Annotated in this window: 62 protein-coding genes and 1 riboswitch (2 of these 63 cut by a window edge); of the genes, 8 read left to right on the top strand and 54 right to left on the bottom strand. The window is 30.9% G+C overall.

Going from position 1 to position 57,671, the window contains the following annotated elements:
• Positions 1 to 77: riboswitch (Lysine riboswitch) on the bottom strand; it reaches 113 nt to the left of the window's first position.
• A gap of 243 nt (positions 78 to 320) precedes the next feature.
• Positions 321 to 788, top strand: a complete 468-nt coding sequence (gene msrB / locus EQM13_RS08880; protein ID WP_071138687.1) for a peptide-methionine (R)-S-oxide reductase MsrB — start codon at positions 321 to 323, stop codon at positions 786 to 788.
• 66 nt (positions 789 to 854) lie between these two features.
• On the opposite strand, the gene EQM13_RS08885 is transcribed toward msrB, so the two are convergent.
• Positions 855 to 1,610: an IclR family transcriptional regulator gene (locus EQM13_RS08885; protein WP_128752482.1), complete on the bottom strand. Its 756-nt coding sequence runs from the start codon at positions 1,608 to 1,610 to the stop codon at positions 855 to 857.
• 194 nt (positions 1,611 to 1,804) lie between these two features.
• Here EQM13_RS08885 and EQM13_RS08890 point away from each other — a divergent pair, with 194 nt between their 5' ends.
• The 5 genes from EQM13_RS08890 (at position 1,805) to lexA (ending at position 6,184) form a co-directional block, all read left to right on the top strand.
• Positions 1,805 to 2,254: a GNAT family N-acetyltransferase gene (locus tag EQM13_RS08890; protein WP_071138686.1), complete on the top strand. Its 450-nt coding sequence runs from the start codon at positions 1,805 to 1,807 to the stop codon at positions 2,252 to 2,254.
• Positions 2,255 to 2,473: 219 nt separating this feature from the next.
• Entirely contained in the window at positions 2,474 to 3,040 is a 567-nt protein-coding gene (locus tag EQM13_RS08895) for a sigma-70 family RNA polymerase sigma factor (RefSeq protein WP_071138685.1), read from the top strand.
• Positions 3,027 to 4,082: a DUF4179 domain-containing protein gene (locus EQM13_RS08900; protein WP_071138684.1), complete on the top strand. Its 1,056-nt coding sequence runs from the start codon at positions 3,027 to 3,029 to the stop codon at positions 4,080 to 4,082. The genes EQM13_RS08895 and EQM13_RS08900 overlap by 14 nt, the downstream gene beginning before the upstream one ends.
• A 439-nt stretch (positions 4,083 to 4,521) precedes the next feature.
• On the top strand, positions 4,522 to 5,490 hold the full coding sequence (locus EQM13_RS08905) for a tyrosine recombinase XerC (protein ID WP_071138683.1): 969 nt from the start codon (positions 4,522 to 4,524) through the stop codon (positions 5,488 to 5,490).
• A 79-nt stretch (positions 5,491 to 5,569) separates the two neighbouring features.
• Positions 5,570 to 6,184: a transcriptional repressor LexA gene (gene lexA / locus EQM13_RS08910; RefSeq protein WP_071138682.1), complete on the top strand. Its 615-nt coding sequence runs from the start codon at positions 5,570 to 5,572 to the stop codon at positions 6,182 to 6,184.
• A 4-nt stretch (positions 6,185 to 6,188) separates the two neighbouring features.
• On the opposite strand, the gene EQM13_RS08915 is transcribed toward lexA, so the two are convergent.
• Together EQM13_RS08915 and EQM13_RS08920 are read right to left on the bottom strand one after the other, a co-directional pair.
• Positions 6,189 to 6,881, bottom strand: coding sequence for a ribulose-phosphate 3-epimerase (locus EQM13_RS08915; protein ID WP_071138681.1), 693 nt, complete (start codon positions 6,879 to 6,881; stop codon positions 6,189 to 6,191).
• Positions 6,882 to 6,899: 18 nt separating this feature from the next.
• Complete coding sequence (locus EQM13_RS08920) at positions 6,900 to 7,580, bottom strand: fructose-6-phosphate aldolase (RefSeq protein ID WP_128752483.1); 681 nt, start codon at positions 7,578 to 7,580, stop codon at positions 6,900 to 6,902.
• 189 nt (positions 7,581 to 7,769) lie between these two features.
• Between EQM13_RS08920 and EQM13_RS08925 the strand changes: the two genes are divergently transcribed.
• On the top strand, positions 7,770 to 8,543 hold the full coding sequence (locus tag EQM13_RS08925; protein ID WP_206172975.1) for a DeoR/GlpR family DNA-binding transcription regulator: 774 nt from the start codon (positions 7,770 to 7,772) through the stop codon (positions 8,541 to 8,543).
• Between the two features lie 22 nt (positions 8,544 to 8,565).
• Here EQM13_RS08925 and EQM13_RS08930 read toward each other — a convergent pair whose 3' ends face one another.
• From EQM13_RS08930 to EQM13_RS08960, 7 genes are all read right to left on the bottom strand, one after another.
• Entirely contained in the window at positions 8,566 to 9,870 is a 1,305-nt protein-coding gene (locus EQM13_RS08930; RefSeq protein WP_071138679.1) for a methionine gamma-lyase family protein, read from the bottom strand.
• 28 nt (positions 9,871 to 9,898) lie between these two features.
• On the bottom strand, positions 9,899 to 10,141 hold the full coding sequence (hfq, locus tag EQM13_RS08935) for an RNA chaperone Hfq (RefSeq protein WP_200795939.1): 243 nt from the start codon (positions 10,139 to 10,141) through the stop codon (positions 9,899 to 9,901).
• A 3-nt stretch (positions 10,142 to 10,144) separates the two neighbouring features.
• Positions 10,145 to 11,110, bottom strand: a complete 966-nt coding sequence (gene miaA / locus EQM13_RS08940; protein ID WP_071138677.1) for a tRNA (adenosine(37)-N6)-dimethylallyltransferase MiaA — start codon at positions 11,108 to 11,110, stop codon at positions 10,145 to 10,147.
• 27 nt (positions 11,111 to 11,137) lie between these two features.
• Positions 11,138 to 12,988: a DNA mismatch repair endonuclease MutL gene (gene mutL, locus EQM13_RS08945; RefSeq protein WP_071138676.1), complete on the bottom strand. Its 1,851-nt coding sequence runs from the start codon at positions 12,986 to 12,988 to the stop codon at positions 11,138 to 11,140.
• Between the two features lie 12 nt (positions 12,989 to 13,000).
• Positions 13,001 to 15,634, bottom strand: coding sequence for a DNA mismatch repair protein MutS (mutS, locus tag EQM13_RS08950; RefSeq protein ID WP_071138675.1), 2,634 nt, complete (start codon positions 15,632 to 15,634; stop codon positions 13,001 to 13,003).
• The gene (gene miaB / locus EQM13_RS08955) at positions 15,627 to 16,997 is read right to left on the bottom strand and encodes a tRNA (N6-isopentenyl adenosine(37)-C2)-methylthiotransferase MiaB (protein ID WP_114217735.1); all 1,371 of its coding nucleotides are present in this window, start codon (positions 16,995 to 16,997) and stop codon (positions 15,627 to 15,629) included. Before miaB ends, mutS begins: the two co-directional genes overlap by 8 nt.
• Positions 16,998 to 17,265: 268 nt before the next feature.
• The gene (locus EQM13_RS08960) at positions 17,266 to 17,571 is read right to left on the bottom strand and encodes a hypothetical protein (RefSeq protein ID WP_071138673.1); all 306 of its coding nucleotides are present in this window, start codon (positions 17,569 to 17,571) and stop codon (positions 17,266 to 17,268) included.
• A 472-nt stretch (positions 17,572 to 18,043) separates the two neighbouring features.
• On the opposite strand from EQM13_RS08960, the gene EQM13_RS08965 reads away from it, so the two are divergent.
• Positions 18,044 to 19,243, top strand: coding sequence for a pyridoxal phosphate-dependent aminotransferase (locus EQM13_RS08965; protein ID WP_071138672.1), 1,200 nt, complete (start codon positions 18,044 to 18,046; stop codon positions 19,241 to 19,243).
• A 400-nt stretch (positions 19,244 to 19,643) separates the two neighbouring features.
• Here EQM13_RS08965 and EQM13_RS18225 read toward each other — a convergent pair whose 3' ends face one another.
• From EQM13_RS18225 to EQM13_RS09180, 44 genes are all read right to left on the bottom strand, one after another.
• Complete coding sequence (locus EQM13_RS18225) at positions 19,644 to 19,796, bottom strand: hypothetical protein (RefSeq protein WP_159429021.1); 153 nt, start codon at positions 19,794 to 19,796, stop codon at positions 19,644 to 19,646.
• A gap of 157 nt (positions 19,797 to 19,953) precedes the next feature.
• Positions 19,954 to 20,574, bottom strand: coding sequence for a MerR family transcriptional regulator (locus EQM13_RS08970; RefSeq protein ID WP_071138670.1), 621 nt, complete (start codon positions 20,572 to 20,574; stop codon positions 19,954 to 19,956).
• 178 nt (positions 20,575 to 20,752) lie between these two features.
• A complete protein-coding gene (locus EQM13_RS08975; protein WP_071138669.1) occupies positions 20,753 to 21,745 on the bottom strand; it encodes a M42 family metallopeptidase in 993 nt (330 codons plus the stop codon).
• Positions 21,746 to 22,765: a M42 family metallopeptidase gene (locus EQM13_RS08980; protein WP_071138668.1), complete on the bottom strand. Its 1,020-nt coding sequence runs from the start codon at positions 22,763 to 22,765 to the stop codon at positions 21,746 to 21,748.
• On the bottom strand, positions 22,756 to 23,811 hold the full coding sequence (locus EQM13_RS08985) for a M42 family metallopeptidase (protein ID WP_071138667.1): 1,056 nt from the start codon (positions 23,809 to 23,811) through the stop codon (positions 22,756 to 22,758). Before EQM13_RS08985 ends, EQM13_RS08980 begins: the two co-directional genes overlap by 10 nt.
• Positions 23,812 to 23,923: 112 nt before the next feature.
• Entirely contained in the window at positions 23,924 to 24,703 is a 780-nt protein-coding gene (locus tag EQM13_RS08990) for a CheR family methyltransferase (RefSeq protein WP_071138666.1), read from the bottom strand.
• Between the two features lie 209 nt (positions 24,704 to 24,912).
• Entirely contained in the window at positions 24,913 to 26,892 is a 1,980-nt protein-coding gene (locus EQM13_RS08995) for a bifunctional 4-hydroxy-3-methylbut-2-enyl diphosphate reductase/30S ribosomal protein S1 (RefSeq protein ID WP_071138665.1), read from the bottom strand.
• Positions 26,893 to 26,896: 4 nt separating this feature from the next.
• Complete coding sequence (locus EQM13_RS09000; RefSeq protein ID WP_071138664.1) at positions 26,897 to 27,490, bottom strand: lysophospholipid acyltransferase family protein; 594 nt, start codon at positions 27,488 to 27,490, stop codon at positions 26,897 to 26,899.
• Between the two features lie 3 nt (positions 27,491 to 27,493).
• A complete protein-coding gene (gene cmk / locus EQM13_RS09005; protein WP_071138663.1) occupies positions 27,494 to 28,153 on the bottom strand; it encodes a (d)CMP kinase in 660 nt (219 codons plus the stop codon).
• Between the two features lie 66 nt (positions 28,154 to 28,219).
• On the bottom strand, positions 28,220 to 28,615 hold the full coding sequence (gene aroH / locus EQM13_RS09010) for a chorismate mutase (protein ID WP_071138919.1): 396 nt from the start codon (positions 28,613 to 28,615) through the stop codon (positions 28,220 to 28,222).
• 64 nt (positions 28,616 to 28,679) lie between these two features.
• On the bottom strand, positions 28,680 to 29,123 hold the full coding sequence (locus EQM13_RS09015; protein WP_128752484.1) for a hypothetical protein: 444 nt from the start codon (positions 29,121 to 29,123) through the stop codon (positions 28,680 to 28,682).
• Between the two features lie 104 nt (positions 29,124 to 29,227).
• Positions 29,228 to 30,451 carry a BaiN/RdsA family NAD(P)/FAD-dependent oxidoreductase gene (locus EQM13_RS09020; protein ID WP_071138661.1) on the bottom strand — a complete coding sequence of 408 codons (1,224 nt, stop codon included), beginning with the start codon at positions 30,449 to 30,451 and terminating at the stop codon, positions 29,228 to 29,230.
• A 3-nt stretch (positions 30,452 to 30,454) separates the two neighbouring features.
• Positions 30,455 to 31,066, bottom strand: a complete 612-nt coding sequence (locus EQM13_RS09025; protein ID WP_071138660.1) for a histidine phosphatase family protein — start codon at positions 31,064 to 31,066, stop codon at positions 30,455 to 30,457.
• Positions 31,067 to 31,187: 121 nt separating this feature from the next.
• A complete protein-coding gene (locus EQM13_RS09030; RefSeq protein ID WP_071138659.1) occupies positions 31,188 to 32,060 on the bottom strand; it encodes a MurR/RpiR family transcriptional regulator in 873 nt (290 codons plus the stop codon).
• 22 nt (positions 32,061 to 32,082) lie between these two features.
• Positions 32,083 to 32,640: a 2-oxoacid:acceptor oxidoreductase family protein gene (locus EQM13_RS09035; protein WP_071138658.1), complete on the bottom strand. Its 558-nt coding sequence runs from the start codon at positions 32,638 to 32,640 to the stop codon at positions 32,083 to 32,085.
• A gap of 21 nt (positions 32,641 to 32,661) precedes the next feature.
• Positions 32,662 to 33,477 carry a 2-oxoacid:ferredoxin oxidoreductase subunit beta gene (locus EQM13_RS09040; protein ID WP_128752485.1) on the bottom strand — a complete coding sequence of 272 codons (816 nt, stop codon included), beginning with the start codon at positions 33,475 to 33,477 and terminating at the stop codon, positions 32,662 to 32,664.
• Position 33,478: 1 nt separating this feature from the next.
• The gene (locus EQM13_RS09045; protein ID WP_071138656.1) at positions 33,479 to 34,615 is read right to left on the bottom strand and encodes a 2-oxoacid:acceptor oxidoreductase subunit alpha; all 1,137 of its coding nucleotides are present in this window, start codon (positions 34,613 to 34,615) and stop codon (positions 33,479 to 33,481) included.
• A gap of 1 nt (position 34,616) precedes the next feature.
• Positions 34,617 to 34,814 carry a 4Fe-4S binding protein gene (locus tag EQM13_RS09050; RefSeq protein ID WP_071138655.1) on the bottom strand — a complete coding sequence of 66 codons (198 nt, stop codon included), beginning with the start codon at positions 34,812 to 34,814 and terminating at the stop codon, positions 34,617 to 34,619.
• 173 nt (positions 34,815 to 34,987) lie between these two features.
• Positions 34,988 to 36,385 (bottom strand): oxaloacetate decarboxylase subunit alpha, encoded by a 1,398-nt coding sequence (locus EQM13_RS09055; RefSeq protein ID WP_071138654.1) that lies wholly within the window; start codon positions 36,383 to 36,385, stop codon positions 34,988 to 34,990.
• Between the two features lie 21 nt (positions 36,386 to 36,406).
• Positions 36,407 to 36,976 carry a tRNA (mnm(5)s(2)U34)-methyltransferase gene (locus EQM13_RS09060; protein ID WP_071138653.1) on the bottom strand — a complete coding sequence of 190 codons (570 nt, stop codon included), beginning with the start codon at positions 36,974 to 36,976 and terminating at the stop codon, positions 36,407 to 36,409.
• The gene (locus tag EQM13_RS09065; RefSeq protein ID WP_071138652.1) at positions 36,966 to 37,394 is read right to left on the bottom strand and encodes a GNAT family N-acetyltransferase; all 429 of its coding nucleotides are present in this window, start codon (positions 37,392 to 37,394) and stop codon (positions 36,966 to 36,968) included. The genes EQM13_RS09060 and EQM13_RS09065 overlap by 11 nt, the downstream gene beginning before the upstream one ends.
• 63 nt (positions 37,395 to 37,457) lie before the next feature.
• Positions 37,458 to 38,162, bottom strand: coding sequence for a pseudouridine synthase (locus EQM13_RS09070; RefSeq protein ID WP_200795937.1), 705 nt, complete (start codon positions 38,160 to 38,162; stop codon positions 37,458 to 37,460).
• A 124-nt stretch (positions 38,163 to 38,286) separates the two neighbouring features.
• The gene (locus EQM13_RS18735; RefSeq protein ID WP_071138650.1) at positions 38,287 to 39,555 is read right to left on the bottom strand and encodes an FAD-dependent oxidoreductase; all 1,269 of its coding nucleotides are present in this window, start codon (positions 39,553 to 39,555) and stop codon (positions 38,287 to 38,289) included.
• A gap of 12 nt (positions 39,556 to 39,567) precedes the next feature.
• Complete coding sequence (locus EQM13_RS09080) at positions 39,568 to 40,512, bottom strand: sulfide/dihydroorotate dehydrogenase-like FAD/NAD-binding protein (RefSeq protein WP_071138649.1); 945 nt, start codon at positions 40,510 to 40,512, stop codon at positions 39,568 to 39,570.
• Between the two features lie 113 nt (positions 40,513 to 40,625).
• A complete protein-coding gene (locus tag EQM13_RS09085) occupies positions 40,626 to 41,741 on the bottom strand; it encodes a D-alanyl-D-alanine carboxypeptidase family protein (RefSeq protein ID WP_128752486.1) in 1,116 nt (371 codons plus the stop codon).
• A gap of 44 nt (positions 41,742 to 41,785) precedes the next feature.
• The gene (gene ytfJ, locus EQM13_RS09090) at positions 41,786 to 42,229 is read right to left on the bottom strand and encodes a GerW family sporulation protein (protein ID WP_128752487.1); all 444 of its coding nucleotides are present in this window, start codon (positions 42,227 to 42,229) and stop codon (positions 41,786 to 41,788) included.
• A gap of 1 nt (position 42,230) precedes the next feature.
• A complete protein-coding gene (locus EQM13_RS09095; RefSeq protein WP_071138647.1) occupies positions 42,231 to 42,785 on the bottom strand; it encodes a DUF2953 domain-containing protein in 555 nt (184 codons plus the stop codon).
• 75 nt (positions 42,786 to 42,860) lie between these two features.
• Positions 42,861 to 43,397 (bottom strand): SMC-Scp complex subunit ScpB, encoded by a 537-nt coding sequence (gene scpB / locus EQM13_RS09100; protein WP_071138646.1) that lies wholly within the window; start codon positions 43,395 to 43,397, stop codon positions 42,861 to 42,863.
• A 20-nt stretch (positions 43,398 to 43,417) separates the two neighbouring features.
• Complete coding sequence (locus EQM13_RS09105; RefSeq protein ID WP_071138645.1) at positions 43,418 to 44,155, bottom strand: segregation and condensation protein A; 738 nt, start codon at positions 44,153 to 44,155, stop codon at positions 43,418 to 43,420.
• 13 nt (positions 44,156 to 44,168) lie between these two features.
• Positions 44,169 to 44,762, bottom strand: coding sequence for a site-2 protease family protein (locus EQM13_RS09110; protein WP_071138644.1), 594 nt, complete (start codon positions 44,760 to 44,762; stop codon positions 44,169 to 44,171).
• Between the two features lie 86 nt (positions 44,763 to 44,848).
• Positions 44,849 to 46,012: a D-alanyl-D-alanine carboxypeptidase family protein gene (locus EQM13_RS09115; RefSeq protein WP_128752488.1), complete on the bottom strand. Its 1,164-nt coding sequence runs from the start codon at positions 46,010 to 46,012 to the stop codon at positions 44,849 to 44,851.
• A 142-nt stretch (positions 46,013 to 46,154) separates the two neighbouring features.
• Positions 46,155 to 47,480: a pyrimidine-nucleoside phosphorylase gene (locus EQM13_RS09120; protein ID WP_128752489.1), complete on the bottom strand. Its 1,326-nt coding sequence runs from the start codon at positions 47,478 to 47,480 to the stop codon at positions 46,155 to 46,157.
• Positions 47,481 to 47,493: 13 nt separating this feature from the next.
• The gene (locus EQM13_RS09125; protein WP_071138641.1) at positions 47,494 to 48,312 is read right to left on the bottom strand and encodes a purine-nucleoside phosphorylase; all 819 of its coding nucleotides are present in this window, start codon (positions 48,310 to 48,312) and stop codon (positions 47,494 to 47,496) included.
• Positions 48,290 to 49,069, bottom strand: a complete 780-nt coding sequence (locus EQM13_RS09130) for a tyrosine-type recombinase/integrase (RefSeq protein WP_071138640.1) — start codon at positions 49,067 to 49,069, stop codon at positions 48,290 to 48,292. Before EQM13_RS09130 ends, EQM13_RS09125 begins: the two co-directional genes overlap by 23 nt.
• Before the next feature lie 26 nt (positions 49,070 to 49,095).
• Positions 49,096 to 49,728: a stage II sporulation protein M gene (spoIIM, locus tag EQM13_RS09135; protein ID WP_083381722.1), complete on the bottom strand. Its 633-nt coding sequence runs from the start codon at positions 49,726 to 49,728 to the stop codon at positions 49,096 to 49,098.
• A gap of 76 nt (positions 49,729 to 49,804) precedes the next feature.
• A complete protein-coding gene (locus EQM13_RS09140; protein ID WP_071138639.1) occupies positions 49,805 to 50,347 on the bottom strand; it encodes an NUDIX hydrolase in 543 nt (180 codons plus the stop codon).
• A 4-nt stretch (positions 50,348 to 50,351) separates the two neighbouring features.
• Positions 50,352 to 51,434, bottom strand: a complete 1,083-nt coding sequence (locus EQM13_RS09145; RefSeq protein WP_071138638.1) for a DUF3866 family protein — start codon at positions 51,432 to 51,434, stop codon at positions 50,352 to 50,354.
• A gap of 12 nt (positions 51,435 to 51,446) precedes the next feature.
• Positions 51,447 to 52,259, bottom strand: coding sequence for an MraY family glycosyltransferase (locus EQM13_RS09150; RefSeq protein WP_071138637.1), 813 nt, complete (start codon positions 52,257 to 52,259; stop codon positions 51,447 to 51,449).
• Positions 52,260 to 52,263: 4 nt separating this feature from the next.
• Complete coding sequence (locus EQM13_RS09155; protein WP_128752490.1) at positions 52,264 to 52,950, bottom strand: glycosyltransferase family 2 protein; 687 nt, start codon at positions 52,948 to 52,950, stop codon at positions 52,264 to 52,266.
• 12 nt (positions 52,951 to 52,962) lie between these two features.
• Positions 52,963 to 53,838, bottom strand: coding sequence for a copper transporter (locus EQM13_RS09160; RefSeq protein ID WP_240662912.1), 876 nt, complete (start codon positions 53,836 to 53,838; stop codon positions 52,963 to 52,965).
• 24 nt (positions 53,839 to 53,862) lie between these two features.
• Positions 53,863 to 54,984: a putative cytokinetic ring protein SteA gene (steA, locus tag EQM13_RS09165; RefSeq protein WP_128752492.1), complete on the bottom strand. Its 1,122-nt coding sequence runs from the start codon at positions 54,982 to 54,984 to the stop codon at positions 53,863 to 53,865.
• A 179-nt stretch (positions 54,985 to 55,163) separates the two neighbouring features.
• On the bottom strand, positions 55,164 to 55,973 hold the full coding sequence (gene spo0A / locus EQM13_RS09170; protein ID WP_071138634.1) for a sporulation transcription factor Spo0A: 810 nt from the start codon (positions 55,971 to 55,973) through the stop codon (positions 55,164 to 55,166).
• A 410-nt stretch (positions 55,974 to 56,383) separates the two neighbouring features.
• A complete protein-coding gene (locus EQM13_RS09175; RefSeq protein WP_128752493.1) occupies positions 56,384 to 57,550 on the bottom strand; it encodes a PucR family transcriptional regulator in 1,167 nt (388 codons plus the stop codon).
• Positions 57,551 to 57,552: 2 nt separating this feature from the next.
• Positions 57,553 to 57,671 carry the final stretch of a hypothetical protein gene (locus tag EQM13_RS09180; protein WP_071138632.1) on the bottom strand. 703 nt of this gene lie beyond the right edge of the window, so the window shows 119 of its 822 coding nt (coding positions 704-822); the start codon falls outside the window, past its right edge; it ends in the stop codon at positions 57,553 to 57,555.

Here is a 57,671-nt window from a genome sequence, read left to right on the forward strand (position 1 = left end):
TATCTCCTTCTCCTTAGCATCAATGCTTTCTCGAACTCCGCTAAAGACTGTTAGAATATCGCGCCTCTACCTCACTTGAAAAAGTGAGGTTTTATTAAATTGTATTATTTTATAGTTTACAACAATAAAGGATATATGTCAAGCTATTCAGTTTATTTTTTTGACGAAATTCCTTATATTTTATACAAAGTAGGGAAGAGTATGGGATATTAAAATATTTTAGCTTATGTGATAGTATAAAAGAAAGAGAAATGGTAACGAATATAAAATGTAGTTTGTAAAACTTTAAAATTTTAATATTAATTAAAGAAGGTGAAAATATGAATGACAAAGAATATTCCAAACCGGATAGAGAGACTCTAAAGAAAAAACTTACTCCTATTCAGTATGAAGTAACTCAACAAAACATGACGGAAAGACCGTTTCAAAATGAATATTGGGACCATAATGAAGAGGGAATATATGTTGACATAGTTTCCGGAGAACCTTTATTTACTTCCAAGGATAAATTTGATTCGGGATGCGGTTGGCCGAGCTTTTCAAAGCCTATAAAAGATGAAAATATTATAGAAAAATCAGATAAAAGCCATGGCATGATAAGAACAGAAGTGAAAAGTAAATATGGCAATTCTCATCTGGGCCATGTTTTTAACGACGGACCCAAGGAAATGGGGGGATTAAGATACTGTATAAACAGTGCTTCCCTGAAATTTATAAAAAAAGAGGACTTAGAAAAAGAAGGATATGGAGAATATCTGAAATTCTTTCAAATTGATGTTGACAAATAGTAAGATAAACATGTTTTCAAATTTTCAAAGAGGAAAGAAATAACTTTTATCCTCTTTGAAGATTTCTTAGATAAAACCAAGTTTTTGTGAAATTTCTCTTGTGTATTGAACCAAACTTAAGCCTATTTCCCTACATAGATCTTCATTCATCCTGGATGTAGGACCTGAAATACTGATTGCTGCAAAAGGCATATTATTATGGTTTAGTATTGGTGCTGCGATACAGTGTAATCCAATTTCAAGTTCTTCAAAATCCTCCGCATATCCTTTCTTTTTTATGTTTTCCAAAGATTCAATCAATGTTTTTTTATCACATATTGTGTTGCTTGTGAATTTGGTTAATTCCATCCTGCTAATTTTATCTTTTAATATTTCAGAAGAAAGATTAGCAAGTATAGCTTTTCCTACTGCTGTACAATGAAGAGGTTGCCTTCCTCCCACTAAAGTACTGATAGCAATGGAAAGAGGACTTTCTACTTTTTCCAGATATATTACCGATAAATCATGTAATATAACTAAATTAGCTGTTTCATGATACATATTAACTAATCGTTCTAAATAAGGGACAACTATATGTCTTAGAGACGAATTCACTTTGGTACCTAATCGAAATAGCTTAAGACCCAATTTATATTTTCCTGAATTATCATTTTTTTCAAGAATACCATTTGCATATAGTGTAGAAATTAAACCAAAGGTAGTACTTTTATGAAGCCCTACCAATTTGCTAATCTCCGTAACTCCTAATTCTTCATTATTTTCAAAGCAATTTAATATTTTTATTGCTCTGTCTACCGATTGTATAATTTTTTCATTATCCAATTGAATACCCCCTAACAATATTAGTGTTATATTATAGAACTATATATTATAATATAACACAAAACACTATCATTATAACATATAAAATAACAAAAAAACAACCTTATTTAAATAATAAATCATCTATTGCTTTTTATTGAATCTTTTTGTATTGTAGTATAATAAGGGTTAGAGTCAAGGAGGTAACTGATAAAATGGACTGGAATATTAGAAAATTTGAAGATTTAAATAATAAGGAATTATATGATATTTTGAGATTAAGAAATCAAGTGTTTATTGTGGAACAGAATTGTCCTTATGAGGATTGCGATAATAGAGATAAAGATGCCTATCATTTATTTTTAGAGAATAATGAAGAAATAATCGCATATTTGAGAATATTAAAAAGGGGAGTTTCATATGAAGAAGTTTCTATCGGGAGAGTTGTTGTGGATAAAAAATATCGTAGAAAAGATATAGCCAGAAATATGATGGTAAAGGCAATAGATTTTATTGAAAGAAGTTTAAAAGAAAGAGAAATTAGAATTTCAGCTCAAGCATATCTTGTAAATTTCTATAAAAGTTTTGGATTTAAAGAAGTTTCTGAACCATACTTGGAAGATAACATACCTCATATTGAAATGTTTTATAGTAGGGTAATATAAAGTAATATAACAATATTGAAAAACGATTATTAGTTTACATAATATTATTATGTAAACTAATAATCGTCTTCCTAAGCAAAAATAAATTCTTAGAAAATTTTTCTGGGAATTTATTTTTGTTTGGAGATAGATTTTATAATTTTATTACGAAATAATAGGTGAAGGAACTAAAAGATGACTACATGTAGGATTTAATTTTAGTTAGAGAAGGTGAAATTTTTGAAAATAACCGAAGAAAATTTTATACAGGAGATGAAATCAGGGAATGAAAAATCCTTAGATTATGTAATAGATAATTATGCTTGGATAATAAAAACTGTTCTTAAGAATCATCTTCATTATATTCCAAATTATTATGAGGATTGTATGAATGATTGCTTACTTGCAATTTGGGAGAATATTGATTCATATAGTCCCGAGATATCTGCTTTTAAAAATTGGGTTGGTGGAATTGCTAAATATAAAGCTATAGATTATAAAAGAAAGTATCTGAAAGAAATGAAGAACAAAAATATTGAAGATGAAATAATTCCCGTAGAAGATAAATCTTTAGAAAAAATCATTTCTAAAGAAATAAGTGAAGAGACAGAGGAAATGCTGAATCTATTGTCTCCTGAAGATAAAAATATTTTTAAAAAACTATATATTGAAGAATTTAATATGGACGAGGTAAGCGATAAAACAGGGCTTACTAAATCAGTAATATATAATAGGATTTCCCGCGGAAGAAACAAAATCAAGAATTTGTTTAATTTAAAAGGAGGTAAGGATAGTGAAAAAGTCTAAAAACATGTATGAACTGATAAATAACATGGAGTTCAACTTAGAAGGCTATGAAATACAAGAATTAAGTGATATAGAGAAGCAAAACTTAAAAAATAATTTTAAGAAGAAAAAGCTTAATTTTAAAAAGATTGTTACTGTTGCGGCAGCTTTAGTTTTAACTGTAGGAATTTTTAGTCAAACGGAAACCGGTAAATATGTATATGCCGCTTTTGAGTCAAAGGTTTCAAAAATATCATATTCTATCGGAAAATCTCTTGGCATTGAAAGAAATATTGAGCCTTATTCAAATGTAGTCGGACAAGTGAGAGAAGATAATGGAGTTGAAGTAAAATTAGGGGAAGTGATTATAGATAAAGATGAATTAATCTTTTCTACCATAGTAAATGCAAATAAGCCCGTAGAATTTGCTCGTTTTGATACTGAAATTTTTATAAACGGAGAAAAACTTACAAATTATAGTATGTCAGGAACCGGAGGAGCAATAGACGATTCTCAAGAAACAATTTTTATGGTTGATTCTGTTGATGTAAAAGGTATCGAATTAAATAAAGATGTAGATATAAATATTATATTAAGAAATATGAATTATTTTGACGGGAAAGATGAAAAAAAGATAAGCGGAAAATGGGAATTTGAATTTACTGCAAATGGCGACGAACTTGCAGCTGATACTTATACATTGCCAATGAACTATTCATTTAATATAGACAATTTAAATTATAATTTGGAGGAATTCAGATATAATCCGGTAAATCAAAAGATAATCGGAAAAATTAGAGGAGAGTCCGACAAAGATTATGAATTGGATCTGAGAGGTCAGGACAATTTAGGAAATAAGGTGGTTTTTTCATTGAGAAGGATGAGTGATAAAAATTTTATACTTGCTTATGAAAATATTTACGGAGATTTATCCGATAAAGCTGCATCTGTTACTTTAACTCCTTATGCCCGGGAATTTCCTAAAAAGAGCGGTAAGGTAAGCGGAGAATTTAAAAAAGTAGGAGAGAGCTTTACCATTAATTTAAAGTCTAAAACGAAATAAAGAATGTGATTTTGTAGGAGCGTTAATTATATATTTAAATATATTAAAAAAACCCTTTTAAGGTAAATTGGATTTTCCTCTGGGCTATAAAGAATCCTCGATAGGTTTACATAATAAAATTATGAAAACTTATTGAGGATTTTTTAACTGAAGAATAAAGATAAAAAAGATTTTATATCATTGGCAAAGTAAATTCCGTGGATATTAAAAATTACAGTATAATAAATTACTAAATAAAGTAAACAGCAGGATAATTATTATGGTTATTAGACAAAATTATAAAACTTATAGAATAAAACTAAAATAATTTATGCTAATAAAAATATTTTTATATTCTAAAGAAGGATTTTTCAATTCTTTATCGAATATATAACATTAGTCACAAAATGTTTATTTTGTGACTAAGATTTAAACTTTTTTCGAAAGGGAATGATATGATATGGAAAACATGCCGGCTATACTAAGAGATTACTTGGATTATATGGAGACAATTAAGGGAAAATCTCCAAACACGGTAAAGGAATATTACTTTGATCTGAGAACTATGCTTAGATTTATGAAAAAAAGATTTAAATTAGTGGATAAAAATATTTCTTACGACAATATAAATATTGATGATGTTGATATCCAATTGATAAAAAGAATTCGTCTTCAGGACCTCCACGGATATATTTCTTATATAGATAAACAGAGAAACAACGGCAATTATGCAAAATCAAGAAAAGTAGCAAGCATCCGTTCTTTTTTCCATTATCTTTTTAGCATAATTGAAGTTATAGAAGAAAATCCCGCTGAAAATTTAGAATTTCCCAAGAAGGATAACCGCCAACCCGTTTATTTAACTTTAGAAGAAGCAGAAAATCTTTTGGATGTTGTACAAAAAAATCCAAATGAAATATATAGGAAAAGAGATTATGCAATTATTACCCTATTTCTTAACTGCGGTCTCAGACTATCCGAACTTGTAAGTATAGACATGGATAAGATTAGAAATGATACCTTATCAGTAATAGGAAAAGGAAATAAAGAAAGGACTATTTACTTAAATGAATCATGTATAGAAGCTATTAGCAGATACATTGATGTCCGCCCTTATTCTGATAAGGAAAAGGAAGCTTTATTCTTGAGCAAAAGAAGGCAGCGAATCAGCAATAGAGCTGTTCAGCATATGGTTGATAAATATTTAAAAGATGCGGGTTTAGATACATCTGTTTATTCTACCCATAAATTGAGACATACGGCAGCTACATTGATGTATAAATACGGCGATGTTGATATCAGAGCTTTACAGGAAATTTTAGGCCATGAAAGCGTAGCTACTACTCAAATATATACCCATATAGATGACGAAAGATTGAGACAAGCTGTAAAAAGTAATCCTCTCTCTAAAATCAAGACAAAGGATTAATCTTATAGAACTTATGTTTGAATTTTGTAATTTTGTATGTTATAATTCTTGTAATAAATTTTTTATAGGAGTGTTCTATATGTATGAAGATCTAAATGCGAAACAATCTGAAATTTTAAATTTTATTAAAGATGAAGTAAATCAGAAAGGATACCCCCCTTCTGTCAGAGAGATATGCCGTGCTGTAAAACTAAGTTCTACTTCTTCCGTTCATGCTCATTTAGAAAAACTTCAAAAAAAGGGTTACATAAAAAAAGACCCTTCTAAACCGAGGGCCATAGAAATACTTTACGGTGATTATACCAATTCCAGTAGAAAAACTGTTCAAGTCCCCATTATAGGAAAGGTTACTGCCGGTCAGCCTATTCTTGCGGTACAAAATTTTGATGGCATGTTTCCCCTGCCTAAAAATTTTGTGGCAGATAATGATGTCTTTATGTTGAAAGTCTATGGAGAAAGTATGATCGATGCGGGAATATACGACGGAGATTATGTAATAGTAAGGCAACAGACTACTGCCGAAAACGGTGATATAATCGTAGCACTTATTGACGAAGAAAGTGCTACCGTTAAAAGATTTTTTAAGGAAAAAGACCATATACGGCTTCAACCTGAAAATCCTACAATGGATCCTATAATCGTTAAAAATGTAATAGTATTGGGAAAAGTCATAGGATTGTTTAGAAAAATGTAATTCTTTACATAGCATTTTTGGCAGCTTCAATCATCTTGGAGCAGCATTTTTTTACTGTATAATTTTCTAAAAACAATCCTGACGTTCCACCTGTTAAAATATCAGCCCCTGCCTTTACAATTATTGGAATTGTACTTACATTAACATTTCCATCTGCTTGAATTCTTGTCTTTAAATCTGCATCATTTAACATTTTTCTCATCTGACGAATATGTTTAACTGCTGTAGTTTGCATTTTTTGTCCCGAAAATCCCGGATTAACTGTAAGCTTTAATATCCACGGGACTTCCTTTGCCAATGATATAAAATCCTCTCCCGGCGGAGTTGTTGATTTATAGGCAAGTATTGGTTCTGCTCCGTAATGGCGGATCATACCAAATATTTTATTGAAATTTTTCACAGCCTCATAATGAACTGCTATATAATCCGCCCCATTTTTAGCGTAATTCTCTATAAATTTTTCGGGCTCATATACTGCTAAATGTACTTCAATAGGTAAATCGGTTTCTTTGCTCATACATTTTAAAGTAGGTTCACCTAAGATAAAACACCTGTTAAATTTTCCGTCCACTACATCAAAATGATAAAAAGATACCCCGCTCTTTTCTACTTCTTCCATATCCTTTTTTAGATGACAAAGGTCCATACATGATACAGAAGCAGATATGTTAATATCATTTTCTATTATTTTTTTCATCGAAGCTCTTCCCTTTATTTATAAATTATAGATAGACTTTTCTTTTCCAAAGATGTTTTCCCAATCTAAAGTAAAATCTCCTATAGCTTTTTGTATTGAAGGCATCATAAGTGAATCATGTAAAATTTGAGGTGGTACTGTTACGGCTTGTGAACCTGAAGAAAATGCATCTACGACCTGCCCTATATTTCTAAAACTTGCTGTAAGTATTTCTGTTGAATAATTATATTTATTTATCATATTTGCTGTTGTTTCTATTACCTCTCTTGGATTTATACCTATATTCTCCATTCTGTTAAAATACGGTGCAATAAAATCAGCTCCTGTTTCAAGAGCCAAAAGGCTTTGAATTTTTGTATAAACTGCCGTTGCAGTAATATTTACTCCCTTGGATTTTAATAATCTCATAGCTTTCAATCCCTCTTCGGTAACAGGTATTTTTATATATATTTTATTATCTATATTTTCAAGTATTGTTTCTGCGTCTTTTATTATACCCTCACAATTTTCAGCCACAACCTGAATATGGATGCTTTTTTCAAAGCCCAATATTTTTCGTATTTCTTTAAAATGATTAAAAAAATCAATTTTACCTTCTTTTTTTATAATACTTGGATTATTTGTAATACCTGTTATAGGAAAAATATCTTTGTACTCTTTAATATCCTCAATATTAGCCGTATCAAACATAAATTTCATTTTTCTACTCTCCCCTTTTATTTATACATAATAATATACAAATTTATTGTTTAATATTTTTTATTATTGTTTATTCTTTATTATTGTACTACTAATTTATATATATTTCAATAGAGTATTATTGTTTTTTATTATTAAAATAATATATAATATAATTAATTTATTAGAACAAAAGGGTGATTTAAAAAGATGTCTAAAATGTTCACAGAAGAAAGACATAATGAAATACTGAATGTATTAAACAACGAAGGGAAAGTTGTCGTCAACGATTTGAGTGAAAAATTTAACGTTACTAAGGATTGCATCAGAAAGGATTTAAAAATACTTGAAAAAAGAAATTTGTTGAAAAGAACTTATGGTGGAGCTGTCCCTATACGAAAATCTGCTCTGTATGAAAATATAGACGAGAGAAGAAATTTAAATTTAGAATCTAAAGCCATGATTGCTGAAAAAGCCTTTAATTTAATAGAAAATAATGAAACTGTATTTTTAGATATATCTACAACCAATATACTTCTTGCAAAACTTATTTCAAAATCTGATAAAAAATTAACGGTAGTAACAAATATGCTGGATATTATATCGGTTATAAATAGTAATGAAAATGATATTAAGATTATCTGTCCGGGCGGTATAGTAAATAAGGCTTTAAACGGTTTTACAGGTTCCATGACAATTGAAAGCATTTTAAATTATAGATTTTCCAAAGCTTTTATAGGTAGTTGCGGTATAAATATATTTGATAAAAGTATTACAACTTTTGATTTTGACGATGGAAATACAAAAAAAGCCGTAATAAAAAACAGTAAGACTATCTATCTTGTCATGGAAAATAAAAAGTTTTATTTTGACGGCAGTTTTAAATTTGCTACTCTGAATGACATAGATGCTATAGTAACGGAAGATTATCCCGGTAAAGATATAGCTAATATATTGGATAAAGTAAATGTAGAGCTTATTTAAATAATAGAAAAATGTAAGCCGATCAAATCAACTTACATTTTTCTATTAAATTCTTTTTATATAAATTGTTCAAGCTTATCATCACTCCAAGCTTACAATGCTCATAGGTTAACCCTCCTTGATAATAAGCAAAATAAGGTTCCCTCATAGGTCCGTCGGCACTAAGCTCAATAGAAGATCCATCTATAAATCCTCCTGCTGCCATTATAACCTTATCTTCATATCCAGGCATATCCCATGGCTCCGGAGTGACATAGAAATCGACAGGAGAAGCCTGCTGAATTCCTTTGCAAAACTCTTCTACCCCTTCAGGAGTCCCTAACTGTACTCCCTGGATTATATCACTTCTTTCATCATTTAAATCCGGAACAATTCTAAATCCAAGACCTTTATAAACAGAAGCCATTAGCAGTGCTCCTTTCATGGCTTCCGACACTACATGAGGCGACAAAAACAGCCCTTGTAATGTAGAGCGGGTAGTTCCAAAGGTAAGTCCGCATTCCTTTCCTAATCCAGGAGCAGTACTTCTACAGGCTACCAGTTCTATTAACTCCTTCTTCCCTACTGCATATCCTCCGGAGAGAGCTATCCCTCCTCCTGGATTTTTTATCAATGATCCTGCCATTATATCCGCGCCTACATCAATAGGTTCCAATCTTTGAGTAAATTCACCATAGCAATTATCTACCATTATAATTATATTGGGGAATTTCTCTTTTATTTCTTTTATTGCTTCTTTTATATCATCAATAGTTAGTGCATTTCGAGAACTATACCCTGTTGATCTTTGAATAAGTATCAATTTGGTTTTTTTCGATATTGTTTCAAGTACAGTTTTTAAATCTATTCTGTTGTTTTTATCCAAAGGGACTTCTTTATATTTTATATTATACTCTAATAGAGTTCCTTTCGCATGTCCCTTAATTCCTATAATTTTTTGAAGAGTATCATAAGGACTCCCTGTAATACAGATAAATTCATCCTCAGGCCTTAATATTCCGGAAAGCACTAATGTAATGGCATGAGTCCCCGATGCAATAGTAGGTCTTACTAAAGCATCTTCCCCATTAAAAACATAGGAATAAATTTTTTCTACCTTATCTCTTCCTATGTCTCCATAACCATATCCTGTTGTCCAATGAAAATCTGATGAACTTAATTTTGCCTTATGCATTGCGTTAATGACTTTATATTGATTGTATTCCTTTATTTCATTAATATCATTAAATTTATCCTTGATTAAACTTTCCCTCTTAAGTGTATAATTAATAACTTCTTCTTTTATTCCGAATTCCTTGCATAATACATTCATTGTGTACTTGTTCATTTGTTATTTTCGTCCTTCCGGTTTTGTATTAGTCCTCTTCTTCCAAAATTTTTCCTGAAACGTTAAGAACCTTAGTTGGAACTATAGTTGATATAGCATGTTTATATATTAGCTGTTGTTTTCCATCAGTATCCAGTATTATTATATAATTGTCGAAACCCTTTACATATCCCCTCAATTGATAACCATTAATCAAAAATACGGTTATACTTACATTTTCTTTTCTTACCCTGTTTAAAAATACATCTTGTAAATTAATAGCTGTTTTCAAAATTTAACCCTCCTTGTTTTTGTTTAGATTTAATTTATTTATAACATATTTAATAATATGATCGGAAACCTCTTCTATGCTTTTGTAATTGTCTAAATTAACCCATTCGATATTTTTTTCCCTTCTAAACCAAGTCAGTTGTCTTTTTGCATATCTTCTGGAATTAGTTTTAATAGATGATATGGCATTTTCCAATGTAGTCTTTCCTTTTAAATAAGGAATGATTTCTTTATATCCTATACCCTGCATAGAAACCAATTCTGGGCCATAACCCATTTTAAGCAGCGTATTTACTTCTTCTATTAATCCCTCCTCTATCATTTTTTCAACTCTTTTGTTAATCCTTTTATATAATTTTTCCCTATCCATAGTTATTCCGATTATTACAGCATTATAAGAATTATTCCTTTTTCTGAAATCTTTATAATAATAAGACATAGGTTTTCCGGTAGTATAATATATTTCCAATGCTCTGATTATTCTCTTTTTGTCATTCGGATTTATCCTTTTGGCAGAGGAAACATCTACTTTTTTCAATTCTTCATAAATATACTCCATTCCATAATTTTTACACAATAAATCATATTTATTTCTCAATTCCTGATTAGAAGGAACTTCAGTAAAAGATAAATTATATATAAGAGAATTAATATAAAATCCTGTTCCTCCTGTAACTATAGGTAATTTATTATTCTGGTCTATTTTATTGATATAGTATTTTGCTCTTTTCTTGTAATCCGCTACGGAAAACTCTTCATCTGGGTAAACTATATCTATCATATAATGAGGAATATTTTTCATTTCTTCAAATTTTACTTTTGCGGTTCCTATATCCATATATTTGTATATCTGCATGGAATCTGCCGAGATAATTTCTCCATTTAAATTTTCAGCTACGGATATGGATATGTCGGTTTTTCCTACTGCAGTCGGTCCTGCTATAATACAAAGAGGAATTTTTTTAGGCATCAAGCTCATCCTTACTATTTTATTTAATTATATAATTCTTTTAAATTCTTTTTCTAAATCCTTTCTGCTCATCTTTATAAATACAGGCCTTCCATGAGGACAAGTAAAAGGATTTTCTGCTTTTCCAAGTTCATTGATTAAACTATCTATTTCCATATCATGAATTTTATCTCCACCTTTAATTGCACTTGTACATGCAATTTTCATGATTTTTTCGATTTTTACTTCATAATTACTTTTAATATTATTATTCAGCGAATCTATTATTAAATATATCAATTCCTTATTATTGGGTTTTCCAAATATTAAAGGCACTCCTCTTATTAAAATACTGCTATATCCGAAATCTTCTATTTCAAAGCCCAGCTTGTTAAAAAGTTCTTTATTATCCTTTACTAAATTTAGCTCATCATTAGTTAAATCTAAGACCTCTGGACTGATAAGCATTTGAACTGCCACATTTTCATTTTCATATTCCTTCTTATACTTTTCATACATAATTCTTTCATGAGCAGCATGTTGATCTATCAAATATACATAATCATTAATTCTGTCTTCCAATAATATATAAGTTGAAAACAATATTCCAACTTTACGGCAATTTTTAAAAATGTTTTTGATTTGGACGGTATTATTATCTATAAAATTATATTCTTCATGAGGTTTTTGGGTATTGTTTTCTCTTTCATCGATAACTACTATTTCTCTTTCATTATAATTATTATAGCCATTTTTTTGCTGTTCTTCAATTTTTTCATTATAATAATCATAAACATTATCATTATAATGTTTATCATCTCTATTTTCTGTAACTATATCTATATAATCAATATTTTCTTTGGATTTTTCATCTTTCTTACTTTCTGTAAAATTTATATCGTGTATTTTCAAACCGCTTTTTAAACTATCTCTTATAATTCCTTGAACTACATCTTTAACAGCTTTTTCATTTTTAAATTTTATTTCCTGCTTTGTAGGATGAACATTTATATCTATTAACTGTGGATCCATCTCTATAAATAATATAAAGACAGGATATTTGTTTATAGGGATTAGGGATCTATAACATTCCTGTATTATCCCCGATAAAAAATAGCTTTTTATATATCTGCCGTTTATATATATATATTGATGACTTCTGTTCCCTCTGTAGACGTTGTTGTTTGATATGAGACCATATACTTTTATGCTGTCATAAGTGCTTTTAACTTCAATCAATCCCTTTAAAATTTCCTTACCTAAAACAGAATATATGCAGGAAGATAAATCTCCATTACCAGGAGTTTTTAAAGTCATTTTGTTATCCCTAATATATTTAAAAGATATATTTGGATTTCCCAAGGATAACTTATTAACTATATTGCCTATATAGTTTGATTCTACATTTTCATCCTTTAAAAATTTTTGCCTTACAGGAAGATTATAAAAAATATCTTTTACGATCATGGTGGTTCCATCCTGACAACCTATAATGTTCTTCTCTTTAATCTTCCCGTTTTCTACCAATACCTGAATACCCATGTTGTTATCACGAGTTTTTGTCAAAGCTTCAACTTTCCCTATGGTGGATATACTTGCTAAGGCTTCTCCCCTAAATCCCAAAGAATATATATGATTTAAATCTTCAACAGATCTTATTTTACTTGTAGAATATCTAAAAAAAGCATAGTCTATATCATCTTTGTCTATTCCTGTTCCGTCGTCGGTAACTCTTATATAGGACTTCCCACCATTTTTTATCTCAATCACTATAAATTTTGATTCCGCATCTATTGAATTTTCTATAAGCTCTTTTACGACCGAAGCCGGCCTTTCTATTACCTCTCCTGCCGCAATTTGAGCTTTTGTTTTTTCATCTAACAGTTTAATTTTTGACATACCATTTTCTCCCTATAGATTTTTTACGTTTTCAACCAGTTTATATAATATATTCATGGCATCCATCGGAGTAAGTTTTAATATATTTATATTTTTAATCTCTTCAATTAATTTATCCTTTTTAATTTGGAAGAGATCAATTTGATTATTTTTATTCTTCTTTTTTATTTTTGTCTCGGAAGATGACTTTTTATCATCTGTGATACCGGAATTCTTCATCTCAATCTCTGCTAATATTTCCTTTGCTCTGTTAATGATACTCTCATCTATTCCTGATAGTTTGGCAACTTCTATTCCATAGCTTCTGTCACTGCTTCCTCTGACAATCTTTCTTAAAAATTTAATACTGTCTCCTTCTTCTTGTATCATTATCGTAAAATTCTTAACCCCGTCAATCTTATCTTCCAATTGAGTTAATTCATGATAATGGGTGGCAAAAAGAGTTTTAGCTTTAATATGTTGAGCTATATACTCTACAACTGCTCCTGCAATACTTAATCCGTCAAAAGTACTCGTTCCTCTCCCCACTTCATCTAATATTATCAAACTTTTTTCCGTGGCATTTTTAATTATATTAGCTACTTCATTCATTTCTACCATAAAAGTACTTTCTCCCTGAGATAAGTTATCTGAAGCACCTATTCTGGTAAATATTTTATCTACAATTCCGATATCCGCCGAATCTGCCGGCACAAAACATCCTATTTGTGCCATTAATGTGATTAAAGCAACCTGTCTCATATAAGTAGATTTTCCGGCCATATTAGGTCCTGTGATAATGAGCATTTTATTTTCTTCATCTAAACAGGTATCATTGGGAACAAAAAATTTATCATTATTCTCTAACATCTTTTCTACAATTGGATGCTTTCCGTTTTTAATCTCTATTTTCTCTTCATTGTTTATATGAGGTCTTACATAATTATTCTTATAGGATACCTGAGATAAAGAATTCAATACATCTAATTTAGAAATAATCCTACTTACTCTTTGTATCCTATCCATTTCCTTTTTTATATCATCTCTAATTTGTACAAACAATTTATATTCCAAATTAATCATTCGATCTTCTGCTCCGAGAATTTTAGCTTCCATTTCTTTTAATTCGGGAGTTATAAACCTTTCCGCGTTGGATAGAGTTTGTTTTCTTATATAATTATCAGGTACTAAATCTAAATTTGCATTGGATACCTCAATATAGTATCCGAATACTTTATTAAATCCGACTTTTAATGACCTTATTCCGGTTTTTTTCTTTTCGGATTCTTCTAAATTACTTAGCCAGCCTTTCCCATTATGGGATAGATTCCTCAGTTCACATAACTCTTCATTATATGAACTTTTTATTATCCCTCCGTCCTTTAACGATACGGGAGGGTCATCAATTATGGATTTGTCTATCAGATTATAAACATCTTCCAAACAATCGATTTCTTTTCCTAATGTAATTAACGGTTCATAAGTGGAATTAATAAGAAGGTCTTTAATTAAAGGTAAATTTTCGAGAGAAATTTTCAATGAAATTAGATCCCTTCCATTGCAGTTTCCATTGGAAATCTTACCTGACAATCTCTCTAAATCATATATTTTACTTAAGGAATCTTTGACCTTATCCATAAATATAATATCATTTACAAAAATGTCTATTATATCAAGCCTTTTATTTATATCCCTTATGCTTAAAAGAGGTTGCTCCAACCACTTTTTTAAAAGTCTTCCTCCCATTGCAGTAGAAGTTTTATCAAGTATCCACAATAAAGAACCTTTTTTTTCTCTTCCCCTTATGGTTTCCACTATCTCCAGATTTGTTCTTGCATTAATATCTAAAATCATGTATTCATTGAATTCATAATAGGATATATTTTTTAAATGGTCAAGAGAATTTTTTTGGGTACTGTATAAATAATCTAACAGCACTCCCATAGACCTTATGGAATAGTTTTTATTAAATAAGCTGTTTTTTTCATTAACGGTTATATTAAAATGTTTCTGAACTTTGTCTATATAATCCTCTTCATCTATTATACCGTCATCATACTTATCTATATAAGCATTTATCCTATTTCTGATAAAATTCATAATCTTTTTATTGTTATAAAGAAGTTCGTTGACCAATATCTCAGAAGGATTTATTTTCCCTATTTCATCTAATATAAAATTATAAATATCCTTTTCATTTCCCATACATTCCGTTGTATATACTTCTCCTGTTGAGATATCGGCATAAGTAAGGCCTACCCCTTCTTCATTCATATATAAAGATGCTATAAAATTATTTGATTTCTCATCTAAGGCGTTTGTATCAGTTATAGTTCCTGGAGATATGATTTTCACTATATCTCTTTTCACTATACCCTTTGCAAATTTAGGATCTTCCAATTGCTCACAGATAGCGACTTTATATCCCTTATCAATTAATTTCGCAATATAAGGTTCTACCGCGTGATGAGGTACTCCGCACATAGGAGCCTTTTCCTTCTGGCCACAATCCCTTTGAGTAAGAGTAATTTCCAACTCCTTAGACGCAGTAAGAGCATCTTCGAAAAACATTTCATAGAAATCTCCAAGCCTGAAAAAAAGAATACAGTCTTTATAATTAGATTTAATTTTTTTATATTGATTCATCATCGGTGTTAAACTACTCAAAGATATCCCCTCCAGCAATGCTGTTATCCAATATATGTCCTTCCATAGTAAAAGTTTTGGTGGTATCTATTTTAACATTGATCAGTTTTCCTATAAGATCTTTGTTTCCTTTAAAATGTACCAATTTATTTGTTCTCGTTCTTCCAGTAAGCATCTTTGGGTTATTTTTGCTGATTTCTTCGACCAGAACTTCTACAGTCTTGTTATTGTATTTTAAATTATTCTCATTAAAAATAGGATAAAGTTCGTCCAGCAAAGTTTGAAATCTTTTATGTTTTATTTCATCCGGGACTTGATTCTTCATTTCTGCAGCTTTTGTCCCCTCCCTTACGGAATATATAAAGGTGAAGGCAGAATCATATTTACATTTTTTAGCCAAATCGATTGTTTCCTCGAAATCTTCTTCTGTTTCTCCCGGGAATCCTACTATTATATCCGTCGTTAAAGCAATATTAGGTATTCTCTCCTTAATCTTGGATACTAATGATAAATACTTTTCTTTTGTATAGTTTCTGTTCATAGCTTTAAGAATTTTGTTGCTTCCGGACTGAACAGGAAGATGAAGGTGCTCGCATACTTTGTCACACTGAGCCATAGTAAGTATTAAATCGTCAGAAAGATCTTTAGGATGGGAAGTCATAAATCTAATTCTTTCGATACCGTCAATGTTATTAAGATTTCTCAATAACATTGAAAAATTGTAATCTCTGTTTAGAGTTTTTCCGTAAGAATTAACATTTTGTCCTAATAAGGTGATCTCTTTACATCCTTCTTTTGAAAGCTTTTCCGCTTCGCAAATGATATCTTCCGGTTCCCTGCTTTTTTCTCTTCCCCTTGTATAGGGCACTACACAGTAAGTACAAAAATTATTACATCCATACATTATGTTTATAAAAGCCTTATAAGAATATTTTCGCTTTGCATCTATAGATTCTTCTATTTGTCTGGACTCCTCTTCAATATCTACGATGGTTTTGCCCGTCTGGAGATGAGTGTCAATTAATTGAGGGAGCTTCTGAATATTGTTTACTCCGAATATTATATCAACTTGTTTATATTTTTTTAATATAATATTTCTTATTTCCTCTCTTTGCATCATACATCCGCACAGGCATAATATTATATCAGGTCTTTTTCTTTTTAATTTTTTTAATTCTCCCAGTTTACCGTACACTTTTAATTCGGCATTTTCTCTTATAAGACATGTATTATATATAATTAAATTGCTGTCTTCAATATTATCTGTATGTTCATATCCGATATTCTCCAGCATCCAAGCTATTTCTTCACTGTCGTGTTCATTCATTTGACAACCATATGTAAAAATACAATATTTACCTTTTTTATAGTAACTTTGTTTCATTTATTATTTATCTCCTATCTTTTTATATGTTTTAATTATAGCATATTTTTTACAAAATAAGCAAAACATAAACTAAAAAGAATTGTAAGACCGACTTCTACTGCTCAATGGCATATATTTAAATTATAAATTAATAATTCAAAAATAAAGTAATCGGACCTGTTTACTTTGCTTTTCCGATTACTCCTCTTCTATTTTACCAAAATATTCATGTTTATACAAGATTATTTTTAAATGTAAAGCAACTACTTTTTATTTAGGCAGTTATTCAAAATATAGATTCCAGCCAAGTTCCCCAAATAAAATACAAAGGAGGAAAGAACATAATGACCATTATTAGATTTCCGAACACTCCGATTTTCCCTATCTTTTTAATAGATGGTATTGTATTCTTGTTTTTATTACCAATGATACCCAGAATAGTTCCAAGAATACAGCATGAATACATAAACAACCACTCGGAACCATACAGTTGTATTTTTAAAGGAGTAAGTACTTGAGCTAAAGCAAATACAAATAAAAGAAAAGAAATAATTTTTAAAGCATTAAATACTGATTTAAAGTTAATAAACATTTATATCTTCCTCAAAATTAATTTTTATTTACATCAATCAAATTTCAAATACATCTTATGTTAAGGTTCAACTGCAGAGATTTTGAACCGTTTCTTTTCCAATATGTGATTTCAATACATCTTATGTTAAGGTTCAACTACTCTGAAATACATAATTATTCTTTGCAGAAAATCTTTAAAAGGCTGTTGTTTTCTCGCTTTTATTATTATTTTCCCAACCATTTTTATTAAATTTATTTATATAATTATTATATCCTTAGAATAGCTGTTTTGCAATAATTTGAATTAAATTAATCCATAACTCCATCAATTTTAAAAATATTTTTAAATATTTAACAATAATTTATGAATTTTATGTTAAATATTTAATTATATAGAAGTATATCATTTATTTGAGCTTTGTGTTATCATAAATATGGATAATTAATATAGTAAATGTATTTTCGAAATTTTTATTAAGGAGGTTTTTCCAATGCATTTTTCTAAAAGAATAATTTCTATGCAGCAGTCACCTATTAGGAAATTAGCTCCTATAGCACAAGAGGCAAGGAAAAAAGGTAAGAAAGTATATCATCTCAATATAGGTCAGCCTGATATTAAAACTCCTGATGAATTTTTTGACGCAATAAAAAATTATAGAGAAGAAGTTCTTAGTTATGAGTTGTCTACAGGTATGCCGGAATTAATAAAAAGTTTTATTGAATATTATAAAAAGCATAACATCTATTTTGATGAGGATGAAATACTTATTACAAATGGCGGAAGTGAGGCTCTTATATTTTCTTTAATGGCCATATGTGATGATGGCGAAGAAATACTTATTCCAGAACCTTTCTACACAAATTATAACGGTTTTAGTACTATGACAGGAGTAAAGGTAATTCCAATAACTACAAAAGCAGAAGACGGATTTCATTTACCTGACAAATCGGAAATAATAAAATTAATATCTTCTAAAACAAGAGGAATACTCTTGTCTAATCCGGGAAATCCCACTGGAACAGTATATACTGAGAAAGAAATATATATGCTTAGAGATATAGCAAAAGAATACAACTTATACATAGTTGCTGATGAAGTCTATAGAGAGTTTATATATGATGGGTTAAAACACATTAGTTTCTGTTATTTGGATGATATAAAAGATAACGTTATCTTAGTAGACAGTATATCGAAAAGGTATAGTGCATGCGGGGCTAGAATTGGATGTGTTGCTTCAAAGAATAAGAAGCTGATTAAGGAAATATTGAAACTTTGTCAAGGAAGGCTTTGTGTTGCAACTTTAGAACAAGTAGGTGCTTGTAATTTAATTAATGTTTCCGAGAGATACTTTGAAGAAACTAAAAATGAATATGTAAGAAGAAGAGATACGGTTTATAATGCATTGAAAGAGATGAAAGGAGTTATCTGTGAAAAACCCCATGGAGCTTTTTATGTTATGGCCAAACTACCTGTTAAAAATGCAGAAGATTTTATTATCTGGCTTTTAACTGATTTTAGTATAGATAATGAAACTGTAATGATGGCTCCAGCAGAAGGATTTTATGCCACAAAAGGCCTTGGAATTGATGAAGTAAGAATTTCTTATTGCTTGAACGTAAAGGATTTGGAGAGAGCTATGTATATACTCAATGAAGCGTTAAAGGTTTATCCGGATAAAAAAATATTATAAATTAAGAAAATCTTTTTTGAAATCCATATTAGGAGTAAAGTGACATATGCCAGAAATTTTATTAATTGCTATGCAAATACTTAATATTTATCTGTTATTTTATACAAGAAAAAATATATATACTTGGTATTTGTACCATTGGATTGGGGGGATATTGCCACTAATTCAAATTGTAATATTAACAAAAAAGAAGAGGGAGTCTACTAAATTTTATTTATTAAGAGTAATTATTTTGTATACAATATCAATATTTTTCTTTTCTGTTGCTCTTATATGGATACTTATGAAAGATATATTTAAGATATGGTCTAAATAAATGTTTTAAAAAATAAAAATACCTCTAATTAATACTTAATCAGAGGTATTTTTATAATATGTGCAATATAACGAATTTCATAAATTAATCCTCTTGAATAAGAATATTTTCATATAATTCGCATACATCACAATCACAAAAACCTTTATTATTATTTATGCAAGTTATGGCTCCGCACTTTTTATAATCACATATTTTTTTAATTTTGCTTTTTTTCTCTATGCATTTTTTCTTCATAGCTATTCGCTCCCCTTGGTTCATTATAAAAATAATAACATATAATCGAAAAAATTTCAATGATTTTTTAAAAAAATGCATAATTTGTTTTTGAATATTGCAAATACAAATAAATATTTTTGAATGACAATTTCAAAATGAAATTTAAAATTATCGTTCATTCATTTTTGCCAAACTTGAATATTCTCTTAAAAAAATTGCTTTCACTATTTTCTCTCCTATTTATTTTTTCCTTCAATTCTGCTACTTCATATGATTTTTCTTTTACTTTCATTTTAAGCTTAGCATTTTCACATATAAGAACATCCCTTTCTTTACTGTTTATTTCATTTCTCAACATTATTATTTCTTCCTTTAATTCGTTTATGGTATTAATGCTATGTTCGTTTCCGTTTTTTAATATAGGGACCAATTCCTCCAAAAGTAATTGCTGAACATTTCCGCTGATTTCTTTAGATATTTCCGTTGTATCAATATTTGCCACATCAAAACTTTTATTTGGCACTATGCTGGTTATGGCTGTTTCATCTTGGTCTGACATCATCATTTGCGGAGTTTTTATTATAAGCTTTATTTGCTTATTACTAAATCCCTTTTCTTGAAGTGATTTAATATACTGAAACAATTCTATTTCTTTATACGTGTAATATCTATGATTTGATTCATTTCTTGGAATATCCAGCACAAATTCTTTTTCATAATACCTTAAAACATGTGGAGGATATCCGGTAGTTTCAGATACTTCAGAAATAGTATATTCTTTGTCAGTTTCCAACATCTCTATTCCCCCTCATTAAAATCCTAATATTTAGTAGTTCTTTATATATCCGATATTTCCTCCTATTTTTTTATATCAAATACTGACATGAATTTTTGTTATTATTTAAATTTATATAAAATCAGATAACAAAAAACAAAATGAATGGTCTAACCATTCATTTTGTTTTAAATTTATTTTAGATTTCTTTTTCCAATAATTTAGTTAGCAGCTTGATGGAATTTAAAATATCATCTTTTGCCGCCATCTCCACTGTAGAATGAACATATCTTGTGGGTACGGATATAACTCCTGACGGAACTCCTTCTCTTGTAAGATGAATTGCCCCTGAATCTGTTCCTCCATATTCTAATACCTCTAATTGATATGGAATACCATTTTCTTTAGCCGTATCAATCATAAGCTGTTTAACTAAAGGATGAGCTATTACCAAGTTATCCTTTACTTTAATTGCAGTTCCTTTATTTAAGGATATGGCAAATCTTTTAGCTTTTGGAGTATCTCCGCTCCCTGTTACATCTAAAGCAATCCCCATATAAGGATTAACCTTATAAGCGGATGTTTTGGCACCTCTTGTTCCTACTTCTTCCTGAACGGTAAACACAAAATATAAATCATTAACGGTTTTTTTAATATTTTTAAGAGTTTCAATCATTATAAAGCATCCAACTCTGTCATCTAAACATTTTGTAAATACCGCATTATCGTTTTCATCATAATCCGATTTATACACACATATATCTCCGATGGATACTTTCTTTTCCGCATCTTCCTTATTTAATGCCCCGATATCTATAAACATATTTTCAAGTTTAAGCTTAGAAATATCATCCATATGTTCTGCAAAAATAACTCCTGCAGTGCCATTTTCAAAAACCACTTTTTGACTCAGTGATACAAAAGGAGATATGCCTCCTACACTGGTAAATCTTAAGAATCCGTTTTTATCGATGTCTGTTACCATAAGTCCTATTTGATCCATATGACCTGCTATCATTATCTTTTTTCCGCTTCCTTTTTTATGAGCAATTAAATTCCCCAGCGGATCTACTTCAACTTCATCTACATAGTTTTTTATCTCTTTTGATATGAAATTTCTTATATTTTCTTCATTACTGGAAGGTGAATATATGCTAACCAGATTTTTTAACAGTTCTCCATTAAAATTCATTTAAAAATCCCCCTTTTCCATTTCGGTAATAACAGATTTTACTAATTTAAAAGTATTGTCATAGTCATTCTTAGACATTACGGATATAGGCGAATGAATATATCTGCATGGAACAGATATAGTTGTTGTAACACATCCTCCTTTGGCTTGGTGAATCTTTCCCGAATCGTTTCCTCCTGAACTTATTTTCCTGTACTGATAAGGGATATTATATTTTTTAGCAGTTTCTTCAATTTTTTTTCTCATATCTCTGTCAAATACAGTAGTTCTATCCATGAGAGAAATTGCCGGCCCTTTTCCTAAGGTAGTAGAAGTCAGATGGCCGTCAGTATCGGGCATATCATAACATAAAGTTCCTTCCAATATAATAGCTCTTTCAGGCTCTATAGCATAAGCGGCAGGACCTGCACCTATTAGCCCTACTTCTTCCATTACTGTAAATATTCCATAAAATTCCATCTTTGTTTTTTCTTTTAACAGGTTAACAAGTATACTACATCCTGTTCTGTTATCCAATGCTTTTGCTTTAACAAGACTTTTACCAAATTCAACATAGTTACTTTGAAATGAAACATAATCCCCTATTTCAACATTTTTTTGAGCCTCTTCTTTACTGTCAGCTCCTATATCAATATAAAGCTGATCCAAATTTAAAGCCTTGTCTCTTTCTTCCTTTTTTTGAAGATGAATTGGCTTTGCACCTATGACTCCGGGGATTTTTTTCTCTCCTACAAGTACAGGCTTGGAAACCAGTATTCTTTTATCCACTCCTCCTACTGTAGTAAACTTAATTAATCCGGATTCTCCAAAACCGGTAACCATTAAACCCACTTCATCCATATGGGCGGTTACCATGAGCCTTGGACTGTTTGTTTCACCTTTTTTATAAGCAATAATATTACCTAATCTATCTACCTTAACTTCATCGACATAATCTTTTATTTCATCTAAGATAATATTTCTGACTTCTCTTTCATTACCAGATACTCCGGAAGCTTCAGTTAATTTTTTTAGTAACATAGTAATCCCTCCAAATTTTCTTTTGAAATGGAAGCAATAAATAAAGCAAGTAATTTTCCGGTATTTTTAATGTCATTCATGTCTATAACTTCTACAGAAGTATGCATATATTTTAAAGGAAGAGATATACATAATGCGGGAATTCCTTCTCTGCTTATCTGTATAGCTCTTGCATCCGTTCCTGTAGGCCCCGGCTCTACTTCAAATTGATAAGGAATATTGTATTCCTTTGCTATTTCAACAAGCTTCTTTCTGAGTCCCGGATGAATATTACCGCCGATAGTGATACCAGGCCCCTTTCCAATGTCTAAGGTATATTCCTTCGGTATCTCGGGAGATGAAGCAAATCCTACATCTACAGCAATACCGATATCGGGATTTATTCCATAAGTACTCGTATAGGCACCTCTTGTCCCCACTTCTTCTTGAACAGTAGAAACTAAGTAAGCATCAGCTTCATGATTTAATTTTTTTAATTCTTTAATACATTCATAAAGAGCAATTATTCCTGTCCTGTCATCAAGAGCTTTGCCTGTATATTTCTCGTTTAAGAGATGAGTTAACTTCCTTCTTATAGTAATAACGTCTCCAATTTTTACTATCTTTTCAACTTCTTCCTTGGAATACCCTATATCTATAGCCATATCCTCCATTTTAACTGCTTTGTCCAATTCATCGCGAGTTTGCAAATGAGGAGGTTTAACGCCAATAACTCCAAATAGGTCCTTTTCCCCATGAACTATTACTTCTTGTCCTAAAAGAGTTCTTTGATCTATTCCTCCAATTTGAGTAAATCTTAAAAATCCGTTGTCTTCAATGGCCGTAACCATAAGTCCTATTTCGTCCATATGTGCTGCAACCATTATTTTGATCTTGCTTTCCTTTTTATTTCCTCTTTTAATTGCAATTATATTGCCAAGGTTATCAACCTTTAATTCATCAGCATATTTTCCCATCACATCAGCTATACTGTCTTTCAATGAATATTCATATCCTGATGGGCCAAAACCATTGGACAATCTCTCTAAAAATTCTGTACTTTCCAAAAGAACCCCCCCTTTACATATTTACAAAAATATTATATCATAAAAAATTATTTGAATTAATTAAATATTTTTTATAAACCATAATTTATACTTGACCTTATATATTAATGCTTTAATAGAAGATTTTTTTATAAAAGAATGTTTTTATGGACCTATAATTGTACCTTTCAGGAAGTATAATTTGTTCTGTACTTCCCAAAAATAATACCCCTTCATTACTTAGACTTTCAAAAAATTTCTTATATAATAATTCCTTTCCCTTATCCGTAAAATAAATCATTACGTTTCTGCATATTAATAAGTCAATATCCCTTGGAAAAGGATTTTTTAGTAAATCGATTTTTTTAAAATCAACGCAATTTTTAATAGTATCTTTTATTTTATAAGAACTTTCTATCCTATCAAAAAATTTATTTTTAAATTCCAGAGGAAGGTTTTGAAGAGATTTTTCACTGTAAAGACCAATTTTAGCCTTCCTCATTGCTTCTTCATCAATATCCGTTGCCAAAATTTTTATATTTTTCAAATCAAAGAACTTACTTAAAAGCATGACTGTTGAATAGGGCTCTTCGCCGGTTGAACAAGCCGAACTCCATACTTTAGGGGAGCCTTTACATTTTTTTATAATATCAGGTAAAATATAATTTTCAAGAACATGCCACTGACTTGGGTTTCTATAAAATTCCGATACATTAATGGTAAGATAGTTAATAAATTCATTCAATATCTTTTTATTGTTTTTAATTCCCAAATAATAATCATCAAAATCTTTATAGTTATTTCTTGTAAGTAAAGAAGTAATTCTTCTTTTCATCTGTTTTTCCTTATAATAGTTTAAATCAATATTTAAGAGACTGTTTATTTGCTTTTTAAAATCTTCGTACTTGTCCATATATTAACTCCTTTACAATTATTTAAACAGGTAATTTATAATTATATTATCATTTTAATTGTCGTCTTTCAATTATTTAAAATTATACCCATAAAAAAATCTGCGGCTTTTAAGCCACAGAAATAATGTAAAGGGGGTCTTGATGTAGTTTGTGAGGTCAATAGTTATTATCTGCAAAAATTTTAATTTTATTCAAGCCCCTATTAATATTATTTATCTTCTTTAATAACATCTTCTATAGTAACATTCATATCTTCCTTAGGAATATCGACCTTTTCTTCTTCCTTAAGTGGTTCTTCTTTTTTTTCTATTTCTTTAATACTTAAGCTTATTCTTCTTTCATCTTCTTTTATGTCCATAATTTTAGCTTTGACTATTTCTCCAAGTTTTAATACATCAGAAGGCTTATTTATATGTTCATTTGATATTTGAGATACATGAATAAGACCGTCTACTCCTTCCTTTAATCTTACAAAAGCTCCAAAATCAAGCAAATTCACAACTTCTCCCTCAACAATGTCTCCTATTTTATTCTCATCTATAAACACTTTCCACGGTTCAGGAACTATTTGCTTTAATCCAAGAGATATTCTGTTGTTTTCCTTATTGAAATCTAAAATTACAGCTTCAACATTATCCCCTTCTTTTACTACCTCCGATGGATGTTTAATATGACTCCAGGATAAATCCGATATGTGTATAAGACCGTCTAATCCTCCTAAATCTACAAAAGCTCCGAAATTAGTTAACCTCTTTACTGTTCCCTTTATAATGTCACCTTTTCTTAATGTATTCCATAGGGACTCTTTCTTTTCTTCCAATTCTTCTTTTTCTACAGCCTTTCTTGAAAGAATCACTTTATTTTTATTTCTGTCTATATCTATTATTTTAACTTTAATTGTTTTACCTTTAAAAACGTCAAGATCATCAACGTATTTCATTGAAGCCAAAGAAGCCGGAATGAAAGCCCTTATTCCATTGACAATTGCTATGACTCCTCCCTTGACTACTTCCGTTACTTTACATTCAATATCATTTCCTTCTTTAAATATATTTTCTATTTCGTCCCAGCCTTTTTTCTCCTGAGCTTTTTTAATCGATAATAATACGTTTCCTTCTCCATCGTCTAAATCCAATACACATACTTCTATTTCGTCGCCTTCTTTATATAAATCCTTTGGATTTACAAAGGGATCATTCGACAATTCTTCTTTTGGAATCGCTCCATCGGACTTATATCCTACATTTACCATTATTTCATTATCTGTCACTGATAATATCTTTCCTTTAACTATTTCTCCTCTATGAAGTCTTATAACAGAATCCTCCAGAGCTTTTCTTATATCTTCCTCATTATTATAATTTTCCATTGTACTGATAACCTCCTTAATTATCCACTCAGGTGTAGAGGCACCTGCAGTTATTCCAATTGTATTAAATTTTGAGATTTTCTCTATAGGTAAATCATTTTTTGTCTCTATATGAAAAACATTTTTACAATATTTCTTGCTTATTTCCACTAATTTGTTTGTATTAGAACTTTGAAATCCTCCAATAACTATCACGGCATCTGACTTTTCAGCAATTTCTTTACAAGCCGTCTGCCTTAAATCCGTTGCATTACATATAGTATTAAAGAGCTTTACTTCCTTTCCCTTTTTTAAAATTATGTTAGATATCTCGTCAAACTTTTCCTTTCTATTTGTAGTTTGAGAAACAACACATATTTTATCAAACTCCGGTAATGCATCTGCTTCTTCTTTATTATTTACGATTATGCCTTCGTTATTACACCATCCATTAATGCCGATTATCTCTGAGTGATATTTATCACCTATTATTATTATTTTATAGCCTTTATCAAAAAATTCTTTAACTTTTTTTTGTATATTTTTAACAAAAGGACAAGTAGCATCTATTAATTTCAAATCATTATCTTCTATTATCTTATAAATATTCAAAGGAACACCGTGAGATCTTATTATAACTCTTCCAGCCTTTATATCCTTTATATCGTCTATTATCCCAAGACCTTGTTCCTTTAAACGATCTGTTAACTGTGGATTATGTACTAATGGTCCTAAAGAATAAAGATTTTCTCCTTTATTTTTAATTTCTTTTTCCGCACAGTCTACAGCTCTTTTAACTCCAAAGCAAAAACCTAAATGTTCAGCGATTAGGATATTCACAAATCTATTCCTCCCAATTATTCTTCAAAGAATATATATTTTTCATTACTTCCTTACTTAACACTCTATATTCATCTGTAGAAAGTTTTTTCCCATAATATTCATTAAAATATATCGGGGAACCAATTTTAATGGTTAATTTACTGAAAATCTTATATTTTGATTGTATAAGAACTGGTACAATAGGGGACTTTGCTTTAATAGTAATTAATGCAATTCCAGGTTTCGCATTTTCAATATTTTCTTCAATGATTCTTTTCCCTTCCGGGAAAATACCTAAAACTTTCTCTTTTCTTAGTATATCTATAGAAGTTCTTATAGCTGATAGATCAGCGGATTTTCTATTAACAGGAAAGGCTCCTAAAGCTGTAATTATTATATTTAAAAATTTGTTTTTGAATAATTCCTTTTTGGCCATAAAATGTATAGGTCTTGGAAATAATATCCCAATAATTACTGGGTCCAGAAGACTTTCATGATTAGCGCATACTATTATTCTGCCATTTTTGGGTATATTATCTTTTCCTATTACTTTTACTCTGAATAGTATTCTCACTAAAATATTACCTATAAATTGAGTACATCTATAGAAAACCATTTTCTACCTCCCTTCAATTATTTTTAAAATTTCATCTACACTTTCATTTATGGATTTATTGGTAGTATCGATTTCATATGCATCATCACTCTTAGTGAGAGGAGATTTTTCCCTGGTACTATCTATTTTATCCCTTCTTGAAATTTGATCTTCCACTTCTTCTATAGTTAAGTTCTTTTCCCCCGCTTTAACCAAGTCTTCAAATCTTCTTTTTGCTCTTTCATGGATAGAAGCAATGACAAAAAATTTAAAATCAGCATTAGGTAATACCACTGTTCCAATATCCCTTCCATCCATTACCACACTTTTTTGTGAAGCTATATTTTGTTGTATTTTAACTAATTCTTCTCTTACTTCTTTTATTTTAGCAACATCAGATACATTCTGGCTTACAATATTTTCTCTTATCTGCTTGTCTACTATCTTTTTATCCAAATATATATGACCATTTCTAAAATCAATAGAAGTGTTGTTCAGTTCTTTTAATAATGAATATGTATCATTCAAATCTATATTATTTTCTATCAATTTAAGAGTAAGAGCTCTATACATAGCTCCTGTATCTATATAATCAGCATTTATTTTCTGAGCTATTATTTTACCTATAGTACTTTTCCCGGCACCGGCAGGTCCATCTATAGCAATAGTAATTCTTTTATTCATTATGCTTAAAAATTCCTCCTCATATTATACAAAATTATAACCACCTGTGGTGGTTGAGTAATGCCTTTATTTAACTAAATCCGGTCTCAATACTACAGCATCTCTTAAATACACATGTTTTACTTCATCCTGACTTAAATTCCCATTATATAGAATCATGAGTCTTATACATTTATTTAAACTTCCTATAACCTTCATTTCGTTGAAACACATAAGTCCACACTTAGTATAACCTAATTCTCTTGCAGCTCTGGCAGGATATACTGAATCCAAATCTTGAGTTGCGGAAAACAATATGCTTATTACTCCTTTCTTATCCAATTTATTTTTTCCCCGTATTTCCTCCAATAATTCTTTTGCAGCAAGCAGAATGTCTTTTTGATTATTATTTGTCGTTGTAGCTCCTCTTATAGTAACAATACCCACGAATATCGCACATCCTTTTACATGTATAATTTGCATATAAACGTTTATATGCAATATAACTTTCTTTTTTATTATATATTAAATATGTAAATCTAACAAGCTATTTTAATACGACTTTGCCTATAATTTCAATGCTTTGATTTGTAGTAGCGGATGTATTTAAACTCGGAGATTCAATATTTTTGCTAATTCCTACTACTTTAACTCTAATGTTATCTATATACTTACTTCCATCAACTTCAATCAGGTCATTGTTAAATACACTGAGTTCTATTTCATTATTTTTTGAAAAATCAGAAACAGTATCTCCGTTTACCAATATTTTAACATCATCATATTCTTCATCCAACAATTTAATTATTAACGTTCCTTTTTGTTCCTCATTAATATCATTAATGGAAATGAATTTAGCTTTGTTAGTAAATTGAGATGTAAAAATTGAATCCTCACCTTTTAAATTTAAAACCTGAATCAATATAGTAAAAGCGAAAAAAACAATTGACAGAAACAATACGAATTTTTCCATCTTGTTGAATAAGTCCATATAAAAGCCCCCCGGCAACCTAATTTTACCCCTTTAATATAATATTGCTCATACTTATATATTGTATGCATATAAATAAGCAATAATGTACTAAAACTTTTATGTTAACAGTTTTTTCCTGCCAGATACCCTGTGGAATATGCTATTTGGAGATTATATCCTCCTGTCAATCCATCTATATCTATAATTTCTCCAGCAAAAAATAATCCCTTTAAAATCTTTGATTCCATTGTGGAAGAATTTATTTCCAGCGTTGATACTCCGCCTGATGTTACAATAGCTTCCTCAAGGGGCCTAAATTTTTTAAATGTTAAGGGAACGCTTTTTATTAAATCTACGATATTATTTCTTTCTTCCTTGGTTATTTGATTTATAAATTTTTCTTCATCAATTTTAGACAATCTCAATATTATGGGTATCATCTTCTTAGGAAGTAGATCTTTTAACCCATTTGATATATGTTTATTTTTATATAAATCAAAATCCCTCAGTATTCTTTCATCAAGTTTATCTATTGATAAAGCCGGCTTTAAATCAATCTTTAAATCAATTCTTTTACCATCATATTTATTTATGTAATTACTCATTGTTAATACTATTGGTCCCGAAATGCCGAAATGAGTAAAAAGCATCTCTCCAAAATCTTCATATATTTTTTTTCCGTCCGAATAAGCAGATAATCTGACATTTTTAAGAGTTAACCCTTGGAGATCCTTTACCCAGCTCTCAACAGTTTCAAAAGGTACAAGGGACGGTTTCAAAGGTATAATCCTATGCCCCAAATTTTGAGCGAAATTATATCCGTCTCCTGTGGAACCGGTAGAAGGATAAGATTTGCCCCCAGTACATATTATTATTTTGTCAAAAAATAATTTTTCTCCATTTTTCCCCATTATCATAAACTTATTACCTTTTTTTGATATATTTCTAACCTCAAAATTAAATAATATTTCTACTCCATTGTCCTTTAAAAACTTTTCAAATGTTTTAATTACATCACTTGATTTATCCGAAAGGGGAAATACTCTGTTTCCTCTTTCAACTTTAACTTTAAGTCCATATTTACTTAATAAATTTAATATATCAGTATTTGTAAAACTATATAGGGCACTATATAAAAATTGATAATTAGTCACAATATTATCAAAAAAATCTTCTATAGGAGAACTATTTGTTATATTACATCTTCCCTTTCCGGTAATATATAATTTTTTTCCTATCTTATTATTCTTTTCTATTAGAGTAACTTTTCTTCCGTTAGAGGCAGCCGTTCCTGCTGCTATTATTCCGGCAGGACCTCCGCCAATAACTCCTACGGTTTCGGCCATCTATTAATCCTCCCTTAAATGGCATGTATCATTTAATAATTTTAATATTTTATTATAATCCCCAAATTCAATTATTGTTAAACTTACATTATCTAAGGATATATTGTTATAACTAACAATATCTATATTTAAAATTCCTAATATCATACTTTTAATAGCAACATTATGAGAAACTATTAATATATTTTTATCAGGATTCTTATCCAATGTCTCATTTACAAAGCTCATAGTTCTATTCTGTACTTCCATTAGTGTTTCTGCTCCGTCAATTTTAAATTTGTATGACTTCTGTAACCATGTTGTATATTCCTTAGGATATTTTAAGAGAATATCCTTGTTTTTTTTACCTTCCCATGGTCCAAAATCAATTTCTCTTAACCTTTTATCGGGAGACACATTTAAATTTAATTCCTTGCCAATAATCTGAGCTGTTTCAACAGCTCTTTTTAAATCACTGGAATAGATTATATCAATTTTTTCGCTTTTAAGCCTTTTAGCAATCTTACCTGCTTGACTTCTTCCCAAATCAGTCAATGGTAAATCACTTTGCCCTTGTATCATTTTTAATTTGTTCCATTCAGATTCTCCGTGACGAACTAAGAATATTTTTTTCATTTTTGTCCTCCAGTTTATTTGTTTGTTTTTTTATATATTTTATTATATCAGATGTTGTTTTTTTTTCAATTTATCATTTATGATAAAATTTATTATGATATTTATAGGTATAAAAATAATCCTAATGATTAGGATTATTTTTATCGTAAATGTTGTATTTATTCCATATGTCCTCCAAATCTCCAAACTTCCGAATTATATCCTTTTCGTTTTCGAAACCCGTCGCTATAATTAACGCATTTATTAAACTCATGGGAGCTACTAAAGAATCCACAAAGGATACCATACTGTTTCTGGCTGCTAATGTTATGTCAGAAATTTGGGCTGCAGGAGAAATTAAGCTGTCGGTTATAGATATAATATCACAATTCCTTTCTTTAACATATCTCAATGCCTCCAATGTTCTCTTTGAATATCTCGGATAACTTATAACAATAACCAAATCCTTGTCAGTAACTTTCATTAACTGTTCAAAGATATCATTAGGACCTAAGTTCACTACCTTTACATTGTCTATTATAAAATTCAAATAGAATCCTAAATATTCGGCCAAAAATGATGAACTCCTTAATCCCAGGACATAAACTATTCTTGCTTTTCGTATTTCATCAGCAGCTTTCTCAAAAGCATCATAGTCAATTTCATCTATTATTTTATTTATACTTTCTATATCCTTTTTAAGGATCTTTTTCAAAGAATTTTGTCTGTCAGAAAAATCATCATTTAAAGAAATCCTTTGAACTGTAGTGAGTTTATTTTTAATTAAATCCTGTAATTCTTTTTGCAAATCTCTATATCCTTCATATCCTAAGGTGTTTGCAAATCTTACTACAGTAGATTCACTTACATTAACGCTTTTCCCGAGCTTAGAAGCGGTCATAAAAGCAGCCTTGTCGTAATTTTCCATTATATATTCAGCTATTATTTTTTGTCCTTTACTAAAGGTACGATAATTCTGCTGAAGTGTTTTAATTAAATCCAAATTTTTTTTCATTATAGTATCCTCATATTTCTTATTAATTTAATTTATTTCTATTACAATTCTCGACTAATTCATATCCCTTTTTTAAAGCAAGTTTATTTAATTCTTCCGTTCCCTTTGGAACTCTATCTAAAACGGCAGATTCAAGAATTTTTTTTGGCACAATATCCAAAATGCCGTTGATTGCACCAATCGCAACAATATTAGCTACCATTGGTTTGCCTATTACTTCCCTCGCAGTTTCCAATATAGGAACTTTAACAATTTTTTTGGCTCTATTGGTATCCGGAACATTTACAGTTGAATCTATAAGTAATATTCCCTCTTCATCCAATGAATTAATATATTTATCACAAGATTTTTGATTTAATGCCAATAATAAATTTGTTCTTCTAACCTTTGGAAAGTCTATTTCTTCATCGCTTATAATTACCTCAGCTTTGCTGGATCCGCCTCTGGCTTCAGGTCCATAAGACTGAGATTGAATAGCATTCTTACCTTCCATTATTGCCCCTTCGGCTAAAATAATTCCGCCTAAGATAAGTCCTTGCCCTCCCGAACCCGTCAGTCTTAGTTCCAATCGATTACTCATAATTAATTCTCTCCTTCAAATTTATTTTACAAACATATCTATTATTTTTTGATATTCTTCAGTGTATTCCGGCTCTGTAGTATTTTTAAATTCCCCGATTAAAAATTTTCCCTGAAGATTTTCCGGAGAAGAAGTCTCAGCAGCTTTTATACTAACAGTATTATCCCTTAACCATTCGATCATCTTCACGGCAGATCCCTTTTTATTTTTCCTTCCATAATAAGTAGGACATACACTGACACCTTCTATTAAAGAAAACCCTTTATTCTGAATACCCTTTTCTATAAATGTGATTAATTGTTTAGCATGATAAACAGTACTTCTGGCTACATATGTAGCTCCTGCCCCTATGGCAAGCTGCGGAATATCAAAAGCTTTGTCAACAGTACCATAAACAGCCGTAGTGCCGCGTTCACCCTTTGGTGTAGTCGGAGAATACTGCCCTCCGGTCATTCCGTAAATATTATTATTAAACACAATTGTTGTGATATCAATATTTCTTCTTGCCGCATGAATTAAATGATTTCCTCCGATTGCTACAGCATCTCCGTCTCCTGAGATCACGATAACTTTCAGTTCAGGATTGGCTAACTTTACTCCTGTTGCAAAAGCCAACGCCCTGCCGTGAGTAGTATGGAGAGTATTAAAATCCATATATCCTACAGCCCTCGAAGAGCAACCTATTCCTGACACGACACATACTTTATTTTTATCCAAATCCAAATCATCTATTGCTTGTATAACAGCCCTCATTAATATTCCATGGCCACATCCCGGACACCATATATGGGGTAAATTCTCCATTCTTAAATATTTTTCAACTAATGGACTTGCCATATTATATTACCTCCTTAATCTTAGAAAGTATCTCTTCAGGGGTAATGATATCACCATTAAATTTTCCTAAAGAAAAAACATTTGATTCGTTCTTTACAACTCTTTCAACTTCCAAAACCAATTGCCCATGATTAAGCTCAACTACAATTATATTTTTAACTTGCTTTGCAATTCTTTTAACTTCTTTCTCCGGGAAAGGCCAGATAGTTATAGGTCTGAACATTCCGACTTTAAGGCCATCTTTTCTTGCCTGTTTTATTGCACTTTTAGCACTTCTTGCCGTTCCGCCATAAGCTATTACTATGGTTTGCGCATCTTCTGTATATAATTCATCATAAGTTATAATATCATCTACATTATCTTCGATTTTTTTCATAAGTCTTGTACAAAGAGACTCGGCCACTTCAGTACTATTTGTCGTAAATCCGGATTCGGTGTGCACAAGGCCCGTAACATTAAATCTAAAGCCTTCACCGAAAGATGCCATAGGAGGAACCAGCTCTCCTTCTTCTACATGATAAGGCAAATAATTTTTATCTCCGGCTTTAGGTTTTTTACGATTGATAATCATTAAATCTTCCATTTTTGGAATTTCAATACCTTCCCTCATATGAGCTACAATTTCATCCATTAACAATATAACAGGCGTTCTATATTTTTCTGAAAGATTAAAGGCTCTGACAGTTAAATCAAAAACTTCTCTCACCGAAGAAGGAGATATAACTATTATAGGATGATCTCCATGAGTACCCCATCTCGATTGCATTACATCCCCTTGAGATGGTGATGTAGGAAGTCCCGTACTCGGACCTTCTCTTTGAACATCCACAATTACACAGGGTACTTCAGCCATAGCCGCATAGCCAATATTCTCCTGCTTCAGTGAAAATCCCGGACCGCTTGTGGCAGTCATGGACTTCATTCCTGTAAGAGAAGCTCCTATTATAGCGGCCATAGCCGAAATTTCATCTTCTGTCTGAAGAAACTTTCCCCCTACCCTTGGCAATTTCACAGAGGACTCCTCCGCTATTTCCGTCGACGGAGTTATAGGATACCCTGCATAAAAACGCATTCCTGCAGCAATAGCACCTTCTACGCAAGCCTCATTACCCTGAAATAATTTAATGTTATTTCTCATCTTATTTACCTCCCAGATAAATTGCATAATCTGGGCATCTTAACTCACACTGCCCACATTTTATACATGCATCTATATTTTTTATGTTTACTTTTTCATCTTTTAATTCCAAGACATCTTTGGGACAAAAACTGACACAAATACCACAACCTTTGCACCAATTTTTGTCAATATACAAAATCTTTTCTTTTGGCTGCAAGATTTCTTCCCCCTTAGCATAAATTTGTCTAAGTAAATAATATCAAAAGCCCATCACAAATGCAAGTTTTATTTCATTTTTAATTAGCCTTTTTTATTTTTGCAAGTTTTATTTCATCATTATCAAAAAATAAAAAACCATAAGGTTTTTAAGAACCCTATGGTTTTTTATTTTTATATGGGATAAACTTTATATTCTTCATTTGTCAAAGAACAATCTATTTTATATTTTTTTGCTTGCCTGTATTTAAAATAATTTAATGCTACCTGAGGAAATAATGCATAGGAAAGGACATCTTCATCCTGTTCCATATATTCCTTAATTTCATTTTTACATTGTTCAAGCTGAGGCTTTAAAAGGTCTGCAGGCCTGCCTGTATATACTTCTTCATCTCCTATTATTTTTTTCTTTATATCTTCCCTAATAGGGACAGTAGGTTTTCCATATAAACCCTTTACATAGTTTTTTATCTCCTTTGAAACAAGTTTATATCTTTCACCCATCAATACATTAGAAAGAGCTTGAGTTCCTACCATCTGACTCATTGGGGTAACCAACGGAGGATATCCTAAATCTTCTCTTACTTTAGGTATCTCTTCCAATACATCTTCAAATTTATCCGAAGCTCCCTGATATTCAAGCTGAGATAATAAATTTGACAGCATTCCTCCCGGAACCTGATATTTCAATGTCCTTGCATCGATATCAAAAATTTTAGGCTTTAATAAACCTTCCTTAATATATTTATCCTTTAATCCTTTGAAATATTCCGCAATTTCCATAAGTAAATCCATATCTAAATCCGGATCGTAAGGAGAATATTTTAAAGAAGATACCATGGATTCTGTCGCCGGCTGACTTGCTCCCATTCCCAAAGGAGAAATAGCTGTATCTATTATATCTGCTCCTGCTTCTATGGCCTTCATATATGTTTGGTTTGCAATTCCGCTTGTAAAATGGGAATGAATTTCTATAGGAATCTTTATTACTTTTTTAAGTTTTTTTATTAATTCTTCAGCCACATAGGGAAGAAGTATTCCCGACATATCCTTAATGCAGATAGAATCGGCACCCATATTCTCCATCTCTTTTGCCAGTTGTACATAATATTCGATATTGTGTACGGGGCTTACAGTATAGGAAATAGCAATTTGAGCATGACCGCCGTATTTTTTTGTTGCTTCAAGAGTTTTCTGAATATTTCTCATATCATTTAATGCGTCAAACATCCTTATTATGTCTATTCCGTTTTCTATAGATTTTTTTACAAACTCCTCAACAATATCGTCAGGATAATTTTTATATCCTAATAAATTTTGTCCTCTTAGTAGCATCTGAAGCTTAGTATTCTTAAAAGCTTTTCTTAATTTTCTGAGCCTATCCCAAGGATCTTCATTCAAAAACCTTAGGCAGGAATCAAAAGTAGCTCCTCCCCATACTTCCATGGCATAATATCCAACTCTGTCCATTTTATCAGCTATAGGAAGCATTTCATCAGTTCTCATTCTTGTTGCCAATAAAGATTGGTGTGCATCTCTAAAGGCTGTTTCGGTAATTTTTATTTTTTTCAAATAGACCCCTCCAAAAAAATATTATAATTTCTCTATTTCATATAAAATCGGGGGATTATTTATTTGATTTATAAAATCAAATTTTACTACCCCAAATTTTTTCTGATTTAATTTTTTTAAAAAATCCTCTATACCTTTATTTTCAATGTACCCTTCTCTATGACCGGTATAGGATGCTATAAAAGCCATTCCGTTATTCTGTAATAAATTCAATAGTTGTAAAATACCCTGTAGAGTTGTTTCCTTTCTTGTAACAATACTTCTATCTCCTTTCGGAAGATATCCTAAATTAAATATACCCAATTTTACCATATTATTAATATATTTGCCTAAATTTTTATGATCATCATTGATAAGAATAACTCTGTCTTCCAATTTTCTTTCTTTCAATTTATTATAAGTAATATCCAAAGCCTTTTTCTGAATATCAAATCCGTAAACTTTGCCTTTAGGACCTACCTTTTCTGCCAACAATACGGTATCATTTCCATTTCCTACGGTGCAATCAACAGCCGTATCTCCTTCCTTAAGTATTTGTTCAACCATATATCTGTATGTAACCACAGCATTTATTAAATATTTATATCCCATTACTACCAGCTCCGTTACAACATTTTTTATTCATTATATATGGTATATCACATTTCAAAGAAAAAGTCTTTTCTCCATTTGATTCATTGGTCTCTGAAAATCCTTTTTTTAAAAGATAATCATTTTTATCCTGATAAAAGATTTGAAAATATCCCATATCCTCCATATTAAACATTACACTTCTCAAAAGAGCTTCACCATAATTTAATCCTCTTCTTTTTTCCGATACAATAACGTATTTAAGTTCGTTAAAATATCCTTCTATGTCAACTCCGCACACTCCCACGAGTTTATTATCCTCTATCATCATATAAGTTAAACCATTTGTATCAAAATTATTCCGTAAAAAATAATTTTCTAAGAATTCAATAACAGCCTTCTCCTCTTCTTTAGACTTAACCGAAGTTAATTTTATCATTTTGATTTTTCCTCCTAATTCTATAATAAAACAAAAAGAGCATAAAGAAAACATGCTCAATTGTTAAATGTTTTTAATATACTCTATCTCGTTTTTGTTTAAATTTCTCCATTTTCCGGTCTTTAATTTCCCTAACTTTATATTTCCCAAAGCTATTCTCTTTAGTTCCATAACGGGATGATTTATCATATCGCACATCTTTCTTATTTGCCTGTTTTTGCCTTCATGTATTTTTATTTCAAGGAGAGATGTATTTTTATTCTTTTCCAATATTCGTATCTCGGATTTGGAAGTCACATATCCGTCAATTTTTAAACCATTTCTGAAATCATTAAGTTCCATTTCATTTGGAATACCTTTCACTTTTGCCATATAGGTCTTATCTATATGAAAACTGGGATGAGTAATCTTAAATGCCAGATCTCCATCATTTGTAAGAAGCAGCAATCCTGAAGTATCATAATCAAGTCTTCCCACAGGATATATTCTTTCATCTATTCCCTGTATCAAATCAATCACCTTTTTCCTTCTGAATTGATCCTTTACAGTAGTTACATACCCTACAGGTTTATTAAGTAGAATATACACTTTTTTATCTTCTATTTGCACTATCTTATTGTCGAATTTTACTATATCCCCTTTATTAACTATAAAACCCTGTTCTTTAATTATCCGATCGTTGACTTTGATTCTGCCCTCTCCTATTAATTCTTCGGATTTTCTTCTTGAAGCTACTCCGCAGGAAGCCAAATATTTTTGCAATCTCATAATATTTCCTCCTTAGTTTATATATACATTTTAATCCCTTTACCGATAAATTCAAATACTTTTTTATAACCCATAGGAAAATCCCTTTTCCCCTAATTTATTAAAGCTTAAATATAAACTCCTTTTATTCATATACATTTGAAAATCCTGATTCCCGAACCCTTTTCCCGATTTCGTCTCTATCAATGGTATATAAGCCCTTATTCTTCATCCTTTCAAGATATATACTTCCTGCGAAGGTATATCTCCTCATTAACCCTTCCTTTGTCTCAATGGCTTCATTCTCGTAAGCTATAATATCTCCCGTTGCCAAATTTCTCGGAAGCTCTATAAGAGGAAGACCTTTTGCATATCTTCCGCCGTTATAACCGGCAAGGCTCCCCGTAGTTATAGCTTCCGTATGTCCTACAAACAGTCCGGATTTTTCTCCTCCACAAAAAAGATTATCTATTCCCTTTACCTGCATTGTATTATATCTCGGAGCCATAGACAGATATCTTATTGAATTTCCTATTCCTCCAGAATAAGGATCGATATATTTAACTTTCTCCAGTCCCTTAATTTTTCTTAAGTCTTCCAAAGGATAATAAGAAGTCATCATTTTCGCATGGCCAGTATCCAATAGTACTATATTTTCAGCATACTCTTTTAATGCATATTGCTGGCACACTTTTTTGTCTAATTTATCTAATTTTATATCATCCTTGGGAACGGGAAGTACCACAACACCTTCTCTTTCAAGTTCTTCTCTTACGTCTTTTCCGAGAGAATCCTTATTTAATTTGCAAGACCCGCTGAAAGCACCAAAGGAACCGTCTTTTCTCAATCCCCGTATATCTTTCACCCCTGCCTTCTCGCTGATACTTATTCTCGGTCCGAAGGTAGGACATCTTAAAATACACATAGCGCATCCATTTCCATATTTTAAGCAATTCCCCATAGGTCCGGTGGATCCTGTCGTATCTATGAAAACATCTCCTTCAACGATCTCATCATTATTCAATATTATGTTTTTAATCTTACTGCCTTCCTTTATTACGTCTATGGCTCTGCTTTTAAACAATACGTTTATTCCCATACTCTTTACTAATTTTCTTACCTCATATTCGATATTCGTTACATCATATAAATTAGCATGATGATGGCCGGGAAAATTAATATTTTTATGAATTGAAAGTTTATCCGTTATGTTAAAAAGTTCTTTTGCCCCCAAAAACGTATTTTCCTCCTGAGCTGTAAATCTTCCGTTATTCCTCATTATTCCCCCTACGTTACCAAGTCCTACAAGCATGTCGGTTCTCTCTATCAATAATACTTCAGCACCTGTTTTTCTGGCAGAAATGCTCGCTGCACATCCTGCCCAACCTCCCCCGATTACTATTACCTTTTTCAATATTGTTACCCCCTATTTAAATATTTCTTTAGGATTTATTGAAGTTTTACAAGCTCTCACTTTATATCCCGAATTAAGCCTTTTAACACAGGAGCCGCATATTCCCTCTCCACAGCATAAAATATTGTTATTTGTTACCATAAAATTAAGATCTTTAGGACATTTTTTTATAATATCTGATACTCTTTGATGTAAAATATCCGACCCTGCGCTAAATACCAAAGCTATATGATCCCTTGAAAAAATTTCATCAATTGATTTCTCCCCTTCATTTTCCATTAAATTCTTTTCTATTATTTCTACATTATTTAATTTATCAATATATTCTTTTATATATATGGAATTGATATTTCCCTTGTCTATCAAAAGATAGATTTTATTATTCCTCTCAGATAAAAACTTTGTAACCAAAACCACAGATGACTGTCCAATACCTCTTGCAGCAATGAGACAATTTGAATTGTATATCTTATTTAAACTCTTTACCCCCAATATCCCATTCCAATAAGGGCCCCTTATTATAACCTTATCCCCCTGGGATAATCTTTTAGTCTTATTCCCTCTTATCTGGTAAACAATAATTATCTTATTTTCACATATATCCATTACAGACATGGGAGAATCATAGTAATTAACATCTTCATAATTTCTTAAAAATACATATGTTCCGGGGTTTTTCAATTCTTCCGCCATATCTTCATTTCCTTCAATCTTCAAGAGCATCAGGTTCTCATTTATTAAATTCCTTTCATCTATTTTACATGAGAACTCTTTTCTCATAGGCTTTGTTTTTTTCCCATTCATATAGTATTCATATAAAATACATACTCCATTCCATCTGCAGTCACAGCAATCTCCCCCATTAAGATGGGAACAAGATATGCAGTTATTAGTATCTGCCAATTTGCAAGGGCAATATATACTTCCTGCATCTATACATTCAAAAGATTTGTTCAAATTTATCCCCCCTAAAAACCACTTAATATTAGAATATTGATATAAATATTTTTTGTTACAAAAAAAGTGAAAAGTCTGTTAAAAACAGACTTTTCACTTTTTGCGATGTGTTTTTATCCTGTGAAGATCATTTTTATCTTTTCAAAAAAACTAAGTTTTCTCACCGTATTTTTAGAAACCAGTTCGTTTACCGATATTACTTCTCCATCTAAATATACGGTTATCTTTCCTATCCGAGCTCCCTTGGATATAGGCGGATAAATTTTATTATCGGTTTCCACGTATATCTTAATATCTTTTTCTTCTCCTTTTTTAATAGGATAATATAAACTTTCTTTTGTTGATACATTTATTTTTTTTCTATCCCCGTCAACAACATCTATACTATCGATAATTTTATTTTTATCGTATATATTGCAATAATAGTAATTCTCAAATCCATAGCTCATCAGCTTATAAGCATCATCAAACCAATTTCCATCGTCTAAAACTACTGCAATCAGTTGCATTCCGTTTCTATTGGAACTGGCAACAAGACACCTTCCGGCCTTCTTTGTATATCCTATTTTAACTCCATTGCCATCTTCGTAATCCCATAGGGTTTTATTTTTATTACAGAAGTAATTGTTATCTTCTCTGTTTGCCTTCCAAGTTTTGGCACTTACTATTTTCTTGAATTCTTCATTTTTAAATGCTTCCCTTGTGATTAAAGCAAGATCATAGGCATTGGAGAAATGATTTTCATCTTCAAGACCGTGAGGATTTGAAAAATGTGTATTTGTAAGATTTAACTCCTCTGATTTTCTATTCATCAAATCAACAAAATTTTTCTCTGTGCCTCCTATATGTTCGGCAATAGCGACAGCCGCATCGTTACCAGACCTTAACATCAGACCATACAACAAATCTTCTAAGGATACCTTCTCTCCCTTTTTTAAATATATACTTGAGCCTTCTGTTCTTACAGCATTTTCGCTAATCTTCACCATATCTTTTATATTTCCTCTCTCCAAAGCTATAAGGCAGGTCATTATTTTGGTTGTGCTGGCTATGGATGTTTTCTCGTAAGGATTAAGTGAATACAATATTCTGCCCGAATATTCATCCATCAGAATAGCACTTTTAGCATTGATTTCGAGGCTTTTTTCAAGGTCGTCTCCATGGACAGGAAAATTGAAAGCAAAAAAAATTAATATTATCATAAATGTAAGTATTTTTTTAAATTTCAAATTTTACCCTCCTGTATAAAAACAACAGAGCAGAAAATTTCTGCTCATTGAGTAATGTTTGTACTTTCTTTATCTTTATCATTATCTTTGTTATTATCCTTGTCTTTCATTCCTTGAAAATTATCGATTACTTTACCCATAAAATCGAACAGATTGTTTAAAGCACTGCTGCCTTCATCTACCGGCAACAATTTTATTTGTTCATTTCCCACTACTATAAAGCCTACAGGCTGTACCGATACTCCTGCACCGCTTCCTCCGCCAAAAGGAAATTTTCCTTCTTCATCTTCATAAGAATTTTTAACATCTTTGCCAGTACTGTACTCCGAACCTCCCGATGCAAATCCGAAAGAAACCCTTGATATGGGTATAATAACAAGCCCATCTGCAGAACTTACAGGATCTCCTATTATTGTATTTACATCCACCATTTCCTTTAAGCTTGACATCGTAGTTTTCATTAAACCTTCTATTGGATGTTCAGGCAAATTATTCACCACCTTTTTTAATTTTAAAACTATGAATACTTCCAATAATAATATAAACCAATTTGCATTTAATTATGCAGTCAAGATATACTTCAAAATGATTTTTATAAAATACCGGATTTATCTTTACTTTAAAGTTTTTAACATCATTGTGGCCCAAAATAAACCCTGAGATTATACTTTCAATCCACCACAAAAATCCTACAGAAATTCCCGTCATTGCCGGATCTTCCAATCCCAAAGATATAAAAAAATTGAATTTTTCAATAAGAATCTTTTCTCTGTATTTTAAAAATTTTTTTTTGTATATATTAAAATTTTTTTTAGATTTTTTTAATGTGTTTAATATTTCTTCTCCCTTATTTTTATAATGTGCGGTATCCTTTTTTCTGTTTTTAAAATATTTATTTAGAGGAATATTAATCAATCCCCATAAAAATATTACTCTGATATCCAAAACATTCTCATCATTTTTTTTATATAAAATTTTAACCTTGACAGGTGTAATCAATATCCCCAGAATAAATCCAAATAGTATTAATAACCTCCAAAACATTTCTTCACCCCTTACGGAATTACCGATTACTACCTATCTTTCCCATAAAAAAAGAAAAATAATACATTAACCGTATTATTTTTCCTCTGTATCATCTTCTTTAAATTCTTCTATTTTTGGAAGTTCACTTAAATCACTTATTCCAATATGTTTTAAAAATTCTATAGTCGTTCCGTATAATATAGGCCTTCCGGTCTTCTCAAGCCTCCCTTTCTCCTCAATTAAATCCTTTTCCAACAAATTTTCTATTGCTTTATCACATCTAACCCCTCTTATAGCTTCTATTTCATTTTTGGTGATAGGTTGTCTATAGGCAATTATGGATAAGGTTTCCATTGATGCTCCGGATAAGCTTTTATTTTCTTTAGGCATGTACAACTTTTTAATCCAAGGATAATGCTCCGATCTGCTGCTCAACTGATAATAATCTTCTGTTTTAACAATTTTTATTCCTCTTTTATTATAATTAAACTCATCCGTCATCTCTTTAAGTATCTTTTTTACCTCTTCTTCTTTCATTTCCAAAATATTAGATATATCTTTTATATTCAGAGGATCCCCCCATGTAAATAAAAGGCCCTCGATTATTGACTTTATATCAGATATTTCCATAAACTTTATCCCCCATAATCCTATATTTTCATAATAAGTATATCTGAAAAATCTTCATTTTGCTTGATTTTTATTTCCTTTGACTTTGTCATTTCAAGGATAGCTAAGAATTTTGTAACTATATAAGAATTGCTTGCATCATCTTTTATGAGAAAGCTAAATTTGATTTTACTTTTTTTCTGCAATTCCCCTCTTATTTTTTTTATACATTCCTCTAAAGGAAGCTCTTCTCTCTGTATTTCATTAATGTTTAAAATCTTATTCTTCTTCCTGTTTTTTCTTTTGATTATATTATTTAAAGCCTGAACCAAATCATCAATATTCAATTCATCAATCTTGTCTTTTCCCTCTTCAAAGTCATTCAAATCATCTTTTAACTTATAATATACCTTATTTTGAATTTCCTCATAATATTTAAGCTGAGATGAAACTTCTTTATATTTTTTATATTCTACCAGTTTCTGTACAAGTTCCAACCTCGGGTCAACTTCTTCCATTTCCATCTGGGTACCTTTATTCTTATCATTAGCCGGAAGGAGCATCTTTGATTTAATTTCTAATAAAGTGGAAGCCATAATTAAAAATTCGCTAGCAGCCTCCAAATCAAATATTTTAATTTTATTCAAATATTCGATATACTGGTCGGTTATCTCCTTAATAGGTATATCATATATACTCACTTTAGCATTATCAATAAGATGAATTAACAAATCAAGAGGGCCTTCAAATCTTTCCAAAACAACTTTATATTCCTGCATATAAATAACCTCTTCAGTTTATTATTTTTACCATAATATTAAGTACAATATTAATTAAAGGACTTAATATTTTATCTATTAATCCGGTTACTATCAGCAAAAGGAGTATTATATATAAATACTTCTCATATTTATAAAAATAATATTCGTATTTATCTGGAAGCATGCTTGCTAAAACTTTGGAACCGTCCAAAGGAGGAAGAGGCAAAAGATTAAACAAACCCAGCATAATATTATACCATATCGTAATAATAACAATATTCAAAATTAAATTATTATGGATGATATCCATAGATACAATTAAAGAAAAAAATAGAGCAATAATAAAATTAATTATGGGGCCTGCGGCGGAAACTAAAATGGTATCCTTTTTTCTGTTTTTAAAATAGTTAGGATTAATAGGCACAGGCTTTGCCCATCCGAATCTAAAAACCATTAAAAAAATAAATCCTATCAAATCTATGTGTTTAAAGGGATTTAAAGTCAGCCTTCCTGCATTCTTTGCAGTAGGATCTCCCAGCTTATAAGCAACAAACCCATGGGCAAATTCATGAAATACTATTGCCGTTAAAAGTCCCGGAAGAATAATCAATTTATCTGCAATCATCTTTCAACCTTCTTTCAAAAAATTTTAGCTAGATATATTTTATAATTTTTTTCGCAAAAACACAAACATATCCAGCTAAAAATAAATTATTTATTCGTAAGAAGGCCTTTCACAACTTTTTTGAACATATTCACAAATCCTGCCTTATCAACGGTTTCTTTAGCTATCAATTTCACTCTATCTACACTCTTACCGTCGATTTTAAGAATTAATTCTCCCACTTCTTTGCCCTTCTCTATGGGAGCGTTTAACACCTCCGGCAGTATTATTTCTTTTTCAGCCTTTCCGGAAGATCCTTTAGGTATAAGAATATAGCTGTCATCTTTAAGAACTACTTCCAGATGTGTTTTGTCTCCTTTGTTTATAGGTACTTTACCTATAATATCTCCTTTTTTACCTATAACCACGGAATCGTAATTTGCAAATCCGTAATCCAATAATTTTTTGCTTTCTTCAAACCTTACCTTTGAAGTTTCGGCACCCATTATTACTGCAATAAGTTGAAGATTTCCCCTCTTCGCTGACGCAGAAAGACAATACTTTGCATCCGAAGTAGAACCTGTTTTTATACCGTTAGCTCCCTGATAATCCTTTATAAGCCTATTGGTATTAACCAAACTTTGAACTATATCCTTTTTCTTTCCAACCTTCATGTCACTCATATAAATGGTAAGCCATTCCTGTATTTTAGCATGCTTCATCAGCTCCTTGGACATCAAGGCTATGTCATAAGCAGATGTATAATGGGATTCGTGTGGAAGCCCCGTAGAATTTTCAAAGTTGGTATCATTCATCTTCAATTCCTTGCTTCTTTCATTCATAGCTTTAACAAATAATTCTTCACTTCCCGCGATGTACTCTGCTAAAGCAACACTGGCATCATTGGCAGATCTTAAACAGATGGCCTTGATTAGATCCTCAACCGTCTGAGATTCTCCCTCTTCCAGATATATTTGACTTCCTCCCATCTTAGAGGCATTTGTACTTATAATCACTTCATCTTTTAAACCTATTTTACCCTTATCTATGGCTTCCATAGTAAGAAGCAAAGTCATTATTTTAGTAACGCTGGCCGGAGGCAACTTCTCATGAGCATTCTTCTCATAAATAATTTCACCGGTATGATAATCGATGAGTATGGAAGATTTTGCTTTTATATCAAAATTTTCGTCTCCATAAGATATATTAAAAGCAGAAAAAAATAATGGAATTATCAATAACAATACAGCTACTTTTTTATAGAATTTCATCCAATTTATTACCTCCTCACATAAATATTCACTTTTATCTTAACCATAAAAAAATTACTTATTCAAATTTAAAAATAAGGAGGTATAAATTTAATTGTTAATTCTTTACAAAATTTAAAATTCAAAATATTTTTGTCTGCTTCTAATAAAGTTTTACTTCATCTTTAGTTACTTCTCCGTATAGGAGCTTTTTCTCAACAGGATTTTTCTCTCCGATTTCTATTATTTTTATGAGTTTTTCCGCCACTTCATTTTCCTTTTCAATACTGTTACTGTGGATATAGCAGAGAGTATCTCCCCTTTTAACAAAGTCATCAACCTTCACACTAAATACTATTCCGGCTGAAAGATCTAAGGGGCTATTCTTAACCTGTCTGCCTGCTCCCAATATTATGTCACATTTTCCTACTTCCTCTGCATTTATTGATCTCACATGTCCTTCTTTGTTTGATTTCAATTCAAAGATATAAGTAGACTTTGGAAGTAAATCCGTATTCTCTACAAAATTTACATCTCCGCCTTGGCATTTCACTAATTCCAAAAACTTTTCATAAGCCTTTCCGTTGTTTATTACTTCTTTTATTCGAGTTCTGCCTTCGTCTTCATTTTTTACTTTTTGGGATAAAATTAAAAGCTTACTTCCGAGAATAAGACATAGTTCGGTAAAATCCCTTGGCCCTCTCCCCTTGAGAGTTTCTATCGCCTCTTTTACTTCTAAGGCATTTCCTACTCCGTATCCTAATGGTTCATCCATATTGGTAAGTACAGCAATGGTTTTTCTTCCGTATCCTGTACCTATTTTAACCATTTCCTTTGCAAGCTCAATTCCGTCTTTCAAATCATGCATAAATGCTCCTTTGCCTATCTTCACATCAAGAAGGATGGCATCAGATTTAATAGCAAGTTTCTTACTCATAACACTACTTGCTATTAGAGAAATATCATCCACAGTAGCAGTTACATCCCTTAATCCATATAATTTTTTATCTCCAGGAGTAATATTGGAAGACTGGCTGCATATAGCAATATTTATTTTATTTGCATTATCTATCAATTCGTCTCTTGTTAATTCTACTCGAAATCCCTTAATGGACTCAAGTTTATCCAACGTTCCTCCTGTATGACCCAATCCTCTTCCGGACATCTTGACAAAAGGCACTCCACAAGCGGCAACCATTGGTCCGAGAGCTAAAGTGGTTTTGTCACCTACTCCTCCTGTGCTGTGTTTATCAACTTTAATTCCTTTAATATCGGATAAATCCACAGTTTCTCCGGAATTAATAATTGCTTTCGTAAGATCAAGGGTTTCCCTTTCATTCATCTTTTTTAAATATATAGCCATAAGTAAAGCAGATGCCTGATAATCAGGGATTATATCTCTAACATAGTTTTCTATAAAAAAGTTGATTTCCTCAGTAGAAAGTTCCTCCCCGTCTCTTTTTTTCTTAATAATGTCATACATTCTCATTAATAGCACCTCTTTAAATATTCTTAACGATTTCCTTAACAAGTTTAATGAAAGAATCCTTAATCACTTCCGAAGTTTCAATAACCTCCTCATGATTTAAAGGTTTATCCAATATACCTGCGGCCATATTAGTTATGCAAGAAATGCCGAGTACTTTCATACCACCGTGGACCGCAACTATTACTTCCGGAACAGTTGACATTCCTACCGCATCTGCTCCTAACACACGAGCCATTCTTATTTCTGCGGGAGTTTCATAATTGGGACCTGTAAGCCACAAATATACTCCTTCTTTCAAATTTATATTTAATTTTTCCCCGGCGGCTTTTGCCGCATCTATTAACCCTCTGTCATATGCTTGGGTCATATCTGTAAACCGATGCCCCAATTCATTATAATTTTTACCGATTAAGGGATTCTGTCCAGTTAAATTTATATGATCTTTTATAATCATAAGATCTTTGGGCCTAAAATCTTTGTTCACTCCTCCCGCTGCGTTAGTAACTATAAGATTTTCAACTCCTAAAAATCTCATTACTCTGACTGGAAAAGTAACCTCCTGCAAAGAATATCCTTCGTAATAATGAAATCTACCCTGCATTGCCACCACTTTTTTCCCCTGTAAATTTCCCAATACCAATTGTCCCTTATGTCCTTCAACTGTAGATAAGGGAAAATTAGGGATATCTTTATAAGGAATAACGGTACTGTTTTCTATCTCATCTGCCAAAATGCCCAGTCCCGACCCTAATATCAGTCCAATTGAAGGATTATCATCTCTTCTCCCTTTAATATAATCTCCGCTCTCCTTAATTTTTTCTAATAGATTCATAATGTTCCCTCCCATTATTTTGGATGTATTTCTTTAAGGTATATGGGGTAATATTTTTATCAATTCCCGCTTTTTCCTTATAATACTTAACAATTTTCCAAAACCCTTGCCTTGTAAGTCTTTTACCACTAAGGTTAACAAAAAGAGCTTCCTCTTCTTCTCTAAAATCTTGACATCTAAGTTTGCCGATGTAAAGATTTAAATATTTTAAAGCACAATTTCCTAAGGATATAACTCGTCCCCCTTCAAAGTTTGATTCAATGTAGCCTATGTCAGAGTTTACATTGGAAACATTTAATTCAATAATTTGGGAAACTCTCATTCCGGTATCATACATCAGTTCAAGCATTGTCTTATCTCTCAGACCCTTAAAACTATTGATGTCTGGCTGAGAAAGAAGTAAATCAACCTCTTCTAAAGTTAAAGCCTTTGGCACTTTCCTTTCGTATTTAGGTGATTTTAAATTTAAAGTGGGATTTTCTTTTATTAGCCCATTATAAAACAAATATTGATAAAAACATTTCAGCGATGACAAATGCCTTGAAATAGTTCCAAAAGCCTTTCCTTCTTTTTGAAGCTGAATTAAATATGTAATTACAAAGGTCTTATTTACTTCTTCCATCTTTTCAACGTTTGTATGTGTTTTTAGATATCCTTGAAAATATTGAATATCTCTTAAATATGAATCAAGAGTATTTTGTGATAATCCTCTTTCTTCATAAAGATAGTTCTTAAATTTTTTTAAAATCTCAATCATATAGATACCCCTTTATGCTAAAAATATTACTTTATTTCTGTAACAAATTTCATAAAAATCGGACTTACATATCCTTCTATTATACTTCCAACGATAACTAACATCGCAAAAAGTAATACTATAAACGAATAATTGATAATATCCGAAATAAGATTATTCCTGTATAATCTTTCTTTTCTTCTTCTTATCCTATTTATAGAAAATGACACTCCTGCGGAAGATATAGAAATGATACCTGGAATAATAAATAAATTTTGAGGCAATACAACTAATAAAGAAAATAAAAAACCCTTTAATCCAAATTCGTTAACAAGAAATCCTACGGTAAAACCCAGGGCAAAACCCCTTATTGATAAAATAACTGGTATAACGGCTACTCCTATAACTATAAGCCCTGTTGCCCAGATAATAAATATTGTTTTCAAATTATCCCAAAGAGATTGTTTAAACACTTCCGTACTGTTAAAATCATTATTTTCCAACACCTTAAAAAAGGAATTAAAAAAGGTTAAGATACTTGTCTTCTGAGTATCATTTAAAATCTTAATTGTAATCGCACCTGCAACAATTCCCACTATCAGACAAATAAACATTACAAGATATAAAACAAAATTTTCCCTGAAATATTTATAAATTCCGCTTTTCAATTTATTTTGCAAAATATATCCTCCTTTCAATAGAACAAGCTTTATATAAAATATTATGCTTAAAAGGAGGATATTATCACTATCTTATTTATCTCTTATTTTGTAAATAACTGCTGACAGCAAAGGCCCCTATTATTGTTTTGCTGTCCAATATCTGACCTTTCCAAACCATGTCGACCAAATTATCTAATTTAAATTTTAAAACATCGATATATTCATCATTCTCAGGATGAGATTCTCCCGCTTTTAATCCAGTTGCCAAAAATAGATAAAGTTTCTCATTTGTAAAGCCCGGAGATGTATAAAATTCACATATATACTCCATTTTATCGGCCGAAAACCCGGTCTCTTCTTTCAATTCCCTAACAGCGGCTTCTCTTGGTTCCTCTGAAATCTCCAACATTCCTGCAGGTATTTCTACCAATTCTTTTTCTACCGCTTTTCTATACTGCTTAACCAATATAATTTCATTATCATCAGTTAAAGCAGCAATAGCAACTGCACCGGGATGCTCTACAATTTCCCTCTTTGAATATTTTTTATCAGGAAGTTCCACCATATCTATTCTCAAATTTAATATTTTGCCTTCATATATCTTTTCGGTTTTCATAGTCTTTTCTTCAAAGCCCATCTTTCTACCTCCCTTTCTTTAAATAACTTAAAGCCCATTTCCCTACAGCTCCCAATGTAATAAAATATTCTTCATCATCCTTATATCCCCGATTCATAGTAGTAATATTCAAATCAAAATATTTCATGGCATCCTCAATATCTTTTCCGTCCTCGTATACAACATTGTGGCGCTTAAATATATTATGCTCTTTAAATTGCTCATTAATAACACTATTTTTCTTTTCCCCTAATAATGGAATAATAACCGTACTTTTGGTATTCGATACCTCTCCCAATACTGTTAACGTATGATGACTTACTCCCTGATGCCTTGTTCTCTTATCCTTAAAGCTGATTCTTGGAACAATCAGAGAAGTACCTCCTAAATTATTAACGGCATCGGATATATAACCTTGCTCAATACCACTAAACCCATATTTACTTCCCGTTCCTACAATACCGGGTCCCATTGATATAACCGTAATATCACTTTCCAGTATTTCCTTTGCAGCAATTAATCCTGTATAGATGTTTACACACTCCAAATCGCCTCCGAAGGAATGTCCTATAGTAACAGTTTTATCGATTATTTTCTTCTCCTTTAACAATTTTACCGTATTGCTAAAACCAATAGGAAGAGCACCCCCATCCGTCATTATATAATTAACCTTTACAGTCGGATCCAGCCATTTAATCATAGCAGCAATAGGAGCAAGCATACTGTGAATTTCTGCCAAAATAAAAATTTTCTTCTCTAAGGATTTAAAAGAATTAAATTTTTCATGATATGGACTGTCTTCTTCCTCTGCACTTAAACATTTTATCTGAAAAGGGGTATATCTCATTTTCATAATATGGCCTTTTCCCTCTAATTCTTTTGAGGAATTACTGTAATTGAAAATGACAAAATGGTAACCGCCTGTTCCCAGAGAAAGATTTACCGCAGTAGTATTTAATATCACCACATCTCCTACTCTGACTTCACCTGTAAGGCATTTATAATTAATTGCCCTTTCTATTTTGTCCTCTATGATAACTTCAAACCATACCGTACTCTCATCTTCGGATAATATCTTTGAAACTGTTCCTTTTTTATAACTAATCAGATTAAAAACCTCCTACCTTCCCAAATTATCGATAAATTTCAAAAATCTGCTTTTCTCTATTATACTCGAAAAAGAAAAAAATTCGGAAACAATTTGGATCAATATAAGTACCGCTAAATAAATTAATTTAATATGGAAAGTATAATTTAACGCACAATAAATTCCCAGAGTCAAACCCAAGATATTTGAACCCACATCTCCCATCATAGCTTTAGCTTTTAAATCCAAAGGTAAATACCTAATAATTATTCCATAAAAAGAAAAAATAACCAAAGAGCTCACATTTAATTTTGTAGTTAGCAAGAAAAAAATCGATATAAACAAAAACATCTTTAACGCTCTTCCAGGCCTTAAATCAAATAAATTGATAAAATTAATAAATAAAGCAATCAAAAAAATATTTAAAATCCCATCTGCTGTGTTTTCCGAGATAACTATGGAAACAAACAAAGAAATAAAAAAACCGATTAACGCCTTCAGCATTCCTGTTGTAAGAGTTCCTTTAGTCAAAGCCCGGATATGCCCCTTAAATCCCTTAATGCTTTTATCTCCTATCAGATCATCAATCATTCCGATCATTCCCATTAATACAAATGAAACTGAGTATACCAGTAAGAAATAGTTATCTCTCTCTATAATAAACAGAAAGCTTAGCACAATTACCTGAACTATTATAAACATCAATCCCATTCCTACCGGAATTTCTTCATTTTTATAATTTTGGCATAAACAATTGCTTTTAGCAAGCATCTTCAATAAAAAAGGAGTTGAAATGCAAGAAAGAGACAAGCTCAAGCCAAAAACTATAATAGCCTCTTTGACCATATAATCACCCTTTGAATTTTAGTTTTATTAAAGTTACAAAAATATCGAGAAATTGCTTACCTCTATGAGTAAAATCCCTTATACTTCTTCCTGTCTCTCTATGACTCATATTCACATCGATTTCCCCAACGGTATATCCCATTCTTAAAGTTTCTACCGTCATAGCAACTTCTACCCCAAATCTATCCGGTATATAGCACATATTATCTATTACTTTTTTATTATACACTCTTTGTCCGGATAAAGAAGTATTAATTTTAGTTCCGGTATATTTATAAACTCCATATCTTGCTAACTTCTTTACAAAGCCAAATCCTCCCTTTTTCTTTGGTTGGGGAAACTTTGCAATACTTACATCTACTACATTTTCTATAACCGGATAAATTAATTTTTCAATCTCACTGCTCGTTTCTCCCAAATCTCCATCAACTAACACTAAATAATTAAAATCAATTTTCTTCAATGCTTCCTTTATAGCATAGCCCTTCCCATGATTTTCGTTAAGCCTGATAGCCTGTACATTCATTTCATTAATTATATTCCATGTGTTATCCGAAGATCCGTCATCAACGACTACAATATCATCAATCAAACTGATTTTTTTTAAAGCATTTATAGTATTTTCTATTGTATTCTCTTCATTATAAGCAGGGATCACCGCAACAATTCTGCTTTTCCCTTTCTTATACATAAACGCATCCCCTCACTCATTAGTTATAGGATAATTAACATTAGGTATTAACTCTTCACTTGTACTTTTAACTCCGTAATTCCCTGGCCTTCCTTCCATTGCCAATATTAATGCCGTTTTTCCCATAATTGTATCTGCATTATCGACAGTTGTTATTCTTAGATCCTTATAGTAACTTATATAAGAATAATTAACATTTTCCTTTTCTATTCCTATTACAGGAATATTATTTTTTTTGGCAAATTCAATTATTTCTTTATCTATCAGATTAACTCTATTAGGATCTTCAGTATTTGCTCCTCCTGCAACAATTATATAATCTACGGGCTCATTATATTCCCCTACAGTACCTATAATATTATCTTCATTTAAATAATCAATTATAGGGCTTTTTTCAGAAGTAATTATATAATTAGTCAGATCCTCCATGGCCTGCTGAACATAGCTTTTGCCTTCCTTCTTTGCTATATTGTGATTTTCATATATTTTCTTTAAAAATTCTTCATCATCAAAATCATCTTTTATCGTAGTTATACTGACTACATTTCCTCCTGCCATTTTTAAATCTTGACCCAGACCTGAATAAACATAATCGTCTGTAGTTTCAATTATTGCTATTTTAATTCCGTTTAATTTATTTTTAATGACTTCAGGGTATACAGCCTTTGAGAAATCCTTGTATAATTGATTTTCTTTTTCTAACCCCTCCATTTCATTTTTCAAATTATCATTCTCACTTCTTAAATCAGCAAATTGCTTTTCAAGTCCCTCTACAATTCCTTCTTTCTGTTCTATCAGAAAATCCTTAGAATTCAAACTAAAACCTATATATATTCCGATAGCCAATGCAAGAAAAATTGAAGCTATGGAAACAATGTAAAACTTCATATTAGGTAACAATTCATCAACCCCTTACAGTCCAAACATTATTCTTAATCTTATCTTCAGTAATGCAATTAATTCTCTCATAGGCGGAAACATAAGAGTAATAACAATAATAGGCAACAAAGCAGCTACTGCAAGACCTATAATATATTTCATCTTTAAATGTCCATGATACAGCTTATTTACTCCCTTTGCATCTATTAACTTTGCTCCAACTTTCAGTCTGACTAAAAATGTACTTGCCATGCCTTTTCTTCCTTTTTCCAAAAAATCAATCATATTATTATGAGTACCTACAGCTACTATCAAATCCGCATTATTTGAATAAGCAAGCAATAAAGCTATGTCTTCGCTTGTTCCCGGAGCAGGAAAAACTACAGCCTCCAACCCCAAGTCTTTAACCCTTTTAAGCCCAGGAGCCTCTCCGTTAGGATACGCATGTACAACTATTTCTTTTGCTGCTTTTAAACATCTGTCACTTATGCTGTCCATATCGCCGATAACTATATCCGGTATCTGTCCAAATTCAAGTATCGCATCTCCGCCCCCATCCACTCCTATCAATATAGGTTTAACCTCGTTTATATATGCCTGTATAGCTTCTAAATCTCTTTTATAATCCTTTCCTCTTACTACTACCAATACATGCCTTTTATCAATTTTGGTTTTAATTTTGGGTATTTTAAGATTTCCGGTTACTAAGCCCTTTTCTTTTTTTGCATATTCCAATGTATTCTCTATGAACTTATCCAATTCTTCTTCAAGATTTTTATATCCTATACCCAACTCTCTCTTTACGTCTTCCGCATCTAAAAGATGACATGAAGAAATAACTTCATCATTTCTTGTTATATGATCTTCATTGACTTCAATAGTATCTCCTTCATTAACAAGATCGAAAAGCTTTTCATTATCTGTTTCAAATATGGGTATTCCTGCTTTTAATAAAATTGAAGGCCCTTGATTAGGGTATTTCCCGCTGATAGTTTCATCTAAGTTGATTACACATTTTACTTTTTTTTCCACTAATGAAGTGGCCGCTATTTCATCCAAGTCCCTATGGGATATTAAGGCTATATCCCCCAGCTTTAATCTTTTAACTAAATTTTTGGTCTTCCTATCCTTCTTAACCTTCCCTCTAATAATCATTGCTATCCTCCAAACTTATTATTACATAAATTATTGCCTTATAATTAATATTTATTATCTTATTATAGCATAAGGTTATAAAAAAGTTAAACTTAAAAATTCAGAGACAGATATTATGATTCTTAAATAAATATATCTGTCTCTGAATTTTTAAGTTTACTGATTATAACTTGATTTTACTAACTTTTGCTCTCCGCCATTTCCTGTTCCAGTCTTAATTTGTCGGCAACCATTGCAATAAATTCTGAGTTCGTAGGTTTCCCCTTGTCGGTATGAACGGTATATCCGAAAATACTGTCTATGGTATCTATTTTCCCTCTTCCCCATGCCACTTCGATGGCATGGCGTATAGCTCTTTCTACCCTGCTCGGAGTAGTATTGTATTTTCTTGCTATACTTGGATATAATTCCTTTGTAACCGCTCCCAATAGTTCTATATTATCTATAACCATAAATATAGCCTCTCTTAAATACAAATATCCCTTTATATGTGCCGGCACTCCGATTTCATGTATAATATTTGTTATTTTTGCCTCCATATTTTTATTTTCTTGATTTACAAAGGTTTGCTTAGGTATATTTATATATTGCCTTTGACTTGGTTTTTCAACATTAACACCTGTTATTTGTTTTAATCGTTTAATAAACACTTCAAAGTCAAAAGGTTTAACAATATAATAATCCACCCCCAGCTCAATAGCTCTTTGAGTTATCTTATCCTGACCGACCGCCGATAAGACAATAATTTTGGGATACTTTTCTAAAACCATGCTGTTGATTTTTTCTATAACTCCCAATCCATCAAGATGAGGCATAATAATATCCAATATAAGCACATCCGGCAATTTCTTTGCCACTAAATCAACTGCTTCAAGACCATCCTTTGCTATACCTACCACCTCAAAATCTTCATGCATACTGACATACTCTGAAAGAATGTCACAAAATTCCCTATTGTCATCTGCAATAAGTATGTTTACTTTCCCCAATACAATTACCCCCTCTGTATCTAATTTTAATCTTTATTTTGTATTCGACAAACAAAATTAATTTCCTTCTATGATAATGTAGTATTTTAATCATTTTTGTTTTTAATAATATAAAAAAGGCCCCAATTAAAATATTAATAAACTAAGGAAGCCTTTTTTGAAACCCATTTAACGGAAAATATAAATTAATGAAAATTGGATTTTCCTATGGGTTATAAAAAAGGCCCCAATTAAAATATTAATAAACTAAGGAAGCCTTTTTTGAAACCCATTTAACGGAAAATATAAATTAATGAAAATTGGATTTTCCTATGGGTTATAAAAAAGGCTCCAATTAAAATATTAATAAATTAAGGAAGCCTTCTTTGAAACCTGCTTAAAATCAAATTTGTATTAAGATATATTGTCTTTTACATTTTTAAAATTTTTGATATTTTGTATATCATACATATATTCTCAAAAAACTCAAATTCTCTATCTTCAAATCCTAATAATTCTTTTATTTTAAAAACTCTGTATCTTATAGTATTTTCATGTTGAAAACTTTCTTTAGCCATAGACTTTATATTTCCCTTATGCTTTATATAAAGTAGAAGAGTTTTTACAAGATCTCCTTTTTTATTTGAATCATATTCTATTAAAGGCTGCATAAATTCTTCATAAAATGTTTTTAAGATTTCATTTTCCTTTATTGTCATCAATAATTTATATGTTCCTATCTGATTGTAAAACTCCGTTTTACTGCCCTCAAACTTTGAAACTTTACATGACGATATTGACTGCTCGATTGCAGCTTTTATTTGATACAACTTTTCAAAGGAATTACTTATTCCGATATTATATTTTGATACCTGTGAATCCAATATAGCAGCCATCCTCTTTACATTTCTATCCATTTCTTCTTTGCTTATTTTGTTATCAGAATAAACAAACATTAGAATATAATTATAGTACAAGGTTAAAAAAGTATCAGGTCTGTTTTCAAATAGGGACATTAAATATTTAGCCTTACTCTCATCATATTTATCAAATGATATGCACAATACGCTTATATTTTCCAAGAATCTCGGATTTAATCTATAGGCCAAGGACACAATTTCCTCTTTTGTATTATTTTCGTTTAAAATATCGTTTAAAATGGATATATTTATTTGACTGTCCTGATTTGACAATAAAGCTTTACTCACATCCATTATTATATCCGCATAGGGAATGTCCCTTCTGATCATTATAATCGGATAATTTACCTTATTTGCATAATCTATTACCGACTTATCAATTTCTTTAAAATATCTTTTTACAATGCAAATTCCACTCGAATTGTATTTATTATATAATTTTATAGTATCAAGAAGAATATCCCTTGAATCCTTTAATGCATAAAAACTTGTTATTAAAAATTCTCCTTCTACAAACAGCAAATTTTCTTTCCCTATTATTTCCAAATCTATTGGCAGATCCGGACACTCGCATACACTTACTCTATGGATTCTTCTGTTTAAGCCTCCGATCCCTGCAACTACTTCTCCTTCTCTTAAAGAAGGAAGTTTTAAAGCATCAGATATTGTTATAAACAAAGTTAAACACCACTCATCCTTTTATATATACAGGCAATATGATCCTTACAATACTCATTAGGCGATTTACATTCTGATATATTATAATCATCTTTTTTCATACGTTTTGTCTTTAAAATAA

This window comes from Acidilutibacter cellobiosedens, assembly GCF_004103715.1.
Classification (GTDB): Bacteria; Bacillota; Clostridia; order Tissierellales; family Acidilutibacteraceae; genus Acidilutibacter; species Acidilutibacter cellobiosedens.

Coding starts and splice junctions, on each gene's coding strand:
- msrB (WP_071138687.1), top strand. CDS start 321: ATGAATGACAAAGAATATTCCAAACCGGATAGAGAGACTCTAAAGAAA.
- EQM13_RS08890 (WP_071138686.1), top strand. CDS start 1,805: ATGGACTGGAATATTAGAAAATTTGAAGATTTAAATAATAAGGAATTA.
- EQM13_RS08905 (WP_071138683.1), top strand. CDS start 4,522: ATGGAAAACATGCCGGCTATACTAAGAGATTACTTGGATTATATGGAG.
- lexA (WP_071138682.1), top strand. CDS start 5,570: ATGTATGAAGATCTAAATGCGAAACAATCTGAAATTTTAAATTTTATT.
- EQM13_RS08915 (WP_071138681.1), bottom strand. CDS start 6,881: ATGAAAAAAATAATAGAAAATGATATTAACATATCTGCTTCTGTATCA.
- EQM13_RS08920 (WP_128752483.1), bottom strand. CDS start 7,580: ATGAAATTTATGTTTGATACGGCTAATATTGAGGATATTAAAGAGTAC.
- EQM13_RS08925 (WP_206172975.1), top strand. CDS start 7,770: ATGTCTAAAATGTTCACAGAAGAAAGACATAATGAAATACTGAATGTA.
- EQM13_RS08930 (WP_071138679.1), bottom strand. CDS start 9,870: ATGAACAAGTACACAATGAATGTATTATGCAAGGAATTCGGAATAAAA.
- miaA (WP_071138677.1), bottom strand. CDS start 11,110: ATGCCTAAAAAAATTCCTCTTTGTATTATAGCAGGACCGACTGCAGTA.
- mutL (WP_071138676.1), bottom strand. CDS start 12,988: ATGTCAAAAATTAAACTGTTAGATGAAAAAACAAAAGCTCAAATTGCG.
- miaB (WP_114217735.1), bottom strand. CDS start 16,997: ATGAAACAAAGTTACTATAAAAAAGGTAAATATTGTATTTTTACATAT.
- EQM13_RS08960 (WP_071138673.1), bottom strand. CDS start 17,571: ATGTTTATTAACTTTAAATCAGTATTTAATGCTTTAAAAATTATTTCT.
- EQM13_RS08965 (WP_071138672.1), top strand. CDS start 18,044: ATGCATTTTTCTAAAAGAATAATTTCTATGCAGCAGTCACCTATTAGG.
- EQM13_RS18225 (WP_159429021.1), bottom strand. CDS start 19,796: ATGAAGAAAAAATGCATAGAGAAAAAAAGCAAAATTAAAAAAATATGT.
- EQM13_RS08970 (WP_071138670.1), bottom strand. CDS start 20,574: ATGTTGGAAACTGACAAAGAATATACTATTTCTGAAGTATCTGAAACT.
- EQM13_RS08975 (WP_071138669.1), bottom strand. CDS start 21,745: ATGAATTTTAATGGAGAACTGTTAAAAAATCTGGTTAGCATATATTCA.
- EQM13_RS08980 (WP_071138668.1), bottom strand. CDS start 22,765: ATGTTACTAAAAAAATTAACTGAAGCTTCCGGAGTATCTGGTAATGAA.
- EQM13_RS08990 (WP_071138666.1), bottom strand. CDS start 24,703: ATGGACAAGTACGAAGATTTTAAAAAGCAAATAAACAGTCTCTTAAAT.
- EQM13_RS09000 (WP_071138664.1), bottom strand. CDS start 27,490: ATGGTTTTCTATAGATGTACTCAATTTATAGGTAATATTTTAGTGAGA.
- cmk (WP_071138663.1), bottom strand. CDS start 28,153: ATGAATAAAAGAATTACTATTGCTATAGATGGACCTGCCGGTGCCGGG.
- aroH (WP_071138919.1), bottom strand. CDS start 28,615: ATGCAAATTATACATGTAAAAGGATGTGCGATATTCGTGGGTATTGTT.
- EQM13_RS09015 (WP_128752484.1), bottom strand. CDS start 29,123: ATGGACTTATTCAACAAGATGGAAAAATTCGTATTGTTTCTGTCAATT.
- EQM13_RS09020 (WP_071138661.1), bottom strand. CDS start 30,451: ATGGCCGAAACCGTAGGAGTTATTGGCGGAGGTCCTGCCGGAATAATA.
- EQM13_RS09025 (WP_071138660.1), bottom strand. CDS start 31,066: ATGAAAAAAATATTCTTAGTTCGTCACGGAGAATCTGAATGGAACAAA.
- EQM13_RS09030 (WP_071138659.1), bottom strand. CDS start 32,060: ATGAAAAAAAATTTGGATTTAATTAAAACACTTCAGCAGAATTATCGT.
- EQM13_RS09035 (WP_071138658.1), bottom strand. CDS start 32,640: ATGAGTAATCGATTGGAACTAAGACTGACGGGTTCGGGAGGGCAAGGA.
- EQM13_RS09040 (WP_128752485.1), bottom strand. CDS start 33,477: ATGGCAAGTCCATTAGTTGAAAAATATTTAAGAATGGAGAATTTACCC.
- EQM13_RS09045 (WP_071138656.1), bottom strand. CDS start 34,615: ATGAGAAATAACATTAAATTATTTCAGGGTAATGAGGCTTGCGTAGAA.
- EQM13_RS09060 (WP_071138653.1), bottom strand. CDS start 36,976: ATGGGATATAAATATTTAATAAATGCTGTGGTTACATACAGATATATG.
- EQM13_RS09065 (WP_071138652.1), bottom strand. CDS start 37,394: ATGATAAAATTAACTTCGGTTAAGTCTAAAGAAGAGGAGAAGGCTGTT.
- EQM13_RS09070 (WP_200795937.1), bottom strand. CDS start 38,162: ATGAGATTGCAAAAATATTTGGCTTCCTGCGGAGTAGCTTCAAGAAGA.
- EQM13_RS09095 (WP_071138647.1), bottom strand. CDS start 42,785: ATGTTTTGGAGGTTATTAATACTATTTGGATTTATTCTGGGGATATTG.
- scpB (WP_071138646.1), bottom strand. CDS start 43,397: ATGGAAATATCTGATATAAAGTCAATAATCGAGGGCCTTTTATTTACA.
- EQM13_RS09105 (WP_071138645.1), bottom strand. CDS start 44,155: ATGCAGGAATATAAAGTTGTTTTGGAAAGATTTGAAGGCCCTCTTGAT.
- EQM13_RS09110 (WP_071138644.1), bottom strand. CDS start 44,762: ATGATTGCAGATAAATTGATTATTCTTCCGGGACTTTTAACGGCAATA.
- EQM13_RS09115 (WP_128752488.1), bottom strand. CDS start 46,012: ATGAAATTCTATAAAAAAGTAGCTGTATTGTTATTGATAATTCCATTA.
- EQM13_RS09120 (WP_128752489.1), bottom strand. CDS start 47,480: ATGAGAATGTATGACATTATTAAGAAAAAAAGAGACGGGGAGGAACTT.
- EQM13_RS09125 (WP_071138641.1), bottom strand. CDS start 48,312: ATGAATCTATTAGAAAAAATTAAGGAGAGCGGAGATTATATTAAAGGG.
- EQM13_RS09130 (WP_071138640.1), bottom strand. CDS start 49,069: ATGATTGAGATTTTAAAAAAATTTAAGAACTATCTTTATGAAGAAAGA.
- EQM13_RS09140 (WP_071138639.1), bottom strand. CDS start 50,347: ATGGGCTTTGAAGAAAAGACTATGAAAACCGAAAAGATATATGAAGGC.
- EQM13_RS09150 (WP_071138637.1), bottom strand. CDS start 52,259: ATGGTCAAAGAGGCTATTATAGTTTTTGGCTTGAGCTTGTCTCTTTCT.
- EQM13_RS09155 (WP_128752490.1), bottom strand. CDS start 52,950: ATGTATAAGAAAGGGAAAAGCAGAATTGTTGCGGTGATCCCTGCTTAT.
- EQM13_RS09160 (WP_240662912.1), bottom strand. CDS start 53,838: ATGAAGTTTTACATTGTTTCCATAGCTTCAATTTTTCTTGCATTGGCT.
- steA (WP_128752492.1), bottom strand. CDS start 54,984: ATGATTATTAGAGGGAAGGTTAAGAAGGATAGGAAGACCAAAAATTTA.